Source organism: Geobacillus sp. CX412 (genome assembly GCF_027942335.1).
Taxonomy (GTDB): Bacteria; Bacillota; Bacilli; order Bacillales; family Anoxybacillaceae; genus Parageobacillus_B; species Parageobacillus_B toebii.
In genome coordinates this window covers 576,716-634,386 of record NZ_CP103461.1, presented here as the reverse complement: position 1 = coordinate 634,386, position 57,671 = coordinate 576,716, and the positions used below count along the sequence as shown (strand labels likewise).

The window sequence follows — 57,671 nt, the reverse complement described above, 5'->3', positions numbered from 1 at the left end:
TGTTCCTCCACCTTTCCGTAAGTGTCCAATATTTTATTGTACGATGTGCACAATCCAATAGCAAGAAGGATAAACGAACATTTGCCGATCGCAAGCCTGTGTCGATAAAATAGGAAAGACCTCGAACAAGTCGAGGTCTTTTCGGTTATTTTGCTGCTTTTGCCGCTTCGATGGCCGCTTCGTAGTTCGGATGATTTGTTACTTCCGGCACATATTCCACATATGTTACAATATCGTTGCTGTCAATGACAAACACCGCGCGTGCCAGTAAACGCAATTCTTTAATCAGCACGCCGTACGCTTGCCCAAAGGAAACATCGCGATGGTCAGAAAGAACTTGTACGTTTTCCACACCTGCCGCCCCGCACCAGCGTTTTTGCGCAAACGGCAAATCAACGCTAATCGTCAATACTTTCACATTATCCAATTTTGCTGCTTCTTCATTAAACCGGCGTGTTTGCGCATCACAAACGCCTGTATCCAGCGACGGAACAACACTGATCAAGCGGACGTGGCCTTTCGTATCAGCGAGCGTGACTTCCGATAAATCGTTAGCCAATACTTTAAAATCAGGTGCTTTGTCTCCCACTTTCACTTCATTACCAACTAATGTTACCGGTTGTCCTTTAAATGTAACTTGCGCCATTGGTCTTCCCCCCTTAAAATATGTACTACTGTCATCATAAAGGGAATACCAAAAAATTTCAATGGTTTCAACTTATCAAATATCAAAATCGTGTTTTTCTGTTGGCGAATCCTTTTTATTTTTCTTTAACATCTCTTGAATTTTCTCAATCGCCTGCGGTGCCACATCCAATATCTTTTCATATAAATGAGTGCTTTCGTCAAGATGAAGCAGTTTTACTCCCGAAGAGTTAACGATCAAAAAGGCAATAGGCGTAATGGAAACACCGCCGCCGCTTCCGCCGCCAAATGGATGCTCACTAGCCTGTTGTTGACTAGCGCCATTGCCATCCATCATAAATTCACTACCACCCGCCGCAAATCCAAAACCTACTTTGGAAACCGTTAAAATGATACTTCCGTCTGGCGTTTCGACCGGATCACCGATAATTGTATTGACATCAATCATTTGTTTTAAATTTTCCATCGCTGTTGTCATAAGCCCTTGAATTGGATGATTGCTCATGCAAGATTCCTCCTAGTAGCTTTCATTTGTTTGCTGGGTGACAAATGTTTTTATTTCTGACAAATGATAGTCACGCCAATATTTCACAACTCGTATTCCTGCTAACATAGCATGCCCGATTCGAAAATGAATCATACATACGAATTTCGTTTCGGAAATTGCTTCATGAAAAGATGGAGTAATCATTAAACAAGGTGACGTTTGTAGTTTCATATATTTGCTAAATAATGCAACCAAACTATATTTCAACGACCATCCTAATCCGACAATCATCCCTGTTGCCGCTGCATCTCCTGTTCCGATTTTCGTCTGCCATTCGAATTTCGTAATGGATATATGACGAAGGAATTTTTTTATAATTGCATTCAGTCGTACGACATGTCTGGCAAACTCCTTTGCTTTCTGAAAGCTATCGATAATATCCTCTAGCGTATACTTGCTTCGGTTTGGCTTGCTTTCAGAAATATTTTTTACTGTTTCTTTATGATCAACGACAATGCCCGGCGATTCTGTTTCTATTTTTACTAATGGTATATGTATCGTATATCGAATAATCCCAAATAATGTTCGAAACGTAATTTTCCATTCATCATCATCTTGTGCATGTTGAAAAAGAATTGTAATCGACAACTTCATCACCGATAAAACAAAAATCAATAGAAAAAGAGCGACAACTATACTTACCGCAATTTTCAACATCAGCACTCCCCTTCAACATACCATTGTCACCATATGCGCAAAAAAATAAACCTGCCAATATGACAGGTTTATTCATGAATGACAAGTGTATCAGCAAACTGGTCGTGCATCCCTTTTTTCTTTTCTGAAAAAGCGACAAAAAGAAATCCGATAAATAAAATCGTTTTCGCGATAAACTTTCCGATCACTTCACGAAATAAGACGGTCGTCCATGTTAATGGCTTTCCTGACTCATCAATCACTTTTAATCCAAATACCATTTTTCCTAATGTTTGTTGAAAGAATTTTGTCATCAATACAAAATATGCATAAAATGTCAAGGTCGTAGCAATCGTTGCTGGCGCAAACATATTCGTCCGATCGACAGAAATATCCAACAGATGAAAGAGCGGAAAAATAAGCAAACGGTTTAAACTGGAGACAACAAGCAAATCGAGCAAATATGCCCAAAATCGCATCCAAAACCCAGCATATCGTACATGAGAAGATACATTTGCGCCAGTTTCGTTTCTTGCCTCTACTGGAACTGGCAGATACTCTCCGGTCATTTTTCCACTTCCTTTATTCAGCATATAAATACATTAAGCGCGGTGAAGAAGGTTTAGAAAGCAATTTTATTAATTCGGTTGCTTCATGCTTTGGCGTTGCGTTTCGATTGAACGCCATTTGAAATAGGGAACTAAATGAAAATTCATTTGTATATTTCACCACTTGCGCGTCCGACAAACGATGGTCTTTTTTTAATGCGGCGATCGTATCGTCCAAATAACCAAATTCGTCAATCAAATGCAATTGTTTTGCCTGTCTTCCATCATAAATTCGCCCATCGGCAATTTTTCGAACTTCGCTTTCCGGAAGATGTCTGCCTTCGGAAATCACTTTCACAAATCCCTCATAAGAATTTTGAATTAGTTGCTGCAATATTTTCTTTTCTTCTTCCGTCATTTCCCTTGTCGGATTCATAATGTCTTTATACGGTCCGCTTTTGATCGTGACAAGCTTTACTCCATACTTTTTAGCAAGTCCTTCATAGTTTAAACTTTGCATAATCACCCCCAGCGAACCGGTAATCGTTTCAGGACTTGCGAAAATTTTATCCCCTGCCGTCGAAATATAGTATCCTCCCGAAGCTGCCATCGATCCCATTGAAACGTAAATTGGTTTCTTCGTTTCTTTTTTTAGCTCCAGCAGTTGGTCGTGAATCTCCGCGCTTTCCACGACGCCGCCCCCAGGTGAATTTACTCTTAGCACAATCGCTTTTACCGTATCGTCATTTTTTGCTTGCTCAATCATTCGCAAAAATGATTGATGATCATATCCTGCTGCAGCAAATAGCGCCCCCGTATCTCCTACATCTTGAATGACTCCATTTACTTCAAGAACAACGATTTTTTGCAATTCATCGCCATCTTCAAGAACCTCTTCGCTGAACTCATTCTGCACTAATGCAAGCCAATTTCCCGACCATTTTTCCACATCGCTTGTTAACAGTGTAGTAATAACGTTTACTAAGGCGGAAAAAACAAATAATACAACAGCAATCAATAACGCAATCCATCGCTTTCGATTCATCATTCTTCCCCCTATGAAAACAACTTATTTTTAGATTTCGTGTAAAAGTGTTACACTAAATTATGTATACTTCACTTATTGTACCATAATTACCAATTGACTAAAATATGACAACGAGACAATGGGAGGGTTTTAAATGGCAGACGAGCGCAATCATCTTTATTTTTTTTATAAGCGTGATGAACAACTGATGAAACGTGTAGAACCGCTGATCACGCTTGCAAAACAAGGTCCGTTTGTGGTAGTCGATGATCATAAAAAAGCGAATATCATCGTCAGCATCGGGGACGATGGCTCGTTTTTACAAGCGGTGCGTCAAACAGGATTTCGCAACGATTGCTTATATGTCGGGATTTCCACACTTCCGTCACGCGGGTTTTACTGCGACTTTCAAATTGATGACATTGATCATATGGCAGAAGCAATAAAAAATTTACAGCTGGAAGTAAGAAAATATCCAATTATTCAAGTTACCATTGATGGCACCGCTTCATTTTTCTGTTTAAACGAATGTTCCATTCGCTCGCAAATTATTAAAACATTAACGATGGACGTATTTATTGACGACCTGCACTTTGAAACGTTTCGTGGAGATGGAATCATCATTTCGACACCGACAGGAAGTACGGCATATAATAAATCGGTAAACGGCGCTGTCGTTGATCCGCTTCTTCCTTGCTTTCAAGTAAGCGAGTTAGCTTCACTCAATAATAACCGTTACCGGACGCTCGGTTCATCGTTTATTTTAAGCGGAGAGCGAAAATTAACTTTAAAAATGTCCGATGAAACAAGCCATTTTCCAATCATTGGTTTAGATAATGAAGCATTAAGCATTCAACATATTGAAAAAATTGATGTCATCTTAAGCGACAGAGTGATTAAAACCGTCCGTTTAAAAGACAATTCTTTCTGGGACAAAGTAAAACGAGTGTTTTTATAAGAAAACTCTCTCTGGAAGTAAACCGTTCTTCGCCCGCTGGGGTGTTCTTGCTTTTGTTGTGATTTAGCTTTTTGATAAGACAAGTCAGTCTGGAGACAGTCTTTCGCCCACAATGCCGTTTAAGAGCAAAAAAGGACTGTTTCCTGTTTGAAACAGTCCTTTTTTTACTTTTTTATTGCTACTTTGCAAGGCGCATCTCGCGTTCGCGCAGCTCCACGCGACGGATTTTTCCTGACGGCGTTTTCGGCAAATCATCGACAAATTCAATTTTACGCGGGTATTTATACGGTGCGGTCAGCTGTTTGACATGCTCCTGCAGCTTTGGAATCAGCGCCGGATCATTTTTATCTACTCCTTCGCGAAGAACAACAAACGCTTTCACAACATAACCGCGTATTTCATCTGGACTAGCGACGACAGCACACTCTTTTACCGCAGGGTGCTTGACAAGGTCGTCTTCTACTTCAAACGGTCCGATTGTATAACCGGAGCTAATGATAATATCATCTCCACGCCCTTCAAACCAAAAATACCCATCTTCATCTTTTCTCGCTTTATCCCCTGTAATATAATAATCACCGCGGAATTGCATCGCCGTTCTTTCCGGATCTTTATAGTAATACTTAAACAGCGTTGGAGTGTCGACGTGGACGGCGATATCGCCAACTTCGCCGACGGCGCAAGGTTCCCCGTTTTCATTGATAATCTCAACGATGTTTCCCGGCGTCGGTTTGCCCATGGAGCCTGGTTTGATCTTCATACCTTTCATAACGCCGACAAGCAATGTATTTTCCGTTTGTCCATATCCATCCCGGACTTGAATGTTGAAATATTTTTCAAACGTATCAATCACTTCCCTGTTAAGCGGCTCTCCGGCTGATACGGCGCTGCGGAGATGCGGAAGCTTATAATCGCCGATATTTGGCACTTTTGCCATTAGCCGATACTCCGTCGGCGTGCAGCAAAGCACATTTACTTCGTACTTGCTTAAAAGCTGTAAATATTTTTCTGGATCAAACCGGCCATAATACACAAACCCAGTGGCGCCTGAACCGAGCGTTGATAAAAACGGGCTCCAAATCCATTTTTGCCATCCTGGACCGGCAGTCGCCCAGACAAGATCATTTTCTTCGATGCATAACCAATTTTTCGCAGCGATGCGCAAATGCGCATACCCCCACCCGTGCGAATGAACGACCCCTTTCGGATTTCCGGTCGTTCCCGATGTATAGGATAAAAACGCCATATCATCACGGGATGTGTCAGCAGCAACAAGCTCATCGCTTTCTGCCTTCATCGCTTCCTCTAAATTGATCCAACCGCTCGGTTTCGTCTTTCCGACAACGAATTTCATAATATGGTCAATGTTTCCGATCGGTTCAAATTGATCCACATATGGCTCATACGCAATAATCGCTTTTACCTCACCATGGGAAATACGGTATTGCAGATCTTTTGTGCGGAGCATTTCCGAACTCGGAATGACTACCAGCCCCGCTTTTAATGTTCCTAAATATACTTCATACGCTTCAATTAAGCGGGGCACCATAACAAGCACTTTATCCCCTTTTTCAAGCCCACGTTTTAATAAAGCGTTTCCAATTTGATTGGCGTGTTTGATTAAATCGCCATATGTAATCTCCCGTGTTTCCCCTTGTTCATTTTCCCATTTTAAAGCAAGCTTATTCGGATTAACCATCGCATGTTTTTCGATCTCAGACGTTAAATTATAGCGTTCCGGCGCGATGAAATTTTCCCGCTTCATTTTCTCCAACTCCCCTTTACAATATGATAGGTGCCAATTTAGCGCATGCTACTTACATTATACAAAATAATTTATATATTTTGAATATTTTTAAAAAATAATAAAAGGCGGGATAAACCCGCCTTCGTAGCCATATATATTCAATTAAAATTGTTGTTGAGTACCGCCTAATTGTTGTTGCGCCATAGCAACAAGGCGTTTTGTGATTTCTCCCCCAACAGAACCGTTAGCGCGAGAAGTAGTATCAGCGCCTAATTTTACGCCAAATTCTTGAGCGATTTCGTATTTCATTTGTTCAAGAGCTTGTTGTGCTCCTGGAACAAGCAATTGATTCGAATTGTTGTTGCGTGCCATATGTTTTCACCTCCTTGTACCTATAGAATGTGTGAAAACATATGGCTTCATGCATTTATCTCATTGGTAAATTTCGGGATTTAGAATAACTGTTCAAACTCATCTTCCGTTGCGGAATGTTCGTCGATGACCATCGTTTCCGTATTTGCGATCGCCTTCTCTATTAATGGTTGTAAATCAACAAAACTTTCATAATGAACCACTTTTTCTTTTTTGGTTTTGTTTTTGGCGATCTTGGCGTAAAAATGGTACAACAATCTTCATATGGAAGAATCGAAATATCGTGTGTGTCAATTTTTTTAGCAATGTCGATAATTTCTATTTTATCCATCGATACAAGCGGCCGCAAAATCGGCGTTGTGGTGACATCATTAATGACAAACATGCTTTCTAGAGTTTGGCTGGCAACTTGTCCAAGGCTTTCCCCTGTCACAATCGCAAGTGCGCGATGCCGCTGACGCAACGCATCAGTAATTTTTAGCATTGCTCTTCTTGTTGAAATAAGCGAGTATTCGTTTGGCACTTGTGTATAAATGGCTTGCTGCACTTCTGTAAAAGGAACAATGTGAAGTTTTATTTTTCCTCCGTACGTGGTTAATTTTTTCACTAAATCAATCACTTTTTGTTTTGCCCGATCGCTTGTAAACGGCGGACTAAAAAAGTGAACCGCTTCTATTTCCAATCCGCGCTTCATTGCCAAATACCCGGCAACTGGGCTATCGATTCCACCGGAAAGCATGAGCATTGCTTTGCCGCTCGATCCCACCGGCAAGCCCCCGGGACCTGGAATATCGTGACACGTGATATATGTGCCTTCTTGGCGAACTTCCACGCGGACATCGATATCAGGATCATGTACATTTACCGTTAACCCGTCTGTATTGCGCAAAATATGAGCGCCAATTTCATAATTTAACTCGCTGCTTCCATACGGAAATTGCTTGTCCACTCTTCGAGCGCTTATTTTAAACGTTTTTCCTTCATGAGGAAGCTGCTTAACAGCTGCCAATGCTGTTTCTTTTATTTCGTTCAATTCATTATGACATTTCATTGCTAAACTAAATGAATGAATGCCAAATACATTTTTTAATTTGTCAATAATCGGTTCATGCGGTTCTCCGTTTAGTAAAATGTACATGCGATCACGCATATATTCGATTTTAATATTCGGAAACGCATGAAGTTTTTTAGCGACATTATCTTTTAAACGGCGAACAAACAAGTTTCGATTTCGACCTTTTGTCGTCATTTCTCCATAGCGAATTAAAATACGGTCATATTTCATAGCAATTACCTCGTTACCTCTCTTAATTTTTCGATTGCCTTTTTCATCACGGCGATAGCAATCGGAATTTCTTCGAGCGTATTTTCAAAGGAAAGGCTAATGCGAATGCCGCTTTCCGCCCGTTTGTCCCCCATTCCCATCGCCAATAATGTTTTACTTGGCGCCTTCTTTTTCGAAGAACACGCCGATGTAGTGGAAACAAAAATATCGTTTTTTTCCAATTCATGAACAAACACTTCCGGTTTAATGCCATCTAAAGAAAAGTTAATAATATGCGGGGCGGAATGCTCTAATGGCGTATTTATTTGAATAAAGGGAATCTCTTTTAATTCATTGAGCCAAGCTTGCTTGACTTCAAGTAAATAATCGATTTGTTTGTCGTATTTTTCTAACGACATCCGCAACGCTTTTGCCATTGCTACAATTGCCGGAACATTTTCGGTCCCAGAACGGAGCTGCATTTCCTGCCCTCCGCCCGCTAACAACGGCGAAAGCTGAATTCCTTGGCGAACGTATAAAATTCCCGCACCACGCAGCCCATGAAACTTATGAGCCGACATTGTACATAAATCAATATGCGCTTTTTTCATATCAAGCGGTACTTTACTGATTCCTTGCACTCGGTCGACATGGAAAATCGTTTTCGGATAGCTCGAAAGCAGCTCACCAATCTCTTCTACAGGTTGAATAGCGCCAACTTCATTATTGACATGCATAATCGAAACGAGAATCGTATCATCGCGCAGCGCTTTTTTTACTTGCTCAACTGTAACGACACCATTTTCATTCACCGGTAAATATGTCACTTCAAATCCTAATTGTTCCAATTGATGGCAAGCCTCTGATACAGATGGATGCTCAATCGCCGTCGTGATAATATGATTGCCGCGATGGCGATATTGAAAGGCAACTCCTTTTATGGCAAAATTATTTGCTTCCGTTCCTCCAGATGTAAAAATAATTTCGCTCGGTTTGACTTGCAATGACGCGGCAATTTGTTCACGAGCTTGCGTTAATAGCCGCTCCGCTTTCATTCCTAATTCGTGAAGAGAGGACGGATTTCCGAAATACTTTGTAGCCACAGTGACAAACGAATCCACCACTTCAGGAAACGGTTTTGTTGTTGCGCTGTTATCTAAATAAATCATCACGTCCATCCTCCGATTATCGTTAACAAATTGTACACTAGTAAGTAATTATAATAAAGAAAGCCGTTAAACATCAACCGAAACATATTATACTTACATTATTCGCAAAAAAACCGATAAATATCTCTATCTATCCAGTGATATTTATCGGTCTTGCGAATCGTTTATTCTTCCTTGGAACGTTCATCACGAAAAATTTGTTGAATGCGTTGAAGCGCACCAGGCTCCACTTTTTCTAAAGCCGCTACCGCTTGCTCCAGCGCCTGTTCATAATCGTAATGGCGAAATAGAAATTCGGCTTCTTCCAATCCTTCTTTTACGCTAGGATAGCGACGGCGGTAGCGGTTCCCATATTGAATCACTTTTTCGACAAGAGATGCTTGCTCAATCATTTCCACCGTCCGTTCATATACGCGCTGAACCATGTTTCCGGATTCCTCCAACGCTTGATGGACAGCAGACATATTAAGCGGTTTTTCCTCCAAACGCACCGCGACTTTCATCAAACTATCTTTTGCTTCCGACAATTGCAATTCGTAAGATTTTGGAAGCCCTGGCAACCGGCTTTTTTGCACAAGCCGCATTGCTTCCGACAGCTTTTTCTTCATCTCATCTAGTTTTTCGCGGGCAACTAGCTCGTCTTTTCGCAATGTTTGCAACATCTTGCGAAACTCCTCATGCTCTTCTTTCATCATTTCTATTTGCGCCAACAGCTGCTCTAATTCTTCTTTTAAAAGCGAATGAGCGGTTTTCGCTTCTAAAATGCGGGCTTGAATGATTTCAAAACGCTTCATTAACTGATGGATTTGTTTTTCAATGCTGCGATATTTTTCAAGATCTTTTGTCGATAACCGATAGCTTTGCTGTACAAACAATGTTTCTTCACTTGTTTCTTTCGCTTCTTCGTTGAGCTCGTTCAACATTTCTTCAATACGAGACATTTCTGTTTTTATGTAGTGATGGGAAATTACTTCTTTTTCCAATAAATCGTATAATGTATCAATCTCTTCTTTTATTTCAGTAATCCCTTGTTTTGCTTCTTCTACTTGCAAATCGCCAATCATTTGCATACACTGTTCAATTTTTTCCCGCTTTTGCACTATTTCCCGATCTATTTGTAAATGATCAAGGATATAGCCTTCCTGCTTCATTTCTTTATATCCATCGTAAAGCTCCTCCAGCTGGGCTGGAATCGTTGTTTGACACTCTGTTAATAATTCTGGAATATCGCTCATCATCTCTGTAACTTTGTTTAGTTCCCCTTTTGATGAAAGAACGATTTCCCGCGCAGCCAAGTAGTTTCCTGATGCTGTTAATTCCTCAAACTGTTTAAATTTTGATTCGATCTCTTCTAATTTTTCATCTAGCTTTGCCGCTGCAACTCCGAACGTATACCGATAAGCCAACAACGTTTTTTTCGCTTCACGATACATTGTTCTTAACTCTTCTATTTCAGTACGGTTTTGCTCCTCACTGCCGATCAATTCATGCACTTCATCAATAATGAGTTGAACTTCCTCTTCCGCTTGACGCAGCAGCTGATCGATTTCACGCAACACCGCTTTTGCTTTTGCATAACGATATTTATCAAGCAATTCTTCTGTATCAAATAATTTTTCTTCCACGTCAGGCAATTTAACAGCTACGAGATCGTCCCACTTTTGCCGCCACTTCTCAAACAATTGTTCCGTTTCTCCCGTCATATTCAATTGTTTTACTTTCGAAAGTTCATCGGGCACCGGTCGATTCATAATCGAAATTTTCCACGCTTCCAGTCGATCAATTTCGCTATACATTTTTTTTCGGTACACATGATTATATATCATTACTCCGCCAAGAAGGAGTAGAACGATAACTGCGATTTCCATCAAGAAATAGCCCCCTTGCACCCGAGTTAGTCACAAAAGAAAATGAGGTTAACCGAGAAGGCAAATTTGCGTAATGTTTTTTCAATGTTTTTATGATACCATGTTAACGACATTTTTTGACCAAATTTTTTATTTTTTTCACAGAAATCTTCATTTTTCTTATATTAAGGAAGGAGTGAGTCATTTTGCGTGACGGGCACATCCATACCCCGTTTTGTCCGCACGGAAGCGGCGATTCACTAGAACAATACGTTGAACGGGCCATTATGCTTGGCTATAAAGAAATTTCTTTTACAGAGCATGCCCCGCTTCCAGAAGGATTTACCGATCCGACACCATATCAAGATAGCGCAATGCGTCGCGAACAAATCGATCATTATTTCGCATCATTAACCGATTTGAAAGCACGTTATCAAAATGATATTATCATCCACATCGGTCTTGAAGTCGATTTTATTCTCGGTTTCGAAGAAAAAACAGCACGATTTTTAGAAGATGTCGGACCGTTGTTAGATGACGGCATTTTATCTGTACATTTTCTCTATTGCAAAGGACAGTACGTCTGTATCGATTACAGCCCTGAAATGTTCGCCGATATCATAACATTATTCGGCTCGATCGACAATGTGTACAATGCGTATTACGACACAGTTTTGCAATCGATTCGCGCAAATCTTGGCCCGTATAAACCGAAACGCATTGGCCATATGACGCTTATCCATAAATTTCAAAAACGCTTCCCTTGTTCTTCACCGATGACGGAGCCGCTGTTACGGATTCTCGATGAAATAAAACTCCGCGATTATGAGCTTGACTATAACGGTGCAGGTGCTAGAAAACCGCTTTGTTTGCAGCCGTATCCGCCAAACTGGGTAATCCGCGAGGCAATGAAGCGAAACATCCGTATTATATATGGTTCAGACGCACATAGCGCAAACGATTTACATCAAGGAACGGACGTTATGCTAAAAGAAGCGTTTTTCGATTGACAAAGTTTCTATAACCACCATAGAATATCCTCATATGGACAAAGGAGGCGGAAAAACATTGTTTCATGCTGTCGCTTATAACGGAACACGGGAAGAAAACTACGAACTTGTCATTCAACAGCTGCGCGCGTTAATTGAAGGAGAATCAAACTTCATCGCTAATTTAGCCAACGCTTCCGCTTTATTAAATCATTTTTTCGAACAAATCAATTGGGTTGGTTTCTACTTAACGGAAAACGATGAGCTTGTGTTAGGTCCGTTTCAAGGGCTTCCGGCCTGTGTACGCATTCCGTTTGGCAAAGGTGTATGCGGCACCGCCGCAAAAAACAAAAAAACCATCATCGTTCCTGACGTTCATCTGTTTCCAGGGCACATTGCATGTGATGCTGCATCGCAATCAGAAATTGTCGTGCCTATGATAAAAGATGGGAATGTAATCGGTGTACTAGACATTGATAGTCCGATCAAAAATCGTTTTGATGAAACAGATCAAAAATATTTGGAAAAGTTCGTCGACGTCATTATAGCGACATTATAGGATAGAAAACAATAATCGAGAAGAAAGGAATCCGAATGAACGGATTCCTTTTTACACTTTATATTGACGAACATAATCTTTCACAAAAATACAATTCTTTCCTGTTCTTTTCGCCGCATAAAGCGCCTCATCAGCCCGTTTAAATAAATCTTTCGCTTCTTCGGGACGATTTTTTTTCCAATACGAAATGCCGCATGAAATCGTTACAGGAGGATGTGTTTCCTTTCTTACTTTTTCAGCAAGACGATGCGCAATCGAAATTCCTACGGCTAATGACACTTTCGGCAAATAGACGGCAAGTTCCTCCCCGCCCCAACGAGCGCCGATGTCACTAGCGCGAATATTGGAACGAATGATGTTGGCAACCTGAACGAGCACATGATCCCCGATTTGATGTCCATATGTATCATTTACTTGTTTAAAATTATCAATATCGACTAAAATAAACGTTCCAAATTCGTCATGAAGCATCGATGTTTTGATTTGTTCATCTAAATAGCGTCTTGTATACAATTTCGTCAAATAGTCCGTAACAACGTGCTTTTCAAGCTCTTCTCTTAACATCGCATTCGTAAATGCGAGGGTGGAATGTTGAATCAGTGACTGCAACAGTTTAAACATTTCAAACGTAAAATGGTATGGTTCGCGATGTAAAACAATCGTAACTCCTTTTAGCTCCCCATTTTGAACCATAGGAGCAGCCATTAGAGAGTGATAGACAGGAACGGAAAGAGAAGCATGAATTTTTGCATCTCCAACAAAGACGATATCCTTTTCCGTTTTCATTTTCTTTTCCACAAATTCAATATACTTTTTGGATTTACAGGATTGAAAAAATGGTGTGCTCCCAGGTAATAGCTTTCGTTTCCTCCCTTCAAACCAGAAAAAACCGACTTCATCCGCACAAAACGATTGCTTAATTTGCTTTACCATAAATTCAATGGCATCTTGAAGACGCAAATTTGCATTCAACTGGTGTATCGTTTCATTAATTAGCTGTAAATCCGCAACGAGACGACGGGATTGCTCATACAATTTCGCATTTTCCAACGCGCTTCCCGCCGTATTGGCAAGCAAAGAAATAAAATTGATTTCCCTTTTTGGAAACTCCATAATGTAAGGGGCCATAATTTCAATAACACCGTAAACGCCCTGCGCTCCTTTAATCGGCGCATACAAAACGGAACGATGCAGCGAAATGGAGTCTTCAAACTGAATTCTCCCCGTCAAAAAAGCCTGCATCGCTGCCATATTTTCGCCGCTTTCATCAAAAACAAGCGGTTTGATTGGCAAATGCCCGTGATGCTGATTATCGTGCGACAAAAGCAAATGGTATGTAAAGGACGGATATACTTGCTTAAGAGTGTTAATAATTTCCTCGAGCACATCATCAATCTTCATCGATGAATGAATTTTCGCGGCAAACCGATGAAGCTGTTCATAACGTTTTTCATCGCTAAGCCCTTGGGATATCATCCTGAACTTTCGGAAAAGCGTTGAAAAATCTTGTTTGATTTTTTTTAGCAGCCTTCTGCTTATGAAAAGCTGGCGATCATACACTAGCTGCAACATCCCGATTAACTCCTCGGAAAGACGAAGGAAAATTTGCGCGGTTATATACTTTTCATCTTCATGAATTTGTATCGTCTGCTGCTCATCATCTACCATTGCTTTTATATTGTCAGGCAGAATTTGATGACAGAAAGGAGAGTGACTTTCTTCTGATTTCGTGATTGCTTCCGGATAAAACGATTTATTTAAAGGATCAAACACAAAAAAAGCAGCTTGCTTTATCATAAGCTCCTGTTTGAGTAGTAACAGCAATTCTGTGATCACATTGGAAAAATTCTCATAATCATCATACGATAAAAACCAATGAAAAAATTTCTGTTTAAAGGCTCCGTACACTTTTTCTTCTTCTAATTTCATCGCCCTTTTCACCTAAACTGATGTTCTCATTCCAGTTAGTTTTAGAATGGAGTATATACAAAACTTTTCAAAAAATTACATCTTTTATTATATCATATTATCTCGAAATAAGGAAAATAAAAATATTGACTTTGCCCTATAAAAGTCATATAATACCCTTTGTGTAAAATATAGCAGCCTTAGTGCTCACCTTTATGGTTCCATTTTGTTCCTCGATAACGAGGTGTATCGTGTAACTCTTAGCTGCTAGAGCGAGGATACATGAAAACAAAATGGCCATAATTGTTGACGCACGCCTGCTTTTATTTTACCCGAAATAAAAGCAAAAGGAGGAGCATTGAATGGCTCGTTATACAGGTCCAACGTGGAAAATTTCTCGCCGCCTAGGAATCTCCTTAAGCGGTACAGGTAAAGAGTTGCAAAAACGTCCTTACCCACCAGGTCAACATGGTCCAAGTCAACGCAGAAAACTTTCGGAATATGGTCTGCAATTGCAAGAAAAACAAAAACTTCGCCATATGTACGGCGTAAACGAACGTCAATTCCGCAAAACGTTTGAAGAAGCTGGCAAAATGCCTGGTAAACACGGGGAAAACTTTATGATTCTTTTAGAATCACGTTTAGACAACCTTGTTTACCGTTTAGGCTTTGCGCGTACTCGCCGCCAAGCTCGTCAGCTTGTAACGCACGGCCATATTTTAGTTGACGGAAACCGTGTAAACATTCCATCTTATCGCGTGAAACCTGGCCAAACGATTTCTGTCCGCGAAAAATCTCGCAACCTTCAAGTCATTAAAGAAGCATTAGAATTGAACAACTTCGTACCAGATTATTTAACATTGGATGCTGAAAAACTTGAAGGCACATATACTCGTTTACCTGAACGCTCCGAATTGCCATCAGAAATTAACGAAGCATTAATCGTTGAGTTCTACTCTCGTTAATGCGCCGCATCCCTTCAGATATGGTTCTGGAGGGATTTTTTTCTTGTGATCATCTACCAATAAAAAAACCCGGTCTTCCCGGGTTTTTTTATTGGTAGCGAATTAAATAATATTTTTTCTTTCCGCGGCGAATGATGGTAAAACGTCCTTCGATGCGGTTTTCTTTTGTAATCACTGCATTGACGTCTTGTATGCGCTCGCCATTGATGTAAATCGCTCCATTTGTAATATCTTCCCTCGCCTGCCGTTTCGATGGCACAATCTTCGCCATGACAAGGAGTTCCACTAACGGAACTTCCTCTCCCTTATATTCAAAAGAAGGAACGTCTTTAAACCCTTGTTCAATTTCCTCTGCTGTTAATTGTGACACACTTCCACTAAAGAGCGCCTCCGAAATGCGAATCGCTTGCTTCAAGGCTTCTTCTCCATGGACAAGTTTCGTCATTTCTTCAGCTAACGCTTTTTGCGCCGCACGCTGTTCCGGAGCTTTCTGCAATTGTTTTTCTAGCTCTTCAATTTCTTCTTTCGATAAGAACGTAAAGTATTTTAAATATTTAATGACATCACGGTCGTCTGTGTTAATCCAAAATTGGTAAAACTCATATGGAGACGTTTTTTCCCGATCAAGCCAAATGGCTCCGCTCTCTGTTTTCCCGAATTTTGTTCCATCTGCTTTGGTAACAAGCGGAACGGTTAATCCAAATGCTTTTGCATCTCCTTCCGTTTTTCGGATTAACTCTAATCCTGCTGTGATATTTCCCCATTGGTCACTGCCGCCAATTTGCAAACGACATTGTTCGTTTTGATAAAGTTTTAAGAAGTCCAATGATTGTAAAATCATATAGCTAAACTCCGTAAACGAAATGCCTGTCTCGATGCGCGATTGCACCGATTCTTTCGCCAGCATGTAGTTTAGCCCGAAGTTTTTTCCAACATCGCGCAAAAAAGTAATCACATCAAGCGAACCAATCCAATCATAGTTGTTGGCGATTTTCGCCGGATTTTCTTTCGCATCAAAATCTAAAAATCTTGACAATTGTTCTTTAATGCGTTCACTCCATTGTTGCACCGTTTCTTTTGCATTTAATGTACGCTCGCTTTTTTTTCCGCTTGGGTCTCCGATTAGCCCGGTCGCACCGCCAACAAGCGCAATTGGACGATGGCCAGCTAGCTGAAATCGGCGCAGCGTTAAAATCGGCAATAAATGTCCGATGTGCAAACTGTCCGCCGTAGGGTCAAATCCGGAATATAGCGTCACTTTTTCCTCATTTAGTAATTTCTGAAGCCCTTCCTTATCCGTGACTTGGTTAATTAATCCGCGCCATTCCAACTCTTGCAACAAGTCCATTTGATCCACCCCTTTTTTTATTTTTTCATAAAAAAATCGCCCCTTAAACTGAAGGGACGATTGACATCGCGGTACCACCCTACTTAGAAAGCATAGCGCTTTCTCACTTCATTTCGATAACGGCAAATGCCGTCTTTTGCTACTTGGACAATCCGTTCGCAAAAGCTGCTCGAGGAGGTAATTCGTGTTTATCTATGTGCTAGTTCACACCAACCACTAGCTCTCTGAAACAGGGAGATAAACACTACTCGTTCCTGTCATCGCTTTTATGTATATCGTTTTTGATATACATGTTTTTATCATACTCTCATAAATTTGTCAAACCGAATCAGATCGCATTTATAATGAAAGAAAAATGACAAAAGCCGCAATATTCAACAAAAAATATGATATACTGTGTTTACATTTATTTGTTGTTTATATAGGGGGAATGCCCATGGAGCATATAAAACAAACGTTTTCCCTAAAGAAAGCATGGCGCTATTTTCTCATTACATATGAAGTATGTTGGAATCTTTTTCTTATTTTTCTTATTTTCGCACTATGCGCCATTTGCTTTGCGGTCGGTCTTGGCGCCGGATATTTTGCTTTTTTAGTAAAAGATATGCCGCTTCCTTCGTATCAAGAAATGAAAACAGATATTTACAACTATGAGGAAACAACGCATATTTACTTCGCCAATAACGTTTATCTTGGAAATTTCCGCACGGATTTAGAGAGAGAAGAAGTAAAATTGAAAGATGTTTCCCCTTACGTCATAAAAGCACTGATCGCAACAGAAGACGAATATTTTTACGAACATCACGGTATTGTTCCAAAAGCAATTATCCGGGCGCTTTTTCAAGAAGCTACCAACTCTGCAATGCAAACAGGCGGAAGCACGCTAACGCAACAGCTTGTGAAAAATCAAATATTAACCAATGAAGCGTCGTTTGAACGGAAAGCGAAAGAAATATTGCTTGCGCTTCGCCTCGAAAAATTTTTTAGCAAAAATGAAATTTTAGAGGCATATTTAAATGTCGTTCCATTCGGCAGAAACTCATCCGGGCGCAACATTGCCGGCATCCAAGCAGCGGCCCAAGGCGTTTTTGGAGTAAATGCGAAAGATTTAAATCTAGCCCAAGCAGCATTTTTAGCCGGCCTTCCGCAAAGCCCTTTCGTTTATACGCCATTTACAAGCGATGGAAAAGTGAAAAAAGATTTATCCCCAGCATTGCATCGCATGAAAACGGTGTTAACACGCATGAAACAGGAAGGCTATATTTCCGAAAAGCAATATAAAGAAGCGCTGCAATATGATATCGCCAAACATTTTGCGCCACCGAAGCCATCACCGTTTGAGAAATATCCGTGGCTCACGATGGAAATTGAAAAGCGTGCGAAAGAAGCGCTAGCGGAAGTTTTAGCCAAAAAAGATGGGTATGAGAAACAGCAGTTATGGCAAGACGCATCTCTTTATGAACGCTATTTAGCAAAAGCAGAAAAACAGCTTCGCCAAAACGGGTATAACATTTACACAACGATTGACAAAAATATTTACGATCGCATGCAAAAAGTAGTTGCAAATTATCAATATTACGGCGACGACATTATTCAATACGTAAAAGATCAACAGACGGGCAAAACGGTTGCAAAGCGGGAACCTGTCGAAGTCGGTGCAATCCTTATTGAAAATAAGACAGGGAGAATTATTAGCTTTGTCGGCGGCAGAGATTACGGGCGAGAGCAGCTCAATCACGCCACACAAGCATATCGATCAAACGGTTCGACAATGAAACCGCTGCTCGTATATGCGCCAGCAATGGAAATGGGCATTATTCAGCCCGGTTCCATCATCCCAGACACAGAATTACACATCAAGACAGGTAAAGGTTATTACACTCCAAAAAAAGCGGACCGAAAAACACACGGTTTAGTCACCGCTCGACGCGCCTTGCAGTATTCTTATAACATTCCTGCGATTCGAACATATATGAAGATCATGAATCAACATCCAGTACAATATTTGCACAAAATGGGCATTACCAGTGTGGCAAAAACAGAAGAAAACCACGTCGCCTTGGCGATCGGAGGAACGAATAAAGGAGTGACAGTAGAAGAAAATGTCAACGCCTATGCCACATTTGCGAATTACGGAACATTTATCGATGCGTATTTAATTGAAAAAATTGTATCGAAAGATGGACAAGTCATTTACGAACATCAAAGTAAGCCCGTTCCCGTCTTTTCTCCGCAGACATCCTATTTAATGATTGATATGATGAGAGACGTTATTCGCCGAGGCACAGCGTCCTCTCTTCCGTATTATTTAAAATTCCAAGCGGATTGGGCTGGGAAAACGGGAACAGGACAAAATAATCAGGACTCATGGTTTGTTGCAACAAATCCGAACGTTACATTTGGCGTTTGGATGGGATATGATACTCCGGCACCGCTGCAGCTAAAATATAAAGGGTTATCCTATAGCAAACGAACCCAGCTATTATGGGCACAACTAATGAATGCGGCTTATGATGTAAAGCCGCAGCTAATCGCTCCAAAAACGCGATTCAATATGCCAGGCGGCATCGTCCGTCGTGCATATTGTACAGTTTCAGGGTTCGTTCCATCTGATTTATGCGAAAAAGCTGGATTAGTCAACTATGATTTATATAATACAAAATTCACCCCAAAGCAAAGTAAGGACCAATATTTAATCGAAGGACGCTTTGTTGAAGTCAACGGCAAACGGTACATCGCGCTTAATACAACGCCGAGCGAGTTTGTTTCAAGCGGGGTCATACTTAATAAAAAATTGCTCAAAGAACTAGGAATCTACAATATAAACTCCGCCGAGTGGAACGGAACATTATTGGTTAGCGAAATGAAAGAAAACGGAAAACGTCCAGACCCGCCTACCGTCCAACTCACCAATGAAGCAATAACTTGGAAGCCGCACCACGAAAACGACGTCATTGGCTATCGTGTATATTGTGCGGAACAAAAAGGAGCGCCGTTTCGTGTTGTCTCTATCGTTAAAGCTGGAAAATCTTTAACATTTTCTAATCTACAGCCAAAAGCAACATATTATGTGACAGCAGTAGATATAAGCGGCAATGAATCCCCGCCATCGAACATCATTTCTGAACAAAATGCCGCTGTACCAAATCAAGGAAAAAAGAAAACATCAGATAGCCCTTCGAAGAACCATTAAAAAAAAAGCTGATCATATCGATCAGCTTTTTTCTTAGTCTTCCATTGTCGATAAATCCCCTGTCGGCAAGTTGAGTTCCCAAGCTTTTAAGACGCGACGCATAATCTTTCCGCTTCGCGTTTTTGGCAGTTTGTCGCGGAATTCAATTTCCCGCGGCGCTGCGTGTGCCGCCAATCCTTTTTTGACAAACTGGCGAATGTCTTCTTTCAATTCCTCTGATGGTTCATATCCTTCCCGAAGCGAAATAAACGCTTTAATAATTTCCCCGCGCACCGGATCTGGCTTACCGATAACCCCGGCTTCCGCCACCGCTGGATGTTCCACTAGCTTGCTTTCTACTTCAAATGGACCAACACGTTCCCCAGATGTATTAATCACATCATCGACACGACCTTGGAACCAGAAATATCCGTCTTCATCCATATAGGCGGAATCGCCGGAAACGTACCAATCGCCGATGAAGTACGATTCATATTTTTGTGGGTTATTCCAAATCGTTTTCATCATCGACGGCCATCCTTTTTTAATCGCTAAGTTGCCCATACGATATGGCGGCAGCTCATTTCCTTGATCATCAACAATGGCTGCTTTTACACCAGGAATCGGTTTCCCCATCGACCCCGGCTTAATTTCCATGCAAGGATAGTTACAAATAAGATGAGCGCCTGTTTCTGTCATCCACCATGTATCATGAATGCGTCGCTCGAATACTTTCATCCCCAGCGAATGACTTCTGGATTCAATGGTTCTCCAACACTGAGAATATGGCGAAGTGAGCTTAAATCATATTTTTTGACAATTTCATCGCCGGCTCCCATCAACATGCGAAATGCCGTTGGTGCACTATACCACACTGTTACGCCGAAATCTTGAATCGCTTGATACCATGCATCCGGGCTAAAACGTCCTCCAATAACGACGCTTGAAGCGCCACACAACCAAGGACCGAAAATACCATATGACGTTCCCGTTACCCAACCAGGGTCAGCTGTACACCAATAAATATCATCTTCTTTTAAATCAAGCACCCATTTTGCTGTTTGATAATGTTGAATCATTGCATTGTGAACGTGCAAAACCCCTTTTGGTCTGCCGGTAGAACCAGATGTATAATGCAAAATAAGTCCATCTTGGCGATCTACCCATTCAATGTCAAAATGTTTGCTCGCTTCGTTCATTCGTTTCTTTAAGTCAATATACGGACCTTCTTCCACAATGTTATCCCCGACAAGAAAAACGTATTTCAGCTCAGGCAGATCATTGACTGGAACCCGCGGCAACAGTTCCGGTGTCGTGATGATTGCCTTCGCTCCACTATCCTCAAGCCGATCGCGCACCGCTCCTTCCATAAACGCTTCAAACAGCGGACCAACAATCGCGCCTGTTTTAATGATTCCTAATACAGAAAAATACAATTCCGGAGAGCGCGGCATAAAAATAAATACGCGGTCTCCTTTTTCAATCTCTGCTACTTGTTTTAGCACGTTTGCAACTTTGTTGGACATTTCTTTCATTTCTTTGAATGTATACTTTTCATTTCTCGATGCATCACGGTAATAGAGAGCTACTTTATTTTTTCGAAACGTTTCCGCATGGCGGTCGATCGCTTCATACGCCATATTGACCCGGCCTGTTTCAAACCATGAAAATTCCTTTTCTACTTCTTTCCAATCAAAATTTTTATATGTTTCTTCATAATTTTTTAAATTATAGTCCCCTTGTATGACCGGTAGTACTTCCGTTTTCATTCTCCGACTCCCCCTTATGTAAGTGGTTACAGTCCTATTATAGTATATCTCTTCCGAATTCTCAATTTTTTAAAAATTTTCTTTTTATTTTTTGTGAACTTTTTTTGAAACCGGGCTTCCAGTCGTTTTTTCATGTATAATGTTAGCAGAAAGACAAATCTAGGTGGTGCTCTATGGAACATAAAAAAACGTATAATGCGAAAGAATTAAAAACCCCAAAAGGGACATTAATTATTGAGGGGCCAGTATCTGCTGAAAAACTAGCAAGTTACGAATTTCATCACGATTTGACATCATTCCGCCAGCCGCCGCAGCAACATAAAGCACTCATTGAAATCGCAAAGCTGCCAGAAGGAAGAATCATTATCGCCCGTCATAACCAAACCATTGTTGGTTATGTTACGTTTCTTTATCCCGACCCGCTTGAACGTTGGTCACAAGGAAACATGGAAAATTTAATCGAGTTAGGCGCAATTGAAGTCATCCCGGAGTTTCGCGGTTATGGGGTAGGAAAAAATTTATTGATTGTATCGATGATGGATGATGCAATGGAAGATTACATTATTATTACAACAGAATATTACTGGCATTGGGATTTAAAAGGGACGGGGTTAAATGTATGGGAATACCGGAAATTAATGGAGAAAATGATGAACGCCGGCGGGCTTGTTTGGTATGCAACGGATGATCCTGAAATTTGTTCCCATCCGGCTAACTGCTTAATGGTTCGCATCGGCAAACGGGTCGATCAAGAATCTATCCAAAAATTCGATCGCCTTCGCTTTATGAATCGGTACATGTATTAAAAATCTTTCTTGACAACAAAGGGGAGAGGAATCAGTGATTGTCGAACAAATTATGAAAACTCCTGTCGTTACACTCCAGCCGACAAATACGATTGCAGAAGCGATTCAGTTAGTACGACAACTGCGCATTCGCCATATTCCGATTGTTGATGCCGAAAACCATGTTATCGGCATTGTAACAGATCGAGATCTTCGCGATGCAAGCCCTTCTATTTTTCGTCTTCACGAACATCTCGAAGATTTACAAAAACCGCTCAGCACGATTATGAAAACAGACGTCATCGTCGGACATCCGCTCGATTTTGTGGAAGAAGTAGCGGCGCTGTTTTACGAGCATAAAATCAGCTGTTTACCTATCGTCCAAGACGGCAAACTTGTCGGCATCGTGACGGAAACAGATTTATTATATACGCTTATTCAGCTTACGGGGGCACATCAACCTAGTTCACAAATTGAAGTGAAAGTGCCTAATGAAAGCGGCATGTTAAGCAAAGCGGCCGCTATTATCGCCAAAAGACATACGAATATTTCCAGCGTTCTTTTATATCCTGACGAAGACGAAAACTACCAAATTCTTGTCTTCCGCGTGCAGACAATGAATCCGATTGGAATTATTAACGATCTAAAAAATGCTGGCTATACGGTGTTATGGCCAAACTTACCGGGGGTTTCGTCATGAAAAAAGATTGTGTATTTATTTACAGTGATGATTTCCTTCGGTATAAATTTCATGATGAGCACCCGTTTAACCAACTTCGCGTTAAACTCACATACGATTTATTGCGCGCGATGAATGCATTAGAAGATGAACAAATTGTCGCACCAAGAGTCGCAACGGACGAAGAACTTACCTTAATTCATGATCAATCATATATTGAAGCGGTCAAAGCAGCTGGAAAAGGCCAGTTGCCTGAACAGGCAGCCTTAAACTACGGACTAGGGACAGAAGATACGCCAATTTTCCCAAATATGCACGAGGCAAGCGCTTTGTTGGTAGGAAGCACATTAACTGCAGTCGATTATGTGCTATCCGGAAAAGCAAAGCATGCGTTAAGTTTAGGCGGAGGGCTTCACCACGGCTTTCGCGGCAAAGCATCCGGTTTTTGCGTTTACAATGATAGCGCTGTCGCCATTAAGTATATTCGAGAAAAATACGGACTCCGCGTTCTTTACGTCGATACGGATGCCCATCATGGAGACGGCGTCCAATGGGCATTTTATGATGACCCAAATGTATGTACGTTTTCCATTCATGAAACAGGCCGCTACCTATTTCCCGGAACAGGAGGTGTGAATGAACGCGGACACGGGGCAGGATATGGGTACTCATTTAACATTCCAGTAGATGCGTTTACAGAAGATGAATCATGGCTTGACGCTTATACACAAGCGCTTCGAGAAATTGCGGAATTTTTCCGGCCCGATGTGATTTTCACGCAAAACGGAGCGGACGCTCATTATTACGATCCGCTTACTCATTTGTCCGTAACGATGAAAACATACCGTGAAATCCCGAAACTCGCCCATCAAATCGCTCACGAATATTGTGACGGGCGTTGGATCGCAGTTGGCGGCGGCGGTTACGATATTTGGCGCGTTGTTCCTCGGGCATGGGCGCTTATTTGGCTAGAAATGACAGAACAATCGAATATTTCCGGAAAATTACCGAAGCCATGGCTTGATAAATGGCAATCGCGTTCTCCTGTCCCATTGCCGCAAGAATGGGATGATCCGGAACCACTATATCCACCGATTCCACGAAAAGCGGAAATTACCGAAAAAAATGCTCAAACGGTAGAAAAAGCGTTATATCCAATTCGCAGTCAGCGACAAAAATCAACCGATCAAACTATTTCTAATAAATGATATTTTATCATCTTCATAAAAAACAAAAAGGGGCTTAGTAAAAACGATAGCCCCTTTTCGTTATTTCGTTGAGTCACGATATTCAATACGGTGCGGCAGCACGACGATATGGTTTTCGACGTTTTCCTTATTCATATATTTAGTTAATAAACGCATCGCAACCGCACCGATGTCATACATCGGCTGCACTACCGTCGTTAAACGAGGACGAACCATTGTCGCAAGCCGTGTATTGTCAAAACCGACCACTTCTAATTGATCCGGAATGCGAACGCCATGATCTTGCGCGCTATGGATAATGCCAAGCGCCATTTCATCAGTTCCAGCAAAAACAGCGGTTGGCTTCTCGGCTAATTCAGCGATTTTTTCGTATGCCTCAATGCCGGAATCATAGGAGTTATCTCCTTCAATTACAAGCTCTTCGTCATAGGCTATTCCATGCGTTTCTAAAGCGCGGCGGTAGCCCGCCAATTTCTTTTGATTGATTGGATCATCCGTCGGTCCCGTCACATAGGCGACCCGCTTGTTTCCTTTTTCTACAAGATAAGTAACCGCTTCAAAGGAAGCTTGTTCATAATCAATGTTGACTGATGGAATGGTATTATTTGGTTCAATCGTTGCGGCTAACACGATTGGCACAGGTGATTTCTGAAACTCATTGACATGCTCTTCGGTAATGTTTCCACCCATAAACAAAATGCCGTCCACTTGTTTAGCGAGCATCGTATTGAGCAAATGCAATTCTTTTTCTTTATTTTGGTCAGAGTTGCTTAAAATGATATTATATTTGTACATCGTGGCAATATCTTCAATTCCACGTGCCAATTCCGCGAAAAAGATGCTAGAAATATCAGGAATAATAACCCCAACGGTCGTTGTTTTTTTGCTAGCAAGTCCCCGTGCAACCGCATTTGGCCGGTAGCCTAGACGTTCAATCGCTTCCAACACCTTTTTTCTTGTTGATGGCTTCACATTTGGGTTTCCATTCACGACACGAGACACGGTCGCCATCGACACGTTTGCCTCTCGTGCCACATCGTAAATCGTTACATTCATTGATTTCACTCCTCTTTTTTATAAATAAACATCGATTGTTATTTTCATAACAACAAATATCCGTTTATGCAAAAATATCATACGATACATTATGGCTGAATCGCAACGAATTGGCAACTATTTTGCAAATGTTTTCACAAACAATTCACTAATATTGAGGAAAACTTTCTATGTATATCATACCCAACCTATGAACAATGATAACTTTATGGTCCATTTCCATTCCGTTTCCGATATATTTTGCAACCGAACGCAAATTCTCATAAAATAATGCATTCACGAAGATTAGTTCAGGAAATCCGCGTTACATCTTGGAAAGCGAAACGTACATTCCAAAAAACATCACAACCCAAATGGCAGTAAACAGAAAATTCCCCCTTCAGAGAATTGCTGAAGGGGGACGTTGAATTCCATTATGCTTTTACCATTTGCCGCTGGAACGCTCTTATTTCTTCCATAAATTCATTAAATTGAGCAATATCCATTTGTTGTGCCGAATCCGATAATGCAACCGCTGGATCTGGATGTACCTCTGCCATTACTCCATCCGCGCCAATTGCTAACGCTGCTTTCGCACAAGGAATTAATAAGTCACGACGGCCTGTTGAATGAGTAACATCAACCAATACAGGCAAGTGTGTTTCTTTCTTTAAAATTGGCACCGCAGAAATATCCAACGTATTTCTTGTCGCGCGCTCATATGTGCGAATACCGCGTTCACAAAGAATAATTTGACCGTTTCCTTGCGACATAATGTACTCTGCCGCATTAATGAATTCTTCAATCGTTGCCGCTAGCCCGCGTTTTAACAAAATTGGCTTGTTCACTTGGCCTGCCGCTTTTAAAAGCTCAAAGTTTTGCATGTTGCGCGCACCAATTTGAATCACATCAATATAGTCTAGCGCTATTTCAATATCCGCAGGGGTGACAATTTCACTAATCACAGCTAAGTCAAACTCATCGGCAATTCGTTTTAAAATTTTTAATCCTTCCACGCCTAGTCCTTGGAAATCATATGGCGATGTTCTCGGTTTGTACGCACCGCCGCGAAGAAGTTTTAATCCTTGTTTCTTCACCGCTTTTGCAACAGCCGCAACTTGTTCATAACTTTCGACCGCACACGGTCCCATCACAAAATATTGGTTGCCGTCGCCAATTTTTTCTCCTTTTACATCAACAATCGTATTTTCCGGATGCTTCTTGCGCGATACAAGCAATGCTTTACGATGATCATCTTCTTGCAGTTCAAGACCAGCTTTAAAAATTTCTTTAAAAATATGCTGCAATGTCGATGTTTCAAATGGTCCATCGTTGTGCTCAGAAATTAAATCAAGCATTTTCCGTTCACGCACTGGGTCATAACGATATGTTCCTTGCGTTTCCTTGATTTTTCCAATTTCTTGAACAAGTCTCCCTCGTTCATTAATTAATTTTAAAATTTGTAAGTTAATCTCATCCACCTTTGCCCGCAGCTCATCTAATCTCTTATTGCTCATGCTTTCCCATCCTTTCTTTCGTGCAGTTTAGTTCAAAACCATTTTCCACCTTATCCGGATGACTCCAGTCACGGACTTTGTGGTTATTATTTTTTAATTAGTCATTATTATAATGGAAACAGAAGCAGTTGTCATCAAAAAATACTTTATTTATTAAACGCTTTTAAGCAATAAAGTATTTTATAAGAAATTGCATAAGATATTTTATGAGAATTGCATAAAAAGTGTCTGAATCACTCGGAAACAAACGCCAATGGACAATAAAAAAGGACATGCACCATCCTTTCGTAAACGCTTGGAGGTGCATGTCTTTTACAGCTATATGTTAGAAATGGAGTCTTCGACCAAAGACGCCATTCATGCTTGTATTACTTCTTTTTTTAGAGAGTCATATGTGATATTCCAGTGCGATGTATGCCACACGACAGATCCATTTTCAAACAAAAGTGCTTGCGGAGATCATGTTTCAACGTTTCATCGTTTTCAGCGCTTGAAAACAAATTTGCCACTTGATAGTGCGCAATTTTCATACCTTGAAACCGTGACTAATTGGAGTTAGAACTATTTAGTGGAAAACGTTTCCCTCTTGCTTTAAACAACTATATATCACTTCCGGATATCGCGCAATTTTCACTCTGAACTGCTTGACTATTTGGCAGTAAGACTATGTTTGAATAAAACCTTCCCTCTTTTACACTCTGAATTTCATCGCTCAGTTTCTTCTTTCCCACTTTGCTCACTCCGTTTCATTTTGTTTTTGCAGTTTTTGCTCCGCATCATGGAACGCTTCTTCTGCTTCTTTCAACAATTTTTCTATATTTTCTTTATCCTTTTCGCTCGCTGGCACCGAAATCGGGATGACCGATGTTTCCGACGTTGTTGTAGATTCAGAAGAAGATAGCTTCTCGTCCGTTTTTCCAATTGGAATAAATTTCGTTACTTCTTTCGTTTTTTCTTTGGCGACTTCTAACCATTCTGTTGCTGTTGTTTTCATCGGCTCTAATTTTCCTGTTTCATTGATTTCAGCGAGCCATTGTTTTCCTTTTTCGCTTGTCAATAGCATCACCGTCACCGCACCAGCAATTCCGCCGACAATCGCTCCTAACAAAAATCCTCCATTATTTTTTGCCATCAAATATAGCCTCCTTCGTCTTTTTTTGCTTCCTTTCCTTCCATTTTTCCCATATTTCCATAAAAGCATTTCCCCATTGCATTACTTTTACTACTTTTTCTTGGTATGCATCTACTTTCTTTGTCACAGAGGAAGAAAATTGTTGCAGCGAATGGTTGAACGACTGAACGGTAGAACTGACATCACTTACGGCATGGACAAGCGAATTCAATCCTTCCACTTTTTTCTGAACATCATCAGCAAGCGCATTCGCTTTCTTTAACAGCTGTGCCGTTTCCGTCGTAATGCTCTGCACTTCTTTGTCTAAATGGTCAATGGTCGCCGTTAAGCGTCGGATCGTTTCCTGCAATACCGTTAATGTCCTTGCGATATAAATGACTAATATGAAAAAAGAGATGGCAATCAACGCGATGCTGGCATATAAAATGATTTCCACTTAATTTCCTCCTTGCTAGCAGCCGTTTTGGGTTCTCCACATTTTTCCCTTTTCAAACGTTCGACATCCATCCGACAAATTCCTGCAAGTATATTCATTCAAAAAATGATGCGAAATCAATGTTTCCATTTCCAACAAGGGCATTGCATAACGCTCATTCATCGCGGCATGGTCATAATAAGCAGCCTTCAGGATATCGAGGCGGTGAAATTTCCTACGAGACATGCTTATTTATTCACAATGTGAGCTGATAAATTTGGCGATAAAAAACGAGCCGGCAAGTGGATGCCTAGCTCGTTTTTCTTTTTTACTAAAAAGCACCAAATTATGAGTGAACCGTCCGCTCGTATGCTTCTTGAAACTTTTGAATATCTCCTGCGCCCATAAAAATTAATACCGCGTTTTCATGCTGTTTTAATATAGATGTATTATCTTCTTGAATGAGACGGGAATTCGGAATTTGCGCCTGCAGGTCATGAATCGATAATTTGCCATGATGCTCGCGAGCAGAGCCAAATATATCACATAAATATACTTGGTCAGCTTGCTGCAAGCTTTCCGCAAATTCCCGCAAAAACGTTTGTGTTCGCGTATACGTATGCGGCTGAAAAATCGCAACAATTTCGCGCCCCGGATATTTTTGTCTCGCCGCATCAATCGTTGCGATAATTTCCCGCGGATGATGCGCATAGTCATCAATCAAAATTTGATTGCCAAGCACTTTTTCGCTAAAACGGCGTTTTACGCCTTGGAACGTTTTTAATCGTTCTTGAATAATGCGGACATCCATCTCTTCATAATGGCAAAGCGCAATGACGGCAAGCGCATTTAATACGTTATGGTCGCCAAAGCGCGGAATTTCGAACGAAGCAAAAAACGTATTGCGGACAAACACGTCAAACGCTGTTCCTTCTGTTGTTTTCACCACATTGCGCGCTTGGAAATCATTATCATCCCCAAATCCGTAAAACAACACCGGCACTTTTGCTTGAATTTTTTGTAAGTATTCATCATCCCCACAAGCGATAATCCCTTTTTTCACTTGCAGCGCCATTTCTTGAAACGCTGAAAATACATCGTCGATATTGGCAAAATAATCAGGGTGATCAAAATCAATATTTGTCATGATTGCATAATCTGGAAAGTAGGATAAGAAGTGGCGGCGGTATTCGCATGCCTCAAATACAAAATATTTACTTCCTTCTATCCCTTTTCCCGTTCCATCACCAATTAAATATGATGTCGGATGCACCCCTTGCATCACATGTGCAAGCAAGCCAGTCGTCGATGTTTTTCCGTGCGATCCCGTAACCGCAATGCTTGTAAACTTTTGCAAAAATTCCCCTAAAAAGCGATGATACCGGATCACAGGCACTCCTAATTCATGAGCAGCTTGTATTTCTTCATGCGTTTCAGGAAAAGCATTGCCTGCAATCACCGTATAGCCCGGTTTAATATTTTCTTTGTTAAAGGGCAAAATGGGAATTCCCCGCTCCTCTAATGCTTTTTGGGTAAAAAAACGCTTCTCGACATCTGAACCTTGGACCGTATAGTTCATATCATGAAGAACTTGCGCTAAAGCGCTCATTCCTGTTCCTTTAATGCCAACAAAATGGTAAACTGTCATGATTAAGCCCTCCAACAATCGTCTATCTGTAAGACAGTATATGACGTTCATCTAGTTTTGCCATTTATTTCATTTGGCATATGTATTCTCATATTTCATCATTATAACATTGTTTGCTTCTAAAAACTATGAGTACGTCCAAAAGAAAACGAATGGGACGGTCTTTCTATCAGCAACCTTTATATTTCCGACAAATCGACTCTTTCTAAGCGTGGATTTGGCCGATATCTTCTTCCTGCTTTCGCCTGATGCTTTCCGTTTAACAATACATTATCGCCGGTAAAGCCGATATGAATTTTAAGAAGGCTTCTGCCGACGCCATACATATCAACAGGCACGCCTTGCTTTTCAAATTCGATAATACGTTCCTCATTAAATCCGCCGCTGACGACAATTTTCACATGGTGGAATCCTTCACGATCTAACGCTTCACGGAGCGCAAAAATAAGCGGTGGATTGACGCCGCGGGGATCAAACGTTCCGAGCACTTCCGGATGCCGAATAAAATATTGGTCAATCATCGTTCTCGATGTATCGACGCGAACCCCTTTTAATTTATCGCCAAACTCACGGGCAACGCGAAGCGCATCGGTAATACAGTCATTATTGTAATCGACAAGCACAATTAAGTCATCTTCCGGATATTTTTGGTAATACGCCTTTGCCGCCGCAACAACATCGCCGTCAAATAACTGGATGAGCGCATGCGGCATTGTTCCCATTCCTTGTTTCCCCCACCATTCATTCATCGCATGAGTCGCTTGCGCCGTTGAACCGCCAATAAACGCCGCATAGCCATCGCCGGCTTGTTGAGTGTAATGATCGTCGCGGTCTCCCATAAAAATAATTGGTTTTTGCACACCCGATAACGCCGCCGCTTTCACGACATTGTAAACGTTCGTCGCCACTGACGTACGCCGGGCTAAAATGCCGTCAATAACCCCTTCTAAAAACCCGAAATTTTGATACGGGCCAGTAATGGTCAATACGGTTTCAAATGGACTGATCTTATCCCCGTCTTTTAATGAATAAATTTCTAACTTCTCAGGTTCGTCAGCAAATGTTTTGATGAGTGCGATCACCTCATCTGTTCCACATAATACAGCATGTTCCTTTTGAAAAAATTGCATCGTAACAATATTATTTGGACAAAACTCTTTGACAATTTCACGCGTTTTTAAAAAATAAACGGCGGAAAACCAGCCGTCACGAATCCGCTCATCAAATTTAAACGTTTTATTCGTTAATCGTTTAATTTTCCCTTGCAATTTTAATTCGATTTCCTTCATCGCTGCTCCCTCGCCTATGTCTTCATGTGATGTATAACACATTTCTATCATATCATACTATTTTCTTGCAAATTCGCCAATTCCTCTTCAGTAATTAATACATCTCGCGGTTTGCTGCCTCGTGCTTCAGAAATGATTCCTTGTTCTTCCATCATCTCTATTAAGCGGGCTGCGCGATTATAGCCGATGCGAAAATGACGTTGCAAGCTCGACGTAGAAGCTCCTCCTTGTTGCACAACGAATTCACAAGCTTCATAAAAAAGCTCATCTTCCTCATGATGAGCAACCGTCTTTTTGGCAAAATCGTCCTGCTGAAACAAATAAGACGGCGCCATCTGCGTTTTCACATGGGCCACTACCCGCTCAATTTCTTCATCAGATACGTAATTTCCTTGAACACGTACCGTTTTCGATGATCCATTTTCTAAAAACAACATGTCGCCGCGTCCGAGCAGTTTTTCCGCACCATTCGTATCGATAATCGTCCGTGAATCGACTTGGGATGAAACAGAAAAGGCGATTCTTGTCGGGATATTCGCTTTGATTAACCCGGTGATCACATCAACGGATGGGCGTTGTGTCGCAACAACTAAATGAATTCCGCACGCCCTTGCCTTTTGCGCAATGCGGCAAATCGCTTCTTCGACATCCGCCGGCGCTACCATCATTAAATCCGCGAGTTCATCGATGATAATAACAATATACGGGAGATGATGTTCTGGACTGTTTTTCTGTTTCACGAGCTCATTGTATTTTTGAATATCACGGACACCTGCATGGGCGAAAAGTTCATACCGCCGCTCCATTTCTTCCACCGCCCATTTTAGCGCTCCCGTTGCTGCCTTCACATCCGTAATGACCGGGCTGACAAGATGCGGAATATCATTATATGGAGCGAGTTCCACCATTTTTGGGTCAATCAGGAGCAATTTTACTTCATGTGGAGCAGCTTTGTACAACAAACTGACAAGCATTGCATTAATACACACGCTTTTTCCTGAACCGGTCGCTCCGGCAATTAATCCATGCGGCATCTTTTTTAAATCTGTTACTACTGGCGCTCCCGATATGTCGAGTCCAAGCGCGACCGTTAACGGGGATGGATTGTTTCGAAACGCATTGCTTTCTAAAATTTCCCGAATCCATACAGGCCGGCTTTTCAAGTTTGGAACTTCAATACCGATGGTGCGTTTTCCCGGAATCGGAGCTTCAATCCGAATATCTTTTGCTGCTAAATTTAGCTTAATATCATCTGCTAAATTCGTAATTTTGCTTACTTTTACCCCTAGGTCCGGCTGTACTTCAAACCGCGTTACCGTTGGCCCTTGTGTTGTGTTGACCACTTTGGCGCCAATATGGAAGCTGGCAAATGTTCGATTCAGACGTTCACATTGCTCGCGAATCCATTGCTCATCGCTTTCTTGGCTTCGTTTGGGACTCTCTAGCAGCGATAAGGACGGGAATTGATACCCGCTTGCGGCAGATTGTCTTTTTTCTTCCCACTTTTTCCGATCTTGTTTTAGCATAATAACATTGTATGGAATGCGAGAACGTGTCGAATGGGATGATTGTTTGCTCGTATGATGGTCGTTTTCGGGCATATCCGTCTTTGTCTCTTCTTTTTTTGCTGCTTCCGTTTCTTGTAAATTCGTCTCCTTTTCCGCCGCGATCGTTTCGATTTGTTCTTCCTCTTTTCCTTTTGGTGATTGGAATCCATCTTCTTTTTCTTGAGGAGCGTTGTCCACTGATTCTTTTTCGCTTGTTTCTAATCGTTCCGACGGCGTTGGTATCGGATCATTGATGTCATCTACTTTTTCTTCCGGTACAGATGGCAATAGATCTGTTGCACGTTCTATGGAGCTAGATGGCAGCTCCCATTCTATTACAGGTTCGTTCTTTTTCGTTACTCTTTTATATCCATAAATAGGAGACAGCACATCAGAAGGCCGGAACCGTTTTTTTTCTGAATCTGCCGAATGGTCTTGTTGGCTTTCCTTTACACGCCTTGGCAAATGATCGGAATTCCATACAGAAGAAACGTGTTCATGATGTTCTTTCCGAAATGATGAATGACGGCGTTTCGATGTTGGTTCATCTGGAATAAGCGGAAACCGGAAGTTTCCTTTTGGATATTGATATGCCACCTTTACGTCCAATTGGGAAGAAGAAAGTTTCTCCCTCTGTTTTTTCTGCGACGAAACGTATTGTTCTTCTTCCTCTGTTTCCAGCAAATAACGAACGAATCGTTTTAACCATTTCATCGCTCAATCACTCTTTCTGTTAAATTCGTTTCGGAAAAAAAGTCACTAGAATCCATCTAGTGACTATCATCGCATTACCAAGTAAATGGCTGACCCACTTCATATTCATCGGATAATACTAAAATGCCTTTTTCTTGCGGAGCGTTTGGCAATTCCAATTCGCGCGCGGAACAAATCATCCCGTACGAAGGAACACCGCGCAATTCTGCCTCCTGAATAATAAGTCCGCTTGGCATCACCGCACCAATTTTGGCGACAACGACCTTTTGCCCTGCTTCCACATTTGGTGCGCCACATACAATCTGCAATACTTCTGTTCCGACGTCCACTTGGCATACGCTCAATTTATCCGCATTCGGATGTTTCTTTTTCTCTTTTACATAACCAACTACAAATTTTGGAGAAAGATCGGCTTCAATCGTTTCGTTCCAGCCGTTTTTCTCTAATATATTGTTAATGACAGAAACAAGCTCCTCGTTCAGCTCCAATAAGCCGTTACCGTCAAAATGATGATAAGTAGAAGCTTGAAAAATATTATATCCTGCTGTTTCTCCTGTTTTTTCATCAAAGATGCGGACAACGTCTCCTTTTTTTTCAAACGCCCGCTGATCTGGCTGAATCGGTTTTAATGAAACGAGAAGTACATCGCCGACTCCTTGACGGTTATAAAATACGTTCATCCCCACTCATCCTTTCTTCATTTTTTGCGATAATTTTTTCCTAAAATAAAAATCGGTTCGAGTTCTCCATCTTCATATAAAAATGATAAAGCGGTGATCGGCACTCGTCCACTCGCAAAAAAGCTCATCGTCATTTGCGCGAGCACATCGTATCCAACTTCATTTTGCAAATCAGCAATAATCAGCACATCTTGATGTGGCACAGCAAGCGCCATCGTTCCCGTTATTTTCTTTTTCATTTTCGCTAAAAATGGCTCGTTTAAAATGCGGCTTGCGTCATAGCCATCATTTGTATTCACAAAATAAAACGTATTTCCGGCTACTTCGTCTTCTTTGACATGAACATCCAACGAACGGACATTAAAACGAGCAATTTCTTTTATTCGTTCTTCATTCCATTGTTCTTGTTCCATCATCTTTTTATCGATCAGCCGATACGTATTGCCCAAGTCAAGCGCATAATAAATGCGGGTTTCCGCCGTATGTTCATCATAAAGAAGTGGAATGCCTTCTTTTGTCTCCGTCGGGAACGATGTCGAGCGAATAACCGGGTAAATATCTTTTTCTTTGCCGGAAAGCGTATGTTTTTCATGCATGGTATTTAACGCTTGTTCAACGTAATATACAATTTCGTCAACCGCTTCGTCTTTTTGTTCGTGCCATTTCGCAATGACACCCGGAAGCGAAATCGTTACCCCTTTTTTCGTTTCTTTATCTTCAATGCGGAGCGTATCCTTTTTTCGGTCAAATTGAAACGTCCAATCATCGCGGGCAAGCCTTTTTTTTATTTCCTCACACATTTGTTTACTATCCATGGATATGCCCCCTATATTATGACAAGCTCTGGATAAACCGTTCAACTTCCTCTTTCGTTTTGCGATCTTTGCTGACAAATCTGCCTAACTCTTTTCCGTTGTCATAAGCAATAAAGCTTGGAATGCCAAAAACGTTTTCTTGCTGACATACTTCGAGCAATTGGTCGCGATCAACGTAATAAAACTCATATTCGGAAAAAGCCTGCTCGATTTCCGGCAAAAATGGTTGAATAAATCGGCAGTCCGGGCACCAATCAGCAGAAAAAACGAATATTGCTTTTTTTGTTTTTTTCACTTCCTCATATTGTGCTGCTGTTTCAATCGTTTTCATTGATAAAAACTCCTTTCTATGTCTTTTTTATGATATCGCGAATCAGTGATTTTGACAAAAAAATTCATACTGACCGACTAATAACTGAACAATATGTCGAAACATGCCGGCACGATCGACATAACCGTTTGTAAAAACACCGATCGCTCCTTCTTTATGGCGGATGTTTCTTTCTCCTGTATATTCCGCCATCACATCTCCGAGTTCTCTGCCAGCACGGATTCCTTTTGCCACTTCAAAAGGAAGCGGAATGCGCGCTCCGCCGGCGGTAATAACGGTGCCATCACGGTCGGCAAGCGCTCCCCAATTGCAAAGCCATAACTCTCCGTCTATCTCCATCACACCGCCTTCCAAACCGATGCCGATGTCCGCGTTCTCTTTTTGTAGCGCGTGTTTAGCTCGATTTATCGCTCCTTGACGCGTTTCGTGGTCGGAAATCGGCTGGGCGGAAACATCCGATGGAACATCCGTTGGTACAAGGGTATAATGTTCCGAAGAAAAAATGCTGCGGACGGCCGCCACCTTTGCTTGATTCGTTGTGCCAATGGCAATGATTTTCAATGCTTCCCACTCCTTTTTACGGAAAAAGAGAAGTCTTGTCAAACAAGACTTCTCATATTGATTAGCTGTTTTTCTTAATTGCATCGACTGTTGCTTTATCGCACCGCTTTACAAGTTCAATAAGCAGTTGCTTTGCTGCCTGATAATCATCGACGTGAATGATCGACGCATGTGTATGAATATAACGGGAACAAATACCGATCACGGCAGAAGGCACTCCACTGTTGGCGATATGCACTCTTCCGGCATCCGTTCCTCCACCCGGTGAAACGAAAAATTGATATGGAATGCCGTGCGTTTCCGCCGTATCTAATACAAATTCACGCATACCGCGATGAGTCACCATCGAACGGTCATAAATGCGGACAAGCGCCCCTTTTCCAAGATGCCCAAATTCTTTCGCGTCTCCGGTCATATCGTTCGCCGGGCTTGCGTCTAACGCGAAAAAGATATCAGGCTGAATCATGGTTGCGGCGGTTTGCGCTCCGCGCAACCCGACTTCTTCTTGGACAGTAGCACCTGAATATAGCACGTTTGGCAGTTTCTCATCCTTCAACTCTTTCAACAATTCAATCGCCAATCCACAGCCATAACGATTGTCCCACGCTTTTGCCAAAATTTTTTTCGGATTGGCCATTGGGGTAAATGGGCAAATCGGTACAATTTGTTGTCCTGGTTTAATCCCCATTTTTTTCGCGTCTTCACGGTCATCAGCACCGACGTCGATGAGCATGTTTTTGATCTCCATCGGCTTGTTTCGTTGTTCTTCGCTCAACAAATGCGGCGGAATCGAGCTGATCACTCCAACAACTGGACCATGATCGGTAATGATTTGTACGCGCTGTGCTAACAATACTTGATTCCACCAGCCGCCAAGCGGCTGAAAACGAATCATGCCGTTATTGGTAATAGCGGTGACCATAAAGCCGACTTCGTCCATATGCCCTGCAACCATCACGGTAGGACCGTTTTCATCGCCGCGTTTGACGCCAAAGATGCTGCCAAGCCGGTCTTGTACGACTTCATCCGCGTACTTTTCCAGCTCTTTGCGCATGAAATTCCGCACCGCATGTTCATTGCCTGGCGCTCCCGGCAATTCGGTCAATGTTTGAAACAGTCGAAGCGTTTCTACATTCATCGTTCTTAACTCCTTTTTTCTAATCATTTTTATTGTAACGAACAAGTAAACGTTTTTCCACTTTCCTTACATTCTTTGGTGAAATCGGATATACTAAACGGTAGACAAGAAACTGCGGAGGTCTCTACTAATGAACTGGAAAAAATTTATAGCTGGTATGGCCGTTGGATTTATCGCGGCATACGTCGTTGAAACGAAGCGAAAACAGCGAATGATTTCTTCGGAAAAAGCACTTTCACTAGCCAAAGCAGCCTTTTTGCAACAAGCGCCAATCAGCGGCTCATGGATTCAAACAAATCCGGAAACATACGAAAAAAACAATATCATCTACACGGTGTACAAAGGAGGCGTCTGCCGTGATCATGAACAATACGAATTTGTCATCGACGCCTATACGGGAACCATCATCGAAACGAAACCGCTTTAAGACCGTACGGGTGCCCCCATCCCAACAGGAGGCATCCCTTTCCATTTTCAACATGGATCAAAATCACAGGCGGTTTCGATCAACATGGGCGATGATGTTTCCGTTCTCGTCCCACTTTAGCGCACGATAATACGCATCGTGATAAAACGTAAACCACGCCTGTTTTTCGATCGCGTATGGGATCCATTTTTGTTTTTCGAAAATCGATGTCATTGGATAATCATCATATGCCATTACCCATAATACATTTTGATGGGCATGCGTCGCTAATAAATCACCCATATGAATCGCCATTTCTCCATCGATTCGATCAAAATAATCGAATGCCCGTCACTATGTCCTCCGGTATGTACCATTTTGATCCCGTTTGCTACTTCTCTTTCTTTTTCAAACGAAACGACTTGCTCGGCGATCGGCTCCCAATTTTCCTTCCAATATGTATTACGCGAGCGAATGTTTGGTTGTCTCATTTCTTCCCATTCTCTCTGTGACGTAATAATTTCCGCGCGCGGAAAAGCAGAAACAAGCCGATTTCCCTCCCATTTTGTCAAACCGCAAGCGTGATCAAAATGCATATGTGTCATTAGAATGATGTCAATATCATCCGTCGACAGCCCCAGCTCGTTGAGAGACTGTTCGAGTTTTGATTCCTCCGTTACCCGAAATTCCGTTTTTGTTTATCCGATAATTTTCCATTGCCAATCCCTGATTCAATCAAGATATTTTTTCCGTTCACTTGTACGAGAATAGGATCGGTACGCAATTCAATTTGATTGTTGTCATTAGACGGATACTTTTTCGACCAAAGCGGCTTCGGCACAACTCCGAACATTGCTCCGCCATCTAAATGTGTTACCCCTCCGTTTAACCATGTCATTTTAATTTTTCCAATTTGCAATTGTTCCATTTCCCCATCACCTCGCTATTTTAGTGTATCATTTCTGCAAATATTTCGAAAACAAAAAAATAAAGGGCTGTCTTTTCTTCAAAGACCAGCCTTTTGATGCTTTGGCGGATATTTTACTTCACATCGGTAAATGCGATTTCCTTTTGCTGAAAACTTTTCTTCATATTCCGTCATCACATTTCCTTCAAAATCACTATTGTGTAAATCCAAACTTACGTATGTCAGCACTAATCCATATTGTGAAAAACTAACAAGCGAATATTCAAAAAAGGCTTGATTATCGGTTTTAAAATGAATTTCTCCTTCATCCACTAACACTTTCTCATACAACTCAAGAAACGCACGATACGTTAATCGCCGCTTTTCATGCCGTTTTTTCGGCCATGGGTCGGAGAAGTTTAAATAAATGCGTTCGATTTCTCCCTCCGCAAAAAAATTCGTTAAATCTTTCGCATTCACATTTAATAAACGCAAATTCGGCAATTCATTTTCAATGAGTTTATCTAATGCAGAGACAAGTACACTTGGGTACAGTTCAATACCAATATAGTTAATGTTTGGATTTGCTTTCGCCATTTCTGTAATAAATTTTCCTTTTCCTGTACCAATTTCGATATGAATTGGGTGATCATTGCCAAATAGCTCATTCCATCTTCCTTTATGTTCTTCTGGATTTGGAATAACATATTGCGGATATGCAGCAATTTTTTCTTTTGCCCATGGTTTATTACGTAGACGCATACGGACACCTCTGTTTCTTTGTTCATCGTTGTCAACGATATCATGAATAAGCACAAATATGCAAGCTCATTTATCGATGCCTAGCACAAAACTTTTTCGCCATAAAAAAACACAGCCGTGCGTACGACTGCGAAAAACGAATGATAAAACCCCCTATATCTGCGCATATTATAAATGTATAGCATACTTTTTCAAAGGATGGTGGTAGTGTTGCCACTAAATCACGAGCATCAAATCACCATATTAAAAGATATTTTATCGGAACATCAAGCTGACTGCTGCGGCACCGTCTCCGAATGTGAACAAATCGAACGGCTCGTAAAATCATTGATGGGAAATGAACAAGTGCATCCGAAAATAAAAAGCGTGCTTCCAAACATTTACACATACGGACAAAACGGAAAGTATAGCGCTGATTTAAACTCTCACATTTTATCCCATCAACAGCAATTATCGGAGTGGGTCAATCAGCTTACGTAGGAAATGCAACGACTGTTGCATTTCCTTTTTTGCATTTTTTTCTTTTTGCCATATAAGCGAGTGAAGGGTTTGCGCTATAGTATACCATTTCATGCGAAAACGCAAATCATCGGTTAACTTAAGGCCGTAAAGTTCGAGCCAATCTTCCCATTTTTCTTCAGGAATATAGGAATAAAGCAACATCCCGATATCAATGGCCGGATCGGCAATCATCGCACCATCCCAATCAATTAAGTACAATTTTCCATCTTCAGCAAGCAGCCAGTTGTTATGGTTAATATCACAGTGGCAGACGACATACTCATCACATTGAAGTGAAGACATATGCTGTTCGAGCCAATCGAGTGCCTGTTCCACCAACGGCTCCTCAAATGAATGGGGAGTGAATTGCTCTTTTAGTTTTTCCATCATCATCTCTGGCAGTAATGGCGTTTTTCCTAACCTTCTCAGCATTGTTACTAAATCTTTGGAACGATGAATTTTCCGCAATAAGTTCGCCACTTGTTCACTTCCCATATCTTGTGGCTTCAATTCCCTTGCGTTCAACCACTGTTGAGCGGTAAACACATCGCCATTTTCCATTCGCTTCGTCCAAATCAGTTTTGGGACGATGCCTTCCGCTGATAAAACCGCAAGAAATGGCGAAGAATTCCGTTTTAAAAACAACTTTCTCCCCTCATATTCCGCAAAATACGCATCTCCAGTTGTGCCGCCAGCAGGAGTGATGTCCCACTCCTTTCCTAGTAACTGTTCCAAAGCAAGTTCACCTTCGACTTAAAAAAATAAGAGACAGCATCACCTGATTTCGTATTTTCAGACAATAGCTGTCTTACTAGATTTTATATGGAAGAGCTTTTTTTCGTCAATTCACATTTTTATTTTCCGCAAACAAAAAGACATCCAAGTTTCCGTTCTTGCTCGTTTATTTTACTTGTATTATACTGAAATATCGCCACATCTTGCAAATGTTTTGTGTGTTTTGTAAAAAATAGGAAAGATATGTTTATGTTTGTTTCACAAGCACCCATGTTCCAATTCCAGCCAAGTTTATTTGTTTATGCACGGAAAACAATAGAACCGTTCCGCTGTGAATCCCGTCACAAATGACATGCCATTCTTCTTCATCAGGCAGAAAAACAGATTGTTTTTCTACTTGATTATGGTGAATAACAATAATATCGCGCCAAGGTCCATATTGCTGTACATCGCGAAGATGGTATGCGATGATGAATGCTGGTGTCTCAAGGAAAAAAAGGTGATTGTTTATTTCTGCTTCGGTAGTAAATCGGAAAGCACGGTGGGACTTTCGGAGCTGAATAAGCCCTTGAACATAGCGGACATCGTCTTCATGCTCGCTCTTTCGTTTCCAGTCGATTTGATTAATCGAATCAGGAGCATTATAGCTATTTTCTACTCCTTGCTTTGTCCGATAAAATTCCTGTCCACTATGCAAAAACGGAATTCCTTGCGAAAGCAGCACGATCGCTGTCGCTAATTTTTGCCGCTTTTTTCTCGTTTGTTCATCTTCATGACCGTTAGCGATCTCCATTTTATCCCAAAACGTATGGTTATCATGGGACTCGACATAATTAATCGTTTGGGTTGGATGAAGAAATAGTCCGTGTTTCTTGCGAACGCTTCCGCTAATCGCCACTTTCACCTTTTCGCCATCATTGGAATTGCCTAGTGCAAATCCTCGATCAAACAGATGGAATGTGCTTCCTTTGACACTGTCACGGAAATAATCGTTAAAATAGGCGATCCGCGGCAATTTTTCTGCGTTTTGCATCGTTGCTTTCTGTTCGGACGGAAGCGGTGTCGGCAAATCCCATCCTTCTCCGAGTACAAGAATGGACGGGTCAAGTGTATCAAGCATTTCACGAACCGCTTTCATTGTTTCGATATCTAAAATTCCCATTAAGTCAAAGCGAAATCCATCGACATGATATTCTTCCACCCAAAATCGCACCGAGTCTACAATCCATTTTCGCACCATTTTTCGTTCGGAAGCAATATCGTTTCCAACCCCGGTGCCATTAGCCGGATTGCCGTATGCATCATAGCGGAAATAATATCCAGGAACGATTTTCTCGAATGAAGACTGCTCGCGCATATAAACATGATTGTAGACAACATCCATAATGACACGAATGCCCTGTGCTTGCAGCGTATGAATCGCCTGCTTTAATTCGCGGATACGAGCATACGGATCATTCGGGTCGGTCGCATAACTCCCTTCCGGAGCGTTATGATGAAGCGGATTGTATCCCCAATTATACTGCTGCAATGGATGGCACTCATCCACTCCGGCAAAATCATTAAATGGGAGCAATTCTACATGAGTGACGCCCAACTCTTTTAAATAAGAAAGCCCTGTTGTCGTATTATTTGGCCCCTTTGTTTCCAGTTCGGTCAACCCTAAATATTTCCCTTTATGCATATTACCGCTTTCCGGATGAATCGTAAAATCACGGATATGCATTGAGTCAGTCAAGATTTTGTGGGAACTTTTTTGGTTCGCTGAAAACAGGTGTAAGTCATAGATTGGCGAACCATTTTTTTGAATTTTATCCGTAAGCGCTTTCGAACTCTCATCCCTTGCCATGACAGATCGATATGTATACCTTTTTTACCATCCTTTGAGTTCAGACAGGGCATGATAGATCGGTGTCCCGGACGATTGCTGTAAATATGGCACGTTATTCCGCGTTACCTCCGGAAGAAGACGGCGGACGCGTTGTTTCGCCTTGTTCACGACCGTCTGTTTAGTGGATGCCGTTTCCTCCGCCGGATGCGACGATTCTTCTCCGAAACGACGTCCGAAAAGACGAATCCCATCCATCCGGGCAATCATTGCCTTGAAAAACGCCCTGAGTCCCTTGTCTGTCCAACTGCGGCGGTATTTCACCCGATACGCCAACTGGCTCATCACGCTTTCAGCCCTCCCCATCGGATACATGCCCGTTGTGTCCACTCCTTGCTCCTTCAGCCATTCCCGGTAATCACGGATGCATCCCGGCATCGATTCGATCCGGTGGATCAAGGCAGCCAGCTGTTGTTCTTTCGCTTCGTCCCCCAGCGTACCGAGGGCGCTGTTCAGTTCCACAAGCAACCCCTCTTCATCCTGCTTCACCAGCTTTTGCCGAATCGCCTGCCACCGTGGATGGCCCGAGAGGCATTGGCGCAATTCACGCGCCACGTGGAATCGATCCAATTGAAAGCAGACCCGTCCCTTGAAATACTCCCGGCACGCGGTAATCCATGGAGCGCCGTCCCCGTTGATGACAAGAAGATCCCGGCAAGGATCATAGGCATATTCATTTATCAAAAATTCCTCGAAGCCTTCCCACACCTCCCCCTTGCCCTCATGGACGTAATGGCGCTGATTCACGAATTCGATCCGGGAGCCGTTGCGCTTCCATCCTTCGTGAACGGTCAGGATTTTGTCTTCCTTGGCCCGTTTTCCCTTCCCTTGGCGGGAAACAAACAGTCCATCGGCCTCCACCAACAGCACCCGTCCATATCGCTGGTCCACCGGGCAGTGCAGCGGAACTTCGGCCTCGAGCACCAACTGGCGGATCGCCTCATGGCTCATCACCGGATACCCGACCATCTGGGCAAGCGTACGAGCCGCTTTGCGATAGGAAGAGCACTCCACCGCCAATCCCACCGCTGTTTCTTCTAGACAAGGGCTGATTGACTGTGATCCATCAAACGCTAAAAAGGAGTCAAGCAAAAACGTGTAACGGTTTTGTTCTCGGTCTAAATAGTAGTTTCGCTCAAAGGTGACTTCGCCAAACAGGGTTTGAATCGTGGTGCGTCGTTTGTCTTTCAAGTGGTATCGGCGCTTATCTCGATTCTCTGCCAATTGCCGGTCGATGTCCTCCAACAGAGCCGTAAACAGCTCGGCGAAGGCGTTTTGCAAGGCTCGAAACAAAGCAAGTTCGATCTCTTTCCATGTCAACGAATTTGTGGTAAGATGTTGTTGAATATTCATAGGACTCTCTCCTCCTGTTTGTAGTGTGGTCAATGAACATCTTACCAGGGAGAGAGTCCTTTTTTCATGTTTCCTGCTTGGGATCCTACCGCGCTTCGCTTGGTGGCCCCGATGAGGGGGGATTGCGAACCTACGTTCCCAACCCCCTCATCGGGGAACTTCTAAGAATTTTTCCCACAAACATTTTACTCACACATATGCATTTCATAAATAATCGCGTCAGTTGGGGATGAAAGCGGAGGGACGGATGGTTTTTCGATGCGTGTCTTCGCTAAATCGATAATAACCCCATACTCCCCGTTAACCGAAACAGCAACCGCATACGGGTCCACGGCTTCACGCCAAACAGCGTTCACACATACGACATATGTGTAATAGATCCCTTCCATATCACCGAATACAGTCGCCGTCCATACTCCTTTTTCCAATCGTTCTAACGGTATATAGTCGGCTTTTTTTGTTTTTGGGTCAATCAGCTTTACTTTTGCCTCCGTTGCCGTAGGCGCCCAAACTTTGAAGGTTGTTTGCTCCTGCGTATACGCAACTCCTAAATCGCCGTCATAAAAAAATTTGTCATCAAATGGCACGGTTCGAACAACCGCTCCGATTTGCAAATCAGTGACTCCACCTTGATGATCATAAATAAGATAACGTTTTCCTATTTCTATCGGGATATCGATGATGCACTCATATTTCATGCTTGATCCTAAATCTATTTGGCGCTCTATTTGCAAAGGATGGCGCTCTTTATGCGGCGTTTCTAACGAAAATATTTGTATTTTTCCATCGCGATACGATTTTGGTACTAAAATCGTCGCCAAATTCATTGCATCTAAATATGCTTCAAACTCTCGATGTATATCGTGCAAATCCATTCACCCCCTTTTGTGTATACTAGTGTGCTATATCATATGCGAAACATAGGAAATACGGTGCAAATGAAGCTTATGCAGCAGCTGGCTGTATCGCAGGACTTTTGCGTTATTCCGTAACGTAAATGCCAATAAAAAAGGTGTAATTAGCTTTACACCTTTTCTTCATCCGTATTCCAATTTGTTCGTATATCATAGTGACTATAGCAATGGCGCAACAAAAAAGATGCCGCTTTTAATTGCACATGCTTCAACGGAATCGTTAATTCCCGCAAAGACGAAAACCAACGTTCATAATTTCGTTTGTCAATAAACTGCACATTGCTAAAAGTACGGTGATCATCGATATAGCCATAACGATTCACCACTGCTTTTTTGATAGGAAAATCAATATGGTACTGTTTATATATATCTGCCACTATTTTTTCCATTCGTTGCAAAGCGATAACCGGATTGATTTTTTTCTTTTCTTCCCGCTTCGTTATTTCCGTCCAAAAACGGTCTGAAGACGCTATGATAATATTATCTTTTTCCCCTTCGGCAAACGTAATACACCATGTTGTGGTCGGACTTAATAAAATGACATCTAATTCGACCGGAGCGCTTTTGACCAAAAATACGGGTTTGTATAAACATAAATATGTGTCGGGAAAACGCTGTAAAAAATATTTCAACCTTTCTTCATAGTAAAACTTTTTATTTACCTTCGATTCATACCATATCGTAGAGCTTGCCCATTTTAATTGCAATTCGAACATATTTTCCAAAAATAAAATTTTTAATTCATCTATATTTTTTGCTTCCGCAATCATAGTCGACAAGCTCTCTTCTTCGTTCCAATCATTTACTTGCGATTCTGTTGCTTCTTCCAATACGGAAGAACGGCGAAACCATTTTTTCATCCGCTCCAACAATGACGGTTTTTCTATTAACCATTCCCACGTTTCATCCGGTTGAGGAGCATCATTATTCCTTCTATTGTTTTCCCATTGTTCTTTCGTCTGCTCCCATTGTTTTTTCTTTAGACGAATAAATTCACTTGTGTAGCGGTACACATCCGTTTCATACCTAGAAATATAGTCTTGAAGCTTTATTAATTGGCCCACACTCACAACACTTCCTTCAAATAAGAAGTTTACTTTTAGAAAAGCGGGAACAAAGCGCGCGCTTCATATTTTGGTGTTCGCTCTAAATGGGTTTGATATAACACCATTTCATGAACGGAAAAGGTCGCCGTTACTCTTGATTTCTGTTTAAGCGCATCTAAGCGAAACTCTTCATTTCCTTGCCATTTGCGAGCAATCGTAATATGCGGGGTAAACGGCCGTTTGTCTAAAGAAAATCCGATATCGATACAGGCGGTATACACATCGCGTTGCAGGGCAAATAGTTTTTCTTCTTTTTCCACCCCTTGCCATAAAATCCGCGGCGCTGTTCGATTTCCAAATGTATGTATTTCTGATAAGGATAATGAGAATGGAGCGTGGCGCTTTGCCACTTGCGTCATTGTTTTGCATATCGCGTCCAATTTTGCAGGTGGAACGTATCCTAAAAATGCTAATGTAATATGGTAATCTTCTTCATGCACCCATGAACGAAATGGAAAATGGGAAACGATTCCATCTCTCCATTGTGAAATCTGTTTTTTACTTCGCTAGCGATAGGGATAGCGATAAAATAATGCGTTTTTTTCATCGTTCTCCACCTTTTCTTATGCCGAAGCTTTTTTCTTATTCAGCAAATGAATGCACACTAATGAAAGCATGCCGACAAACGTGCAAATGCTGAAAAATAAATATATAGCCCCAATATGATAACGTTCAAGCATATATCCACCGATAAATGTACAAAACCAAACGCCTAACCCATTGCCTACGGCGGAATAAAGGGATACTGCTGTCGCCCTTACTTGTTTTGGCGCAACATCACGTACGTATTGAAGCGCCGCGGGAATAGATAAGCCGACGGAAAGACCTTGAACAATCGTTGTCATATATACGAAAAAGAGCGGCGGCTCGAAAAAATAAAACAGCCAACGTAAACATGATACAGCAGTAGCAAACATTAAAAGTGGAACCATCCCAAACCGATGAATAAGTCCATCTGTCATTTTCATAAATGGGGCTTCACTTCCCGCCGCCAATAAAAACGCCAAGCCTATTCCCGTCAACGTACCACCAAGCTGTTTAATGAATATCCCAAAATAAAAGTTATTCGCTAAAATAGGACCAAAAATAAAGAAAGTAGCGAGCAACAATAATACAAAATGAGGAATTCGAAACAGCTGCGCCATACCGCGCAGCGCTTCCGCTTTCATCGTTTGGCTTTCTTTTGGAAGCCGGCTGGCGAGCAAGCCGGACAGTATTAGCATAAACGAAAACAAATAAAAAATGACAACAAGCGCAATGCGGTCTGATAGCCACCCGCCAATCAGTACGGCAACAGCAAAGCCGATCGATCCCCATAAACGAATAGATCCATACTTTTCGCCATTCTTTTGCGCATAATGAAGCGTAATGCTGTCGGAAATCGGAACGATCGCGCTTTGGGCGGATGCCAGTAAAACAGCCATGACAATAAGCCAATGATATTCATGCACAAATGAATACATTAGTCCAATGAATGAAGTAGCTAATAGTGCGATTGTCAGAACGAAAACCGGTTTACGTGTATAATCGGTAATCATCCCCCAAATCGGCTGTACAAAAATCATTGTGACTGGACTTATGGACATAATGACTCCAATTTCTGTTCCCGAAAGACCGACCACTTCTTGTAAATATACGGATAAAAGCGGAAATAATGCTCCGAATGCAAAAAATACAAAGAAATAAAATAACGAAAATGTGGACTTACCAGTCGATTCCCCTCGTTTTAACGCTGCCTCCATACTTGATTCCGCATCCTTTCATGAAAAAGCACCGCCCTAAAAAGAGCGGTTTTTCTTTATCGTAACATATGTTTAGAATTTTTTCATTTTGCTAATTCATAAATTGCCTGAGCGTAAATCGCGGTTGCTTTCAATAAATCATCGATCATGATATATTCATCCTTTTGATGCGCCACATCCGGCCGTCCCGGAAACAGCGGTCCAAACGCTACTCCCGCTTTCAGCGAACGGGCATATGTACCGCCGCCGATGGAAAGCAAGGAAGCGCGTTCTCCTGTTTGTTCTTCGTATACGCGTTGAAGCGTCTTTATAAGTACATGATTTGGATCAACATAGTGCGGTTTTGAATCGCTAAAATGTTCCAACGCAAAACCATGCTGCGCTGCGATGTTCTGTAGTTTTTGCTTCGTTTGTTCTATATCATTGGTGACCGGATAGCGTATGTTAATGCCAAGCTTTCCTCCAGCTTGCGCATCATATGATAATATTCCAACATTGACTGTTAAATCGCCGGTAATCTCATCGTTGTAAGCAATGCCTAACGCTTTTCCACGAGAATCGGCAAAGAAATAGTCCGTCACAAAACGGATAAACGATTGCGCCTGCGTATCCAACGCAACATCTGATAGCCACTTCGCCAGCCATAAACCTGCATTTTTCCCGTTTTCTGGTTCCATCGCATGAGCGGAAATTCCTTCTAATTGAAGAGTAACGGTATTGCCTTCCACAACAGCATTTCCATTCATGCTCGTTTCATGAAGAAACTGGCGATACTGCTGTTCGATTTCTTGTTGCCGGTCTGCACGAACGAGCAATACCGCTTTAGCAAAGTCAGGAACCATATTATAACGTCTTCCTGCCTGGAACGACTGCAGCCGAATTTCACTTTCTTCCTGTGTTCCTATTGATGGCTTGCGCAAATCCATATCGACAATTCCTTTTTCCGCGTAAATAATCGGAAAATCCGCATCCGGAGCAAATCCCATTGTCGGCATTTCCTCATGCTTAAAATAATGTTCGACACAACGCCACTTGCTTTCTTCATCTGTTCCAACAATCATACGCACTCGTTTTTGCAATGGCAACCCGAGTTCTTTCACAATTTTCATAGCATAAAATGCAGCCATTGTTGGTCCTTTATCGTCAATCGCGCCGCGAGCATATAATTTCCCATCACGGATTTCTGCAGCAAACGGGTCGCTTGACCAGCCATCTCCCGGTGGTACAACATCCACATGGCATAATACGCCGATGAGTTCCTCTCCTTGTCCGATTTCAAGATGTCCCGCGAGGCCATCGACGTTTTTTACCGCAAACCCTTCTTCTTGGCCCCTCTGCAATAAAAACTGCAACGCCTCGTATACTCCTTGTCCAAGCGGGGCTTCTTCTGTTGCATTCTCTTCATCGAGAACGCTCGGAATGCGCAATAGCGCCTGCGTATCTTGAATAAGCGCCTCTTTTCGCTTCAATACCTCTTCCATCCAATCGATATTCATCTCCATTCTTCCTTTCTTTTTTCATTTTTTTCTTGCTGCAACCGTAACATAAATGAAGAAATGAAGTCAAAGTTTTCTTTTTTTACGATAATATTAATATCTTATTAAAAAATATTGAAATATTTTGTTAATATCGGTAAATAGGTAGCATTTTTCATCTATTTTCGTGTAAAATGATAGTAAATCACAGCAAGATATAATCTCTCATCTCAGAAGCAGCGATGTTGTGCCATGCGAATTATGCAATGATAGGGAGTGGTTTTTTGAAACCTTCAACACATCGTATGCTAACACGAATTAAATCCGTATACATGTACATTAGTGAGAAAGGAACCGTAACGACACAAGAGCTTGTTGATGAGTTTGGCACCACCCCAAGAACGATTCAGCGTGATTTAAACGTGTTAGCGTATAACGACCTAGTTCGCAGCCCTAGCAAAGGCAAATGGACGACAACCAATAAGAAGGTACGAATATCTTCTTAATGGGTGCGAAGAAGAGAGAGAAAGGTGAGAGGTTATAGCGAGACAAGAATAAGCCTCAACATGCCAAAAAAGAATACGTATTAGTTTGCATATAAAAGGAACCTAAGTGCGGTTCCTTTTTTTTCAGCTTTAATCCCAGAGAAGTCTCTCCTCCTCTAAACGGAGTGAAGGGAGGAAGGTTCATGGGCGAAATTGTTTTAACATCTCCACTTCCTCATCCGTCAATTCTCGATATTCACCAAGATCTAGCGACGGATCAAGCACAAGAGGTCCCATTTGAATCCGTTTTAAGTAAACGACCCGTTTACCTATCGCCCGGAACATTCGCTTCACTTGGTGAAACTTTCCTTCTGTGATCGTTACCTCCACATCCGAACGAAGTCCCGATTTTAAAACCACCAGTTCCGCTGGCTTTGTTTCATAACCATCATCCAACACCACCCCGTGGCGGAATGCCGCCACATCTTCCTCTGTCACTTCCCCCTCAATAACGGCAAAATACGTTTTCGGCACATGCTTTTTCGGGGAAAGCAGCTGATGAGCTAATTGCCCATCATTCGTCAACAATAAAAGCCCCTCTGTATCTTTATCCAGACGCCCAACTGGGAATGGCGAAAACACGCGATCTTCCTCTTCTAGCAGGTCAACAACCGTTTCTTCCACCACATCTTCCGTCGCCGAAACGACTCCCGGCGGTTTGTTCATCATTAAATAAATAAATTCTTTATACTCCACTTCTTTTCCCCGCACTGTCACGACCTGCTCCGTCGGGTTGACTTGTGTTTTCGGATCTTTGACCACAACCCCGTCAATTTTGACGACTCCTGATTTCAGCAATTTTTTTACTTCTTTTCTTGTCCCGTACCCCATGTTGGCGAGCATTTTATCAATACGCAATCCCAATGTTTTCACCACCTTTTAAAAAATTTGCTTCAATTAGGCGTTTGTCTAGTCCGCATTCTTCCTATTTCCATACACTATGAAAGAAAAAAGAAGAAAGGAGATTTGCCCATAATGAATTATTATTATCTTCCAGTGACAGATGATTATCGTCAACAACCTACTCAACCTTTTGGCCCAGGCTTCCCAGGAGGTTTCGGAAACATTCAACAGCAACTGAATCGGATCGAACGGACGTTACAGCGTCATGAAGATCGTCTCAATCGCCTTAACCGCCGTTTGCAACGCGTCGAGCGCCGACTTGGGCTTCCTTTTGAACAATTTTAACCCGTGGTGCTAGTTGAGTCTTAACGCTCAACTAGCCCAAGAACAACAAGGGAGTAAGCCAGTAAAATACCATCCAGTGCCGTTTCAAATCCAGAAACCGAGTTCGCTCGAATCTCGGTGATCCGATACGAATCGACTAAAATCGAAAAACACGGTTTCAATCACTTTGCGTTTTCGTTTCATCCACTGTTTCCATGCGTCGGATTGGAGAATTCGCTGATTTTTTCGAACGGGCGTCCAAAAAGCGACTCGATGCTCTTCGTACAGCTTCTTTTGCAGTTTTTGGCTGATGTACCCTTTGTCACCTAGGTTATATGGATGTGGAATTTGCGTCATGACGGTTTCAGCGGCCACCCGATCGTGACAAGACGCTTCAGTGACGACATATCCCATCGGAAGCCCTTGGTCGGTGACCTGCAGATGAAGTTTCAACCCATAGAAAGCGATCTTTTTCGAAGCACAATAGCCAATATCCGCAATTCCACGAAACCGTTTGGCGCGATACATTCGGGATGAATGACACAGCTCGATCGGCAAACTGTCCACGACCGCATACGCATGGTGTTGTCCACGCTTGGCCAGCTGGTGCCGCATCCACTTGATCACAAAGCCAAGCGCTCGGCAGCGACGGTTGTATCGAGAACGTTCAGGGAACAAGTCCTTGGAAAACAAATTCCCGATCACAAACCGGTGCCAAGCCCGTTCGGAAGTGAAGCCTAACAACTTTCCAAGGACATGGACGGCGATGATGACCTCGTCCTTCTGTTTCAACAAATGACGATTTCGACGTTGAAGATGAATCTGGATACTCGATAGTTGAGCGGATACAAAACACAAAATCGATACATATTGTTTTTGAAGTTTGGCTCGATCTGTTGTAAAATGAAAGTGCTCTTGCATGTGAATTCTCCTTTTAAATGTTTGGTCGCACTCTCATTTTAAGGAGATCCTCATGCAAGGGCTATTTTTATGCTTGTCTGATTTTATCTAGCACCACGGGTAATTTTAATCTTTTAGAAAAGAAGGCGGCTAAGAGACCGCCTTCTTTTCCTTTCTGCGCTGCAAAAACGCAAATCGATTTCCAAACAGCGAGGCAAGCAGCCCAGACCGTTCGCTGAAAAAGAAATACACCCCAGCGCCGATAAGCGCACTAATCGCAACAATCACGATCGATTCCACTCTTCCGCCATGATAATGCAGCATTGATTTCAAAAGCAGCTGCACAATCGCAACAAATCCTGACATAAGCGCCGTTAATATTCCAATAAAAATCGTGCGGCGCATGACAAACTGATATTGGTAGTTGGTGTATTTTTTAATAATCCATAAATTAAATACAACCGAAACAAAATAACCAGACATCGTCGCAAGTATCGCGCCAATCGTCGCCAATTTTGTGATAAGAAACGTATTGAGTAACAGTTTCACAAAAAGTCCCATCGTTAAGCTGACGACCGAAAAACGTTGTTGATTAATGCCTTGCAGCATCGCCGCTGTCACGGAAAACAATGCGAACAAAATGGCGGTTGGCGCATACCAGCGCAACACTTGCTCTCCAAGCGGATCATAGCTATAAAACGCGGCATAAACTGGTTCTGCAAGAAGTGCCATGCCGACAACGGCAGGCAATGTTAAAAACATGACGACTTGAAACGTTTGGTTTAAATATTTTCGCAACGATCTCCGGTCTTTTTCTACATACGCCTTTGTAATCGTTGGAATCAGCGTCAAACTAAACGATGTCGCGAGCGTTACCGGAATAATGACAAGTTTCTGCGCCCATATATTAAAAATAGAATAAGCATGCTCAGAAATTTTCCCAAGCCCTATGTTCGCCATCGCATGGTTAAAGGTAAACTGATCAATTAACTGGTAAAGCGGCATCGCCAGCCCAACAAAAACGAACGGCGCTGCATACAGAAACAATTCTTTGTACATTTCTTTCAAGGAAAGCGTGACTTGTCCACGATCTCTCTCTAATAAATCATCCAGATACTTCTTTCGTTTCCACCAATACCAAATAAGAATAGCGAGCCCACCGAGTGCGCCGACAAATGCAGCAAACGTTGCCACACTGACTGCCGTAACGAGAGAACCTTCAAATACGCGCAACACAACGTAACAACCGATTAACAAAAAGGTGATGCGGACGATTTGTTCAACTACTTGTGATAGCGCTGTCGGCCCCATCGATTCATGGCCTTGGAAAAAACCGCGGATTAAGCTCATGACAGGAACGATAATAAGCGCAAAACTTACCGCGCGAATAACAGTTACGACGTCATCAGTAGAATTGACGTTCGCACGTTCATCAATCACAAACGGAGCAATCCATGGGGCAATGGTATATAAAACAACACAAGAAACGATGCCGGTAACGATCATTAATCGTAATCCCGATCGAAATAGCACATAACCGACACGATACTCTTCTAAAGCGTTATATTTGGACACAAACTTGGAAACCGCCAGTGGCAGTCCTGCTGTAGCAAGGCTGAGAAAAATTTGGTACGGCACATATCCATATCCGTAAAGCGCACCGCCTTCTTCCCCTACAAGATGATAAAAAGGAATGACATAAATTAAACCGAGAATCCGGGAAATCATAACACCAGCTGTCAGAATAAACGTCCCGCGCAATAATTTTGAGGTAGACATACCATCCCTTCCCTAATTTGATCACATTGAAAATAATAACTATGTTATTTTATCATACCCGTGGTGCTAGTTGAGTCTTAACGCTCAACTAGCCCAAGAACAACAAGGGAGTAAGCCAGTAAAATACCATCCAGTGCCGTTTCAAATCCAGAAACCGAGTTCGCTCGAATCTCGGTGATCCGATACGAATCGACTAAAATCGAAAACACGGTTTCAATCACTTTGCGTTTTCGTTTCATCCACTGTTTCCATGCGTCGGATTGGAGAATTCGCTGATTTTTTCGAACGGGCGTCCAAAAAGCGACTCGATGCTCTTCGTACAGCTTCTTTTGCAGTTTTTGGCTGATGTACCCTTTGTCACCTAGGTTATATGGATGTGGAATTTGCGTCATGACGGTTTCAGCGGCCACCCGATCGTGACAAGACGCTTCAGTGACGACATATCCCATCGGAAGCCCTTGGTCGGTGACCTGCAGATGAAGTTTCAACCCATAGAAAGCGATCTTTTTCGAAGCACAATAGCCAATATCCGCAATTCCACGAAACCGTTTGGCGCGATACATTCGGGATGAATGACACAGCTCGATCGGCAAACTGTCCACGACCGCATACGCATGGTGTTGTCCACGCTTGGCCAGCTGGTGCCGCATCCACTTGATCGCAAAGCCAAGCGCTCGGCAGCGACGGTTGTATCGAGAACGTTCAGGGAACAAGTCCTTGGAAAACAAATTCCCGATCACAAACCGGTGCCAAGCCCGTTCGGAAGTGAAGCCTAACAACTTTCCAAGGACATGGACGGCGATGATGACCTCGTCCTTCTGTTTCAACAAATGAAGATTTCGACGTTGAAGATGAATCTGGATACTCGATAGTTGAGCTGATACAAAACACAAAATCGATACATATTGTTTTTGAAGTTTGGCTCGATCTGTTGTAAAATGAAAGTGCTCTTGCATGTGAATTCTCCTTTTCAATGTTTGGTTGCACTTTCATTTTAAGGAGATCCTCATGCAAGGGCTATTTTTATGCTTGTCTGATTTTATCTAGCACCACGGGTATTTTATCATATTTTTGGTCAGGTCGAGAAAATTTCCCCCGCTCCATTATAATCCAGAAGGAAAGGATAGTGAAGAAGATGACATATGAAGTTGTTGTTATTGGGGGAGGGCCATCGGGATTAATGGCGGCAATTGGCGCTGCGGAACAGGGCGCAAAAGTGCTTCTTATTGAAAAAGGGAACAAGCTCGGGCGGAAGCTTGCCATTTCCGGCGGTGGGCGATGCAATGTAACAAACCGCCTTCCAGTGGAGGAAATTATTAAACATATTCCAGGAAATGGACGGTTTTTATACAGCGCTTTTTCTGAATTTAATAATGAAGATATTATCCGCTTTTTCGAACGGTTAGGCGTACAGTTAAAAGAAGAGGATCATGGCCGCATGTTTCCGGTGACCGATAACGCGCAATCTGTTGTACAAGCGTTAGTAAACGAATTAAAACGGCTGCATGTAGACATTCGGCTCAACACACCGGTTGCCGACGTCGAATACGAGCATGGAAAAACGATCGGCGTAACGCTAAAAACAGGCGAATTTATTGGCGCAAAAGCAGTTGTTGTCGCCGTTGGCGGCAAATCGGTTCCGCAAACAGGCTCTACCGGCGATGGCTATGCTTGGGCGGAAAAGGCAGGACATACGATCACCGAACTATTTCCAACCGAGGTTCCGATTACATCAAACGAACCGTTTATTCAAGAGCGGACACTGCAAGGATTGTCGTTGCGCGATGTCGCTTTAAGCGTCCTGAAACCAAACGGAAAACCGATCATTACCCATCGAATGGACATGCTGTTTACCCATTTCGGCATTTCCGGTCCCGCCGCCCTTCGCTGCAGCCAATTTGTCGTAAAAGAGCTGAAAAAGCATGGCAAAGACGCGGTTATGATGAGCATTGACGCACTTCCTGATCAAAATAAGGAAGAGCTGTTTCAGCACATTGCCCATCTATGCAAGGAAGAGCCTAAAAAAGCGATCAAAAACGTGTTGAAAGGCTTGCTACCGGAGCGATATATATTATTTTTACTCGAACAAAGCTATATCGATCCGCAAACACCGGCCGGAATGCTTTCGCACGAAAAAATTCGAACGTTCATTCAACATTGTAAACAATTTACGTTTCACGTTCACGGCACATTGCCGCTAGAAAAAGCGTTCGTCACTGGCGGAGGCGTTTCCGTTAAAGAAATTCATCCGAAAAAATGGCTTCTAAATTGATGGAGGGGCTTTACTTTTGCGGAGAAATTTTGGACATTCATGGCTATACAGGGGGATATAACATCACAGCAGCCCTTGTCACTGGAAGACTTGCCGGAGTAAACGCAGCCAACCACGCAATCGCTTTACGGACCTAACGGATGGCGTTAGGTCCGATAAATAACCATTGCTGAAAAGCAATAAATTTGCTCTCCTTCGGATTCCATCATCGCAACATTATATTTCACATCAATCAGCTGCCCTTCTTTTAGTCCTACCAAAAACGCATTCACCGCGCGTTCTAAATCTTTTTCATGCTCTTCATCAAATAATTTTACTTTATACATTTTTTTATTTCCCTTCCTCCCCCATTATGGTTTCCCCTCATTTACTCATTCCATTTACAAAGAGAAATTCCTTCACTTTCCTAAAAATAGAATATCAGCGAAAGAACTCTCCCTAACCTTTCATACATTCTGCCGCATTAAGATTTGTTATATCGTTATATTTCACGTAAACAATTAAAGAAAAAAGCGTTCAGCTATTTCCAGACCAAATAGCCAAACGCTTTTTTTATATCTTCACAAATAATCAATGACCTTTAATATTTTTTCGGAACGGTATCCCCTTCCCATGCCAGCATCCCATCCACCATATTGCGGACATGGTAGCCTAGCTCCTGCAAATAGCGGCAAACCATTTCGCTGCGCCGGCCGGAACGGCAGACGAAAATATATTCTTCCTCTTTATTGAATTCATCGAGCCGGCTTGGAATTTCCCCCATTTTGATATGTTTGGCGCCAGGGATCATGCCAAGCGCCACTTCCTCATCTTCGCGCACATCGACTAAATTTAGTTTTTCACCGCGTTCGAGTTTTTCTTTTACTTCTGCTGCTGTAATTTCTTTAACTTCTCCCATCATCCAATCCCCTTTTCAAACATTTCTCCCTCAAGAAAAGGAGGGGCGATTAGTTTGCGACGATATTCACCAATTTTCCCGGTACAGTAATCACTTTACGCACTGTTTTTCCTGCAATATGTTCTTGAATTTTCTCGTCTTGCATAGCCATCTGTTCAAGCTCTTCTTTTGATAGATCTGCAGGTACACGCAGTTTTGCTCTTACTTTTCCATTTACTTGAACAACAATTTCGACTTCCTCTTCAACTAATTTTGACTCATCATATGTTGGCCATGGTTCGTATGCGATCGTATCATTATGGCCGAGTTTTTGCCATAGTTCTTCCCCAATATGCGGGCAAACCGGTGATAATAGTTTCACAAATCCTTCCATATACTCTTTTGGCAATACCGGCGCTTTATATGCTTCATTAATGAATACCATCAATTGCGAAATCGCTATATTAAAACGAAGCGCTTCATAATCTTCCGTTACTTTTTTCACCGTTTGATGATACACTCGCTCTAGTGTATCTGTTTCTGGATTGTCAACGATTTTCGGATTCAACTCGCCATTTTCACCGACAAACAAGCGCCAAACACGGTCTAAGAAACGGCGCGCCCCGTCTAACCCTTTTGTTGACCATGCGATGGACGCTTCAAGTGGCCCCATGAACATTTCGTATAAGCGGAGCGTATCGGCGCCATGGCTTTCGATAATATCGTCCGGGTTGACGACATTTCCTCTTGATTTACTCATTTTTTCATTGTTTTCCCCAAGAATCATTCCTTGGTTAAATAGTTTTCTAAACGGCTCTTTTGTCGGTACAACGCCAATATCGTATAAAAATTTATGCCAGAAGCGCGCATACAATAAGTGGAGTACAGCATGCTCCGCCCCACCGATATACACGTCAACCGGAAGCCATTTTTTCAATTTTTCCGGATCGGCAAGCTGTTTATCGTTATGCGGGTCAATATAGCGCAAATAATACCAGCAGCTTCCTGCCCATTGCGGCATCGTATTCGTTTCACGGCGTCCTTTTTTTCCTGTTTTCGGATCGACGACATTCACCCATTCTTCGATGTTCGCAAGCGGCGATTCTCCTGTACCCGACGGTTTAATTTGATCCGTTTTTGGAAGCTTTAACGGAAGTTCTTCTTCCGGCACCGGCGTCATGGTACCGTCTTCCCAGTGGATGATCGGGATCGGTTCGCCCCAGTAGCGCTGACGGCTGAACAACCAGTCGCGGAGGCGGTATGTGACTTTCTTTTGCCCTTTTCCATTGGCTTCTAGCCATTCAATCATTTTCTTGATCGCTTCTTCTTTGTTGAGACCGTTTAAGAAATCGGAGTTAATATGTTCTCCGTCGCCCGT

At 42.1% G+C, this 57,671-nt stretch carries 49 protein-coding genes, 7 pseudogenes and 1 other annotated feature (1 of these 57 cut by a window edge); of the genes and pseudogenes, 13 read left to right on the top strand and 43 right to left on the bottom strand.

Going from position 1 to position 57,671, the window contains the following annotated elements:
• Positions 1–145: 145 nt before the first annotated feature.
• The 5 genes from tpx to sppA all read right to left on the bottom strand — a co-directional run bounded on the left by tpx (position 146) and on the right by sppA (position 3,421).
• Positions 146–646 (bottom strand): thiol peroxidase, encoded by a 501-nt coding sequence (tpx, locus tag NXM86_RS03285; protein ID WP_015864807.1) that lies wholly within the window; start codon positions 644–646, stop codon positions 146–148.
• Positions 647–721: 75 nt separating this feature from the next.
• Positions 722–1,150, bottom strand: coding sequence for a GerW family sporulation protein (gene ytfJ, locus NXM86_RS03280; RefSeq protein WP_015864808.1), 429 nt, complete (start codon positions 1,148–1,150; stop codon positions 722–724).
• A 12-nt stretch (positions 1,151–1,162) separates the two neighbouring features.
• On the bottom strand, positions 1,163–1,849 hold the full coding sequence (locus NXM86_RS03275; RefSeq protein ID WP_498958614.1) for a DUF2953 domain-containing protein: 687 nt from the start codon (positions 1,847–1,849) through the stop codon (positions 1,163–1,165).
• A gap of 68 nt (positions 1,850–1,917) precedes the next feature.
• Positions 1,918–2,397, bottom strand: a complete 480-nt coding sequence (locus NXM86_RS03270) for an RDD family protein (protein WP_498958613.1) — start codon at positions 2,395–2,397, stop codon at positions 1,918–1,920.
• Between the two features lie 13 nt (positions 2,398–2,410).
• A complete protein-coding gene (sppA, locus tag NXM86_RS03265) occupies positions 2,411–3,421 on the bottom strand; it encodes a signal peptide peptidase SppA (RefSeq protein WP_498958989.1) in 1,011 nt (336 codons plus the stop codon).
• Positions 3,422–3,557: 136 nt separating this feature from the next.
• Here sppA and NXM86_RS03260 point away from each other — a divergent pair, with 136 nt between their 5' ends.
• A complete protein-coding gene (locus NXM86_RS03260; protein ID WP_015864812.1) occupies positions 3,558–4,361 on the top strand; it encodes an NAD kinase in 804 nt (267 codons plus the stop codon).
• 178 nt (positions 4,362–4,539) lie between these two features.
• Here the strand turns inward: NXM86_RS03260 and mbcS are convergent, their stop codons facing one another.
• The 5 genes and pseudogenes from mbcS to ezrA all read right to left on the bottom strand — a co-directional run bounded on the left by mbcS (position 4,540) and on the right by ezrA (position 10,781).
• The gene (gene mbcS / locus NXM86_RS03255; protein WP_498958612.1) at positions 4,540–6,126 is read right to left on the bottom strand and encodes an acyl-CoA synthetase MbcS; all 1,587 of its coding nucleotides are present in this window, start codon (positions 6,124–6,126) and stop codon (positions 4,540–4,542) included.
• 144 nt (positions 6,127–6,270) lie between these two features.
• Complete coding sequence (locus NXM86_RS03250) at positions 6,271–6,480, bottom strand: alpha/beta-type small acid-soluble spore protein (protein WP_015864814.1); 210 nt, start codon at positions 6,478–6,480, stop codon at positions 6,271–6,273.
• 80 nt (positions 6,481–6,560) lie between these two features.
• Positions 6,561–7,765 (bottom strand): annotated as a pseudogene (gene thiI, locus NXM86_RS03245) (tRNA uracil 4-sulfurtransferase ThiI).
• A gap of 5 nt (positions 7,766–7,770) precedes the next feature.
• Positions 7,771–8,913 carry a cysteine desulfurase family protein gene (locus NXM86_RS03240; protein ID WP_015864816.1) on the bottom strand — a complete coding sequence of 381 codons (1,143 nt, stop codon included), beginning with the start codon at positions 8,911–8,913 and terminating at the stop codon, positions 7,771–7,773.
• Between the two features lie 164 nt (positions 8,914–9,077).
• Positions 9,078–10,781, bottom strand: coding sequence for a septation ring formation regulator EzrA (gene ezrA, locus NXM86_RS03235; RefSeq protein ID WP_062754986.1), 1,704 nt, complete (start codon positions 10,779–10,781; stop codon positions 9,078–9,080).
• 185 nt (positions 10,782–10,966) lie between these two features.
• On the opposite strand from ezrA, the gene hisJ reads away from it, so the two are divergent.
• Together hisJ and NXM86_RS03225 are read left to right on the top strand one after the other, a co-directional pair.
• On the top strand, positions 10,967–11,770 hold the full coding sequence (gene hisJ, locus NXM86_RS03230) for a histidinol-phosphatase HisJ (RefSeq protein ID WP_081188732.1): 804 nt from the start codon (positions 10,967–10,969) through the stop codon (positions 11,768–11,770).
• Positions 11,771–11,828: 58 nt separating this feature from the next.
• Complete coding sequence (locus NXM86_RS03225) at positions 11,829–12,308, top strand: free L-methionine (R)-S-oxide reductase MsrC (protein ID WP_015864819.1); 480 nt, start codon at positions 11,829–11,831, stop codon at positions 12,306–12,308.
• Positions 12,309–12,359: 51 nt separating this feature from the next.
• Here the strand turns inward: NXM86_RS03225 and NXM86_RS03220 are convergent, their stop codons facing one another.
• On the bottom strand, positions 12,360–14,237 hold the full coding sequence (locus NXM86_RS03220; protein ID WP_498958609.1) for a sensor domain-containing diguanylate cyclase: 1,878 nt from the start codon (positions 14,235–14,237) through the stop codon (positions 12,360–12,362).
• A 341-nt stretch (positions 14,238–14,578) separates the two neighbouring features.
• On the opposite strand from NXM86_RS03220, the gene rpsD reads away from it, so the two are divergent.
• The gene (gene rpsD / locus NXM86_RS03215; RefSeq protein ID WP_015864821.1) at positions 14,579–15,181 is read left to right on the top strand and encodes a 30S ribosomal protein S4; all 603 of its coding nucleotides are present in this window, start codon (positions 14,579–14,581) and stop codon (positions 15,179–15,181) included.
• 88 nt (positions 15,182–15,269) lie between these two features.
• On the opposite strand, the gene tyrS is transcribed toward rpsD, so the two are convergent.
• Positions 15,270–16,529, bottom strand: a complete 1,260-nt coding sequence (gene tyrS / locus NXM86_RS03210) for a tyrosine--tRNA ligase (protein WP_015864822.1) — start codon at positions 16,527–16,529, stop codon at positions 15,270–15,272.
• A 49-nt stretch (positions 16,530–16,578) separates the two neighbouring features.
• Positions 16,579–16,799 (bottom strand) — a binding site (T-box leader).
• A 166-nt stretch (positions 16,800–16,965) separates the two neighbouring features.
• Between tyrS and NXM86_RS03205 the strand changes: the two genes are divergently transcribed.
• Positions 16,966–19,722, top strand: a complete 2,757-nt coding sequence (locus NXM86_RS03205; RefSeq protein WP_498958608.1) for a transglycosylase domain-containing protein — start codon at positions 16,966–16,968, stop codon at positions 19,720–19,722.
• 33 nt (positions 19,723–19,755) lie between these two features.
• Here NXM86_RS03205 and acsA read toward each other — a convergent pair.
• Positions 19,756–21,470 (bottom strand): annotated as a pseudogene (gene acsA / locus NXM86_RS03200) (acetate--CoA ligase).
• 173 nt (positions 21,471–21,643) lie between these two features.
• On the opposite strand from acsA, the gene NXM86_RS03195 reads away from it, so the two are divergent.
• Genes NXM86_RS03195 through NXM86_RS03185 form a run of 3 tightly spaced genes read left to right on the top strand, consistent with a single transcriptional unit; the run spans position 21,644 to position 24,142 of the window.
• Complete coding sequence (locus NXM86_RS03195; RefSeq protein ID WP_015864826.1) at positions 21,644–22,276, top strand: GNAT family N-acetyltransferase; 633 nt, start codon at positions 21,644–21,646, stop codon at positions 22,274–22,276.
• Between the two features lie 34 nt (positions 22,277–22,310).
• Positions 22,311–22,955 (top strand): acetoin utilization AcuB family protein, encoded by a 645-nt coding sequence (locus NXM86_RS03190; protein ID WP_062754995.1) that lies wholly within the window; start codon positions 22,311–22,313, stop codon positions 22,953–22,955.
• A complete protein-coding gene (locus tag NXM86_RS03185; RefSeq protein WP_081188736.1) occupies positions 22,952–24,142 on the top strand; it encodes an acetoin utilization protein AcuC in 1,191 nt (396 codons plus the stop codon). Before NXM86_RS03190 ends, NXM86_RS03185 begins: the two co-directional genes overlap by 4 nt.
• Positions 24,143–24,202: 60 nt before the next feature.
• On the opposite strand, the gene ccpA is transcribed toward NXM86_RS03185, so the two are convergent.
• The 13 genes from ccpA to NXM86_RS03120 all read right to left on the bottom strand — a co-directional run bounded on the left by ccpA (position 24,203) and on the right by NXM86_RS03120 (position 36,964).
• Positions 24,203–25,198: a catabolite control protein A gene (gene ccpA, locus NXM86_RS03180; RefSeq protein ID WP_062754998.1), complete on the bottom strand. Its 996-nt coding sequence runs from the start codon at positions 25,196–25,198 to the stop codon at positions 24,203–24,205.
• A 413-nt stretch (positions 25,199–25,611) separates the two neighbouring features.
• A complete protein-coding gene (locus NXM86_RS03175) occupies positions 25,612–26,694 on the bottom strand; it encodes a bifunctional 3-deoxy-7-phosphoheptulonate synthase/chorismate mutase (protein ID WP_015864830.1) in 1,083 nt (360 codons plus the stop codon).
• A 357-nt stretch (positions 26,695–27,051) separates the two neighbouring features.
• On the bottom strand, positions 27,052–27,117 hold the full coding sequence (locus NXM86_RS03170) for a hypothetical protein (RefSeq protein ID WP_498958988.1): 66 nt from the start codon (positions 27,115–27,117) through the stop codon (positions 27,052–27,054).
• A 313-nt stretch (positions 27,118–27,430) separates the two neighbouring features.
• On the bottom strand, positions 27,431–27,826 hold the full coding sequence (locus tag NXM86_RS03165) for a YtxH domain-containing protein (RefSeq protein WP_081188737.1): 396 nt from the start codon (positions 27,824–27,826) through the stop codon (positions 27,431–27,433).
• Positions 27,813–28,262, bottom strand: a complete 450-nt coding sequence (locus NXM86_RS03160; protein ID WP_015864833.1) for a DUF948 domain-containing protein — start codon at positions 28,260–28,262, stop codon at positions 27,813–27,815. Before NXM86_RS03160 ends, NXM86_RS03165 begins: the two co-directional genes overlap by 14 nt.
• A gap of 325 nt (positions 28,263–28,587) precedes the next feature.
• Positions 28,588–29,889, bottom strand: coding sequence for a UDP-N-acetylmuramate--L-alanine ligase (gene murC, locus NXM86_RS03155; RefSeq protein ID WP_062679259.1), 1,302 nt, complete (start codon positions 29,887–29,889; stop codon positions 28,588–28,590).
• Positions 29,890–30,068: 179 nt separating this feature from the next.
• Complete coding sequence (locus NXM86_RS03150; protein ID WP_015864835.1) at positions 30,069–31,178, bottom strand: nicotinate phosphoribosyltransferase; 1,110 nt, start codon at positions 31,176–31,178, stop codon at positions 30,069–30,071.
• A 47-nt stretch (positions 31,179–31,225) separates the two neighbouring features.
• A complete protein-coding gene (locus tag NXM86_RS03145; RefSeq protein ID WP_498958606.1) occupies positions 31,226–33,439 on the bottom strand; it encodes a DNA translocase FtsK in 2,214 nt (737 codons plus the stop codon).
• 74 nt (positions 33,440–33,513) lie between these two features.
• On the bottom strand, positions 33,514–34,119 hold the full coding sequence (ytpR, locus tag NXM86_RS03140; RefSeq protein WP_062755008.1) for a YtpR family tRNA-binding protein: 606 nt from the start codon (positions 34,117–34,119) through the stop codon (positions 33,514–33,516).
• A gap of 17 nt (positions 34,120–34,136) precedes the next feature.
• Positions 34,137–34,934 (bottom strand): DUF1444 domain-containing protein, encoded by a 798-nt coding sequence (locus NXM86_RS03135; RefSeq protein ID WP_328268610.1) that lies wholly within the window; start codon positions 34,932–34,934, stop codon positions 34,137–34,139.
• A 16-nt stretch (positions 34,935–34,950) separates the two neighbouring features.
• Positions 34,951–35,265 carry a thioredoxin family protein gene (locus NXM86_RS03130; protein WP_015864839.1) on the bottom strand — a complete coding sequence of 105 codons (315 nt, stop codon included), beginning with the start codon at positions 35,263–35,265 and terminating at the stop codon, positions 34,951–34,953.
• A 42-nt stretch (positions 35,266–35,307) separates the two neighbouring features.
• Entirely contained in the window at positions 35,308–35,826 is a 519-nt protein-coding gene (locus tag NXM86_RS03125; protein ID WP_015864840.1) for a DUF84 family protein, read from the bottom strand.
• Positions 35,827–35,887: 61 nt separating this feature from the next.
• Positions 35,888–36,964, bottom strand: a complete 1,077-nt coding sequence (locus NXM86_RS03120; protein ID WP_015864841.1) for a M42 family metallopeptidase — start codon at positions 36,962–36,964, stop codon at positions 35,888–35,890.
• A gap of 130 nt (positions 36,965–37,094) precedes the next feature.
• Between NXM86_RS03120 and NXM86_RS03115 the strand changes: the two genes are divergently transcribed.
• Positions 37,095–37,391 carry a PepSY domain-containing protein gene (locus tag NXM86_RS03115; RefSeq protein ID WP_015864842.1) on the top strand — a complete coding sequence of 99 codons (297 nt, stop codon included), beginning with the start codon at positions 37,095–37,097 and terminating at the stop codon, positions 37,389–37,391.
• A 63-nt stretch (positions 37,392–37,454) separates the two neighbouring features.
• On the opposite strand, the pseudogene NXM86_RS03110 reads toward NXM86_RS03115, so the two are convergent.
• Together NXM86_RS03110 and trmB are read right to left on the bottom strand one after the other, a co-directional pair.
• Positions 37,455–38,298, bottom strand: a pseudogene (locus NXM86_RS03110) (YtnP family quorum-quenching lactonase).
• Between the two features lie 78 nt (positions 38,299–38,376).
• A complete protein-coding gene (gene trmB / locus NXM86_RS03105) occupies positions 38,377–39,039 on the bottom strand; it encodes a tRNA (guanosine(46)-N7)-methyltransferase TrmB (RefSeq protein WP_015864844.1) in 663 nt (220 codons plus the stop codon).
• A 210-nt stretch (positions 39,040–39,249) separates the two neighbouring features.
• Here trmB and NXM86_RS03100 point away from each other — a divergent pair, with 210 nt between their 5' ends.
• Positions 39,250–39,519, top strand: coding sequence for a YtzH-like family protein (locus tag NXM86_RS03100; protein WP_041269962.1), 270 nt, complete (start codon positions 39,250–39,252; stop codon positions 39,517–39,519).
• Here the strand turns inward: NXM86_RS03100 and NXM86_RS03095 are convergent.
• The 8 genes and pseudogenes from NXM86_RS03095 to pepV form a co-directional block, all read right to left on the bottom strand.
• Positions 39,490–40,275, bottom strand: coding sequence for a phosphotransferase family protein (locus NXM86_RS03095; protein WP_062755018.1), 786 nt, complete (start codon positions 40,273–40,275; stop codon positions 39,490–39,492). The genes NXM86_RS03100 and NXM86_RS03095 overlap by 30 nt on opposite strands.
• Positions 40,276–40,522: 247 nt before the next feature.
• Positions 40,523–42,001 (bottom strand): annotated as a pseudogene (gene pulA / locus NXM86_RS03090) (type I pullulanase); the annotation flags it as partial.
• 147 nt (positions 42,002–42,148) lie between these two features.
• Positions 42,149–43,516 carry an ISLre2 family transposase gene (locus NXM86_RS03085; protein WP_190305579.1) on the bottom strand — a complete coding sequence of 456 codons (1,368 nt, stop codon included), beginning with the start codon at positions 43,514–43,516 and terminating at the stop codon, positions 42,149–42,151.
• Positions 43,517–43,701: 185 nt separating this feature from the next.
• Positions 43,702–44,385 carry a hypothetical protein gene (locus tag NXM86_RS03080; protein WP_498958605.1) on the bottom strand — a complete coding sequence of 228 codons (684 nt, stop codon included), beginning with the start codon at positions 44,383–44,385 and terminating at the stop codon, positions 43,702–43,704.
• A 155-nt stretch (positions 44,386–44,540) separates the two neighbouring features.
• The gene (locus tag NXM86_RS03075; RefSeq protein WP_081188742.1) at positions 44,541–45,494 is read right to left on the bottom strand and encodes a nuclease-related domain-containing protein; all 954 of its coding nucleotides are present in this window, start codon (positions 45,492–45,494) and stop codon (positions 44,541–44,543) included.
• 35 nt (positions 45,495–45,529) lie between these two features.
• Positions 45,530–46,083 (bottom strand): annotated as a pseudogene (gene thpR / locus NXM86_RS03070) (RNA 2',3'-cyclic phosphodiesterase).
• A gap of 16 nt (positions 46,084–46,099) precedes the next feature.
• Entirely contained in the window at positions 46,100–47,278 is a 1,179-nt protein-coding gene (locus NXM86_RS03065) for an MFS transporter (RefSeq protein WP_015864850.1), read from the bottom strand.
• A gap of 83 nt (positions 47,279–47,361) precedes the next feature.
• Positions 47,362–48,774 carry a dipeptidase PepV gene (gene pepV, locus NXM86_RS03060; RefSeq protein WP_081188744.1) on the bottom strand — a complete coding sequence of 471 codons (1,413 nt, stop codon included), beginning with the start codon at positions 48,772–48,774 and terminating at the stop codon, positions 47,362–47,364.
• Between the two features lie 263 nt (positions 48,775–49,037).
• On the opposite strand from pepV, the gene NXM86_RS03055 reads away from it, so the two are divergent.
• Positions 49,038–49,259 (top strand): DeoR family transcriptional regulator, encoded by a 222-nt coding sequence (locus tag NXM86_RS03055; protein ID WP_015864852.1) that lies wholly within the window; start codon positions 49,038–49,040, stop codon positions 49,257–49,259.
• Positions 49,260–49,439: 180 nt separating this feature from the next.
• Here NXM86_RS03055 and NXM86_RS03050 read toward each other — a convergent pair whose 3' ends face one another.
• The gene (locus NXM86_RS03050; protein WP_498958603.1) at positions 49,440–50,162 is read right to left on the bottom strand and encodes a pseudouridine synthase; all 723 of its coding nucleotides are present in this window, start codon (positions 50,160–50,162) and stop codon (positions 49,440–49,442) included.
• Positions 50,163–50,273: 111 nt separating this feature from the next.
• Here NXM86_RS03050 and NXM86_RS03045 point away from each other — a divergent pair, with 111 nt between their 5' ends.
• The gene (locus NXM86_RS03045; protein ID WP_015864854.1) at positions 50,274–50,486 is read left to right on the top strand and encodes a hypothetical protein; all 213 of its coding nucleotides are present in this window, start codon (positions 50,274–50,276) and stop codon (positions 50,484–50,486) included.
• Between the two features lie 20 nt (positions 50,487–50,506).
• On the opposite strand, the pseudogene NXM86_RS03040 reads toward NXM86_RS03045, so the two are convergent.
• From NXM86_RS03040 to NXM86_RS03030, 3 genes and pseudogenes are all read right to left on the bottom strand, one after another.
• A pseudogene (locus NXM86_RS03040) lies at positions 50,507–51,386 on the bottom strand (IS982-like element ISGth1 family transposase).
• Between the two features lie 129 nt (positions 51,387–51,515).
• Positions 51,516–53,144, bottom strand: coding sequence for a putative polysaccharide biosynthesis protein (locus NXM86_RS03035; protein WP_015864855.1), 1,629 nt, complete (start codon positions 53,142–53,144; stop codon positions 51,516–51,518).
• Positions 53,145–53,221: 77 nt separating this feature from the next.
• Complete coding sequence (locus NXM86_RS03030) at positions 53,222–54,100, bottom strand: IS982-like element ISGth1 family transposase (RefSeq protein ID WP_311066496.1); 879 nt, start codon at positions 54,098–54,100, stop codon at positions 53,222–53,224.
• Between the two features lie 179 nt (positions 54,101–54,279).
• On the opposite strand from NXM86_RS03030, the pseudogene NXM86_RS03025 reads away from it, so the two are divergent.
• Positions 54,280–55,553: pseudogene (locus tag NXM86_RS03025) on the top strand (BaiN/RdsA family NAD(P)/FAD-dependent oxidoreductase).
• A gap of 9 nt (positions 55,554–55,562) precedes the next feature.
• On the opposite strand, the gene NXM86_RS03020 reads toward NXM86_RS03025, so the two are convergent.
• From NXM86_RS03020 to leuS, 3 genes are all read right to left on the bottom strand, one after another.
• Positions 55,563–55,742: a sporulation protein Cse60 gene (locus tag NXM86_RS03020; RefSeq protein ID WP_498958601.1), complete on the bottom strand. Its 180-nt coding sequence runs from the start codon at positions 55,740–55,742 to the stop codon at positions 55,563–55,565.
• A 254-nt stretch (positions 55,743–55,996) separates the two neighbouring features.
• Positions 55,997–56,314 (bottom strand): rhodanese-like domain-containing protein, encoded by a 318-nt coding sequence (locus NXM86_RS03015; RefSeq protein WP_062755034.1) that lies wholly within the window; start codon positions 56,312–56,314, stop codon positions 55,997–55,999.
• A 49-nt stretch (positions 56,315–56,363) separates the two neighbouring features.
• Positions 56,364–57,671, bottom strand: partial view of a leucine--tRNA ligase gene (leuS, locus tag NXM86_RS03010; RefSeq protein WP_062755036.1) — the 3' portion only. It continues 1,110 nt past the right edge of the window; 1,308 of the gene's 2,418 nt are visible here — the last part of the coding sequence; its start codon lies off the right edge, out of view; it ends in the stop codon at positions 56,364–56,366.

What these genes read in the sequence shown, in the direction of transcription:
- tpx (WP_015864807.1), bottom strand. Translation starts at nt 646, where the DNA reads ATGGCGCAAGTTACATTTAAAGGACAACCGGTAACATTAGTTGGTAAT.
- NXM86_RS03250 (WP_015864814.1), bottom strand. Translation starts at nt 6,480, where the DNA reads ATGGCACGCAACAACAATTCGAATCAATTGCTTGTTCCAGGAGCACAA.
- pepV (WP_081188744.1), bottom strand. Translation starts at nt 48,774, where the DNA reads ATGAATATCGATTGGATGGAAGAGGTATTGAAGCGAAAAGAGGCGCTT.
- NXM86_RS03260 (WP_015864812.1), top strand. Translation starts at nt 3,558, where the DNA reads ATGGCAGACGAGCGCAATCATCTTTATTTTTTTTATAAGCGTGATGAA.
- NXM86_RS03030 (WP_311066496.1), bottom strand. Translation starts at nt 54,100, where the DNA reads ATGCAAGAGCACTTTCATTTTACAACAGATCGAGCCAAACTTCAAAAA.
- NXM86_RS03020 (WP_498958601.1), bottom strand. Translation starts at nt 55,742, where the DNA reads ATGTATAAAGTAAAATTATTTGATGAAGAGCATGAAAAAGATTTAGAA.
- NXM86_RS03275 (WP_498958614.1), bottom strand. Translation starts at nt 1,849, where the DNA reads ATGTTGAAAATTGCGGTAAGTATAGTTGTCGCTCTTTTTCTATTGATT.
- tyrS (WP_015864822.1), bottom strand. Translation starts at nt 16,529, where the DNA reads ATGGACTTGTTGCAAGAGTTGGAATGGCGCGGATTAATTAACCAAGTC.
- NXM86_RS03270 (WP_498958613.1), bottom strand. Translation starts at nt 2,397, where the DNA reads ATGACCGGAGAGTATCTGCCAGTTCCAGTAGAGGCAAGAAACGAAACT.
- ytfJ (WP_015864808.1), bottom strand. Translation starts at nt 1,150, where the DNA reads ATGAGCAATCATCCAATTCAAGGGCTTATGACAACAGCGATGGAAAAT.
- NXM86_RS03045 (WP_015864854.1), top strand. Translation starts at nt 50,274, where the DNA reads ATGAATTATTATTATCTTCCAGTGACAGATGATTATCGTCAACAACCT.
- NXM86_RS03195 (WP_015864826.1), top strand. Translation starts at nt 21,644, where the DNA reads ATGGAACATAAAAAAACGTATAATGCGAAAGAATTAAAAACCCCAAAA.
- NXM86_RS03185 (WP_081188736.1), top strand. Translation starts at nt 22,952, where the DNA reads ATGAAAAAAGATTGTGTATTTATTTACAGTGATGATTTCCTTCGGTAT.
- NXM86_RS03165 (WP_081188737.1), bottom strand. Translation starts at nt 27,826, where the DNA reads ATGGCAAAAAATAATGGAGGATTTTTGTTAGGAGCGATTGTCGGCGGA.
- NXM86_RS03065 (WP_015864850.1), bottom strand. Translation starts at nt 47,278, where the DNA reads ATGGAGGCAGCGTTAAAACGAGGGGAATCGACTGGTAAGTCCACATTT.
- NXM86_RS03120 (WP_015864841.1), bottom strand. Translation starts at nt 36,964, where the DNA reads ATGAATGTAGAAACGCTTCGACTGTTTCAAACATTGACCGAATTGCCG.
- sppA (WP_498958989.1), bottom strand. Translation starts at nt 3,421, where the DNA reads ATGAATCGAAAGCGATGGATTGCGTTATTGATTGCTGTTGTATTATTT.
- NXM86_RS03115 (WP_015864842.1), top strand. Translation starts at nt 37,095, where the DNA reads ATGAACTGGAAAAAATTTATAGCTGGTATGGCCGTTGGATTTATCGCG.
- NXM86_RS03240 (WP_015864816.1), bottom strand. Translation starts at nt 8,913, where the DNA reads ATGATTTATTTAGATAACAGCGCAACAACAAAACCGTTTCCTGAAGTG.
- NXM86_RS03015 (WP_062755034.1), bottom strand. Translation starts at nt 56,314, where the DNA reads ATGGGAGAAGTTAAAGAAATTACAGCAGCAGAAGTAAAAGAAAAACTC.
- trmB (WP_015864844.1), bottom strand. Translation starts at nt 39,039, where the DNA reads ATGCGTCTACGTAATAAACCATGGGCAAAAGAAAAAATTGCTGCATAT.
- murC (WP_062679259.1), bottom strand. Translation starts at nt 29,889, where the DNA reads ATGACAGTTTACCATTTTGTTGGCATTAAAGGAACAGGAATGAGCGCT.
- NXM86_RS03150 (WP_015864835.1), bottom strand. Translation starts at nt 31,178, where the DNA reads ATGAAGGAAATCGAATTAAAATTGCAAGGGAAAATTAAACGATTAACG.
- rpsD (WP_015864821.1), top strand. Translation starts at nt 14,579, where the DNA reads ATGGCTCGTTATACAGGTCCAACGTGGAAAATTTCTCGCCGCCTAGGA.
- NXM86_RS03175 (WP_015864830.1), bottom strand. Translation starts at nt 26,694, where the DNA reads ATGAGCAATAAGAGATTAGATGAGCTGCGGGCAAAGGTGGATGAGATT.
- NXM86_RS03035 (WP_015864855.1), bottom strand. Translation starts at nt 53,144, where the DNA reads ATGTCTACCTCAAAATTATTGCGCGGGACGTTTATTCTGACAGCTGGT.
- ccpA (WP_062754998.1), bottom strand. Translation starts at nt 25,198, where the DNA reads ATGAATGTAACGATTTACGATGTGGCACGAGAGGCAAACGTGTCGATG.
- NXM86_RS03145 (WP_498958606.1), bottom strand. Translation starts at nt 33,439, where the DNA reads ATGAAATGGTTAAAACGATTCGTTCGTTATTTGCTGGAAACAGAGGAA.
- NXM86_RS03205 (WP_498958608.1), top strand. Translation starts at nt 16,966, where the DNA reads ATGGAGCATATAAAACAAACGTTTTCCCTAAAGAAAGCATGGCGCTAT.
- mbcS (WP_498958612.1), bottom strand. Translation starts at nt 6,126, where the DNA reads ATGAAGCGGGAAAATTTCATCGCGCCGGAACGCTATAATTTAACGTCT.
- NXM86_RS03220 (WP_498958609.1), bottom strand. Translation starts at nt 14,237, where the DNA reads ATGAAATTAGAAGAAGAAAAAGTGTACGGAGCCTTTAAACAGAAATTT.
- ytpR (WP_062755008.1), bottom strand. Translation starts at nt 34,119, where the DNA reads ATGAACGTATTTTATAACCGTCAAGGAGTCGGCGATGTACTTCTCGTT.
- NXM86_RS03135 (WP_328268610.1), bottom strand. Translation starts at nt 34,934, where the DNA reads ATGGATAGTAAACAAATGTGTGAGGAAATAAAAAAAAGGCTTGCCCGC.
- ezrA (WP_062754986.1), bottom strand. Translation starts at nt 10,781, where the DNA reads ATGGAAATCGCAGTTATCGTTCTACTCCTTCTTGGCGGAGTAATGATA.
- NXM86_RS03130 (WP_015864839.1), bottom strand. Translation starts at nt 35,265, where the DNA reads ATGAAAACGATTGAAACAGCAGCACAATATGAGGAAGTGAAAAAAACA.
- NXM86_RS03085 (WP_190305579.1), bottom strand. Translation starts at nt 43,516, where the DNA reads ATGAATATTCAACAACATCTTACCACAAATTCGTTGACATGGAAAGAG.